This window comes from Acinetobacter schindleri CIP 107287 (assembly GCF_000368625.1).
GTDB classification, from domain to species: Bacteria; Pseudomonadota; Gammaproteobacteria; order Pseudomonadales; family Moraxellaceae; genus Acinetobacter; species Acinetobacter schindleri.
In genome coordinates this window covers 1-57,671 of record NZ_KB849574.1, presented here as the reverse complement: position 1 = coordinate 57,671, position 57,671 = coordinate 1, and the positions used below count along the sequence as shown (strand labels likewise).

The 57,671-nt window shown below is 41.9% G+C and carries 56 protein-coding genes and 2 pseudogenes (1 of these 58 running past the window's edge); 34 read left to right on the top strand and 24 right to left on the bottom strand.

Annotated features, from left to right (window positions below; all coding sequences use genetic code 11):
- The 6 genes in view from rfbA to F955_RS00515 are tightly spaced (at most 7 nt apart) and all read left to right on the top strand, a layout consistent with a single transcriptional unit that may run on beyond the window.
- Positions 1 to 221 carry the 3' portion of a glucose-1-phosphate thymidylyltransferase RfbA gene (gene rfbA, locus F955_RS00540; RefSeq protein ID WP_004889960.1) on the top strand. The gene continues 664 nt to the left of window position 1, outside the view, so only the last 221 of its 885 coding nucleotides appear in the window; the start codon falls outside the window, past its left edge; its stop codon occupies positions 219 to 221.
- Complete coding sequence (locus tag F955_RS00535; RefSeq protein ID WP_004813056.1) at positions 218 to 625, top strand: sugar 3,4-ketoisomerase; 408 nt, start codon at positions 218 to 220, stop codon at positions 623 to 625. Before rfbA ends, F955_RS00535 begins: the two co-directional genes overlap by 4 nt.
- Positions 615 to 1,163, top strand: a complete 549-nt coding sequence (locus tag F955_RS00530; protein ID WP_004889958.1) for a GNAT family N-acetyltransferase — start codon at positions 615 to 617, stop codon at positions 1,161 to 1,163. The genes F955_RS00535 and F955_RS00530 overlap by 11 nt, the downstream gene beginning before the upstream one ends.
- Positions 1,164 to 1,580 (top strand): MaoC family dehydratase, encoded by a 417-nt coding sequence (locus tag F955_RS00525; RefSeq protein ID WP_004813054.1) that lies wholly within the window; start codon positions 1,164 to 1,166, stop codon positions 1,578 to 1,580.
- Positions 1,581 to 1,587: 7 nt separating this feature from the next.
- Entirely contained in the window at positions 1,588 to 2,703 is a 1,116-nt protein-coding gene (locus tag F955_RS00520) for a DegT/DnrJ/EryC1/StrS family aminotransferase (RefSeq protein ID WP_004889955.1), read from the top strand.
- Positions 2,703 to 3,527: a glycosyltransferase family 2 protein gene (locus F955_RS00515; protein WP_004813051.1), complete on the top strand. Its 825-nt coding sequence runs from the start codon at positions 2,703 to 2,705 to the stop codon at positions 3,525 to 3,527. The genes F955_RS00520 and F955_RS00515 overlap by 1 nt, the downstream gene beginning before the upstream one ends.
- 4 nt (positions 3,528 to 3,531) lie before the next feature.
- Here F955_RS00515 and F955_RS00510 read toward each other — a convergent pair whose 3' ends face one another.
- The 3 genes from F955_RS00510 to F955_RS00500 are packed head-to-tail and all read right to left on the bottom strand — an operon-like array spanning position 3,532 to position 5,859.
- Positions 3,532 to 3,987 carry an acyltransferase gene (locus F955_RS00510; RefSeq protein WP_017401604.1) on the bottom strand — a complete coding sequence of 152 codons (456 nt, stop codon included), beginning with the start codon at positions 3,985 to 3,987 and terminating at the stop codon, positions 3,532 to 3,534.
- A 39-nt stretch (positions 3,988 to 4,026) separates the two neighbouring features.
- Positions 4,027 to 4,959, bottom strand: a complete 933-nt coding sequence (locus F955_RS00505; protein WP_008302424.1) for an IS5 family transposase — start codon at positions 4,957 to 4,959, stop codon at positions 4,027 to 4,029.
- 27 nt (positions 4,960 to 4,986) lie between these two features.
- Positions 4,987 to 5,859: a glycosyltransferase family 2 protein gene (locus tag F955_RS00500; RefSeq protein ID WP_004889943.1), complete on the bottom strand. Its 873-nt coding sequence runs from the start codon at positions 5,857 to 5,859 to the stop codon at positions 4,987 to 4,989.
- Positions 5,860 to 5,954: 95 nt separating this feature from the next.
- On the opposite strand from F955_RS00500, the gene yibB reads away from it, so the two are divergent.
- The gene (gene yibB / locus F955_RS00495; protein ID WP_017401395.1) at positions 5,955 to 6,803 is read left to right on the top strand and encodes a protein YibB; all 849 of its coding nucleotides are present in this window, start codon (positions 5,955 to 5,957) and stop codon (positions 6,801 to 6,803) included.
- Between the two features lie 12 nt (positions 6,804 to 6,815).
- Positions 6,816 to 7,736 carry a hypothetical protein gene (locus F955_RS00490; protein WP_004813047.1) on the top strand — a complete coding sequence of 307 codons (921 nt, stop codon included), beginning with the start codon at positions 6,816 to 6,818 and terminating at the stop codon, positions 7,734 to 7,736.
- 23 nt (positions 7,737 to 7,759) lie between these two features.
- On the opposite strand, the gene F955_RS00485 is transcribed toward F955_RS00490, so the two are convergent.
- The 4 genes from F955_RS00485 to F955_RS00470 all read right to left on the bottom strand — a co-directional run bounded on the left by F955_RS00485 (position 7,760) and on the right by F955_RS00470 (position 11,944).
- On the bottom strand, positions 7,760 to 7,978 hold the full coding sequence (locus tag F955_RS00485; RefSeq protein WP_004813045.1) for a hypothetical protein: 219 nt from the start codon (positions 7,976 to 7,978) through the stop codon (positions 7,760 to 7,762).
- 118 nt (positions 7,979 to 8,096) lie between these two features.
- On the bottom strand, positions 8,097 to 8,963 hold the full coding sequence (locus F955_RS00480; protein ID WP_004889941.1) for a lysophospholipid acyltransferase family protein: 867 nt from the start codon (positions 8,961 to 8,963) through the stop codon (positions 8,097 to 8,099).
- A gap of 269 nt (positions 8,964 to 9,232) precedes the next feature.
- A complete protein-coding gene (aspS, locus tag F955_RS00475) occupies positions 9,233 to 11,017 on the bottom strand; it encodes an aspartate--tRNA ligase (protein ID WP_004889934.1) in 1,785 nt (594 codons plus the stop codon).
- Between the two features lie 162 nt (positions 11,018 to 11,179).
- Positions 11,180 to 11,944: a DUF4184 family protein gene (locus tag F955_RS00470; RefSeq protein WP_004889930.1), complete on the bottom strand. Its 765-nt coding sequence runs from the start codon at positions 11,942 to 11,944 to the stop codon at positions 11,180 to 11,182.
- 141 nt (positions 11,945 to 12,085) lie between these two features.
- Between F955_RS00470 and znuD the strand changes: the two genes are divergently transcribed.
- Positions 12,086 to 14,224, top strand: a complete 2,139-nt coding sequence (znuD, locus tag F955_RS00465; RefSeq protein WP_004889927.1) for a zinc piracy TonB-dependent receptor ZnuD — start codon at positions 12,086 to 12,088, stop codon at positions 14,222 to 14,224.
- A gap of 106 nt (positions 14,225 to 14,330) precedes the next feature.
- Entirely contained in the window at positions 14,331 to 15,794 is a 1,464-nt protein-coding gene (locus F955_RS00460) for a phospholipase D-like domain-containing protein (protein ID WP_004889924.1), read from the top strand.
- Between the two features lie 56 nt (positions 15,795 to 15,850).
- Here the strand turns inward: F955_RS00460 and F955_RS00455 are convergent, their stop codons facing one another.
- Positions 15,851 to 17,491 (bottom strand): acyl-CoA synthetase, encoded by a 1,641-nt coding sequence (locus tag F955_RS00455; RefSeq protein ID WP_004889922.1) that lies wholly within the window; start codon positions 17,489 to 17,491, stop codon positions 15,851 to 15,853.
- Between the two features lie 481 nt (positions 17,492 to 17,972).
- Here F955_RS00455 and F955_RS00450 point away from each other — a divergent pair, with 481 nt between their 5' ends.
- From F955_RS00450 to F955_RS00430, 5 genes and pseudogenes are all read left to right on the top strand, one after another.
- Positions 17,973 to 19,253: a D-arabinono-1,4-lactone oxidase gene (locus tag F955_RS00450; RefSeq protein ID WP_004889919.1), complete on the top strand. Its 1,281-nt coding sequence runs from the start codon at positions 17,973 to 17,975 to the stop codon at positions 19,251 to 19,253.
- Positions 19,254 to 19,275: 22 nt separating this feature from the next.
- Positions 19,276 to 20,433: pseudogene (locus F955_RS00445) on the top strand (alanine racemase).
- A 237-nt stretch (positions 20,434 to 20,670) separates the two neighbouring features.
- Positions 20,671 to 22,593, top strand: coding sequence for a threonine--tRNA ligase (gene thrS / locus F955_RS00440; RefSeq protein ID WP_004813026.1), 1,923 nt, complete (start codon positions 20,671 to 20,673; stop codon positions 22,591 to 22,593).
- A gap of 5 nt (positions 22,594 to 22,598) precedes the next feature.
- A complete protein-coding gene (infC, locus tag F955_RS00435; protein ID WP_076753101.1) occupies positions 22,599 to 23,150 on the top strand; it encodes a translation initiation factor IF-3 in 552 nt (183 codons plus the stop codon).
- A gap of 243 nt (positions 23,151 to 23,393) precedes the next feature.
- Positions 23,394 to 23,864 (top strand): HAD hydrolase-like protein, encoded by a 471-nt coding sequence (locus F955_RS00430; RefSeq protein WP_004889909.1) that lies wholly within the window; start codon positions 23,394 to 23,396, stop codon positions 23,862 to 23,864.
- A gap of 17 nt (positions 23,865 to 23,881) precedes the next feature.
- Here F955_RS00430 and tnpA read toward each other — a convergent pair whose 3' ends face one another.
- Positions 23,882 to 24,295 (bottom strand): IS200/IS605 family transposase, encoded by a 414-nt coding sequence (gene tnpA / locus F955_RS00425; RefSeq protein WP_004889908.1) that lies wholly within the window; start codon positions 24,293 to 24,295, stop codon positions 23,882 to 23,884.
- A 20-nt stretch (positions 24,296 to 24,315) separates the two neighbouring features.
- Between tnpA and F955_RS00420 the strand changes: the two genes are divergently transcribed.
- Together F955_RS00420 and F955_RS00415 are read left to right on the top strand one after the other, a co-directional pair.
- Positions 24,316 to 25,377, top strand: a complete 1,062-nt coding sequence (locus F955_RS00420; protein ID WP_034429534.1) for an RNA-guided endonuclease InsQ/TnpB family protein — start codon at positions 24,316 to 24,318, stop codon at positions 25,375 to 25,377.
- Positions 25,378 to 25,409: 32 nt separating this feature from the next.
- Positions 25,410 to 25,637 carry an HAD family hydrolase gene (locus F955_RS00415; RefSeq protein WP_081400747.1) on the top strand — a complete coding sequence of 76 codons (228 nt, stop codon included), beginning with the start codon at positions 25,410 to 25,412 and terminating at the stop codon, positions 25,635 to 25,637.
- A gap of 47 nt (positions 25,638 to 25,684) precedes the next feature.
- Here the strand turns inward: F955_RS00415 and F955_RS00410 are convergent, their stop codons facing one another.
- A complete protein-coding gene (locus tag F955_RS00410; RefSeq protein WP_004889904.1) occupies positions 25,685 to 26,158 on the bottom strand; it encodes an Hsp20 family protein in 474 nt (157 codons plus the stop codon).
- A gap of 281 nt (positions 26,159 to 26,439) precedes the next feature.
- Between F955_RS00410 and F955_RS00405 the strand changes: the two genes are divergently transcribed.
- The 3 genes from F955_RS00405 (at position 26,440) to F955_RS00395 (ending at position 27,866) form a co-directional block, all read left to right on the top strand.
- Entirely contained in the window at positions 26,440 to 27,060 is a 621-nt protein-coding gene (locus tag F955_RS00405) for a glutathione S-transferase family protein (RefSeq protein WP_004889903.1), read from the top strand.
- A gap of 75 nt (positions 27,061 to 27,135) precedes the next feature.
- A complete protein-coding gene (locus tag F955_RS00400; protein ID WP_004889900.1) occupies positions 27,136 to 27,426 on the top strand; it encodes a hypothetical protein in 291 nt (96 codons plus the stop codon).
- Positions 27,427 to 27,443: 17 nt separating this feature from the next.
- Positions 27,444 to 27,866, top strand: coding sequence for a YqaA family protein (locus F955_RS00395; protein WP_004889899.1), 423 nt, complete (start codon positions 27,444 to 27,446; stop codon positions 27,864 to 27,866).
- Between the two features lie 26 nt (positions 27,867 to 27,892).
- Here the strand turns inward: F955_RS00395 and F955_RS00390 are convergent, their stop codons facing one another.
- Positions 27,893 to 28,633 (bottom strand): TonB family protein, encoded by a 741-nt coding sequence (locus F955_RS00390; protein WP_004889893.1) that lies wholly within the window; start codon positions 28,631 to 28,633, stop codon positions 27,893 to 27,895.
- A 412-nt stretch (positions 28,634 to 29,045) separates the two neighbouring features.
- On the opposite strand from F955_RS00390, the gene rpmI reads away from it, so the two are divergent.
- From rpmI to F955_RS00375, 3 genes are all read left to right on the top strand, one after another.
- Positions 29,046 to 29,240, top strand: a complete 195-nt coding sequence (gene rpmI, locus F955_RS00385) for a 50S ribosomal protein L35 (protein ID WP_004278281.1) — start codon at positions 29,046 to 29,048, stop codon at positions 29,238 to 29,240.
- 11 nt (positions 29,241 to 29,251) lie between these two features.
- Positions 29,252 to 29,611 carry a 50S ribosomal protein L20 gene (gene rplT / locus F955_RS00380; RefSeq protein WP_004647525.1) on the top strand — a complete coding sequence of 120 codons (360 nt, stop codon included), beginning with the start codon at positions 29,252 to 29,254 and terminating at the stop codon, positions 29,609 to 29,611.
- 77 nt (positions 29,612 to 29,688) lie between these two features.
- On the top strand, positions 29,689 to 30,267 hold the full coding sequence (locus F955_RS00375; RefSeq protein ID WP_004889890.1) for an AAA family ATPase: 579 nt from the start codon (positions 29,689 to 29,691) through the stop codon (positions 30,265 to 30,267).
- Here the strand turns inward: F955_RS00375 and F955_RS00370 are convergent.
- Complete coding sequence (locus F955_RS00370; protein ID WP_004889886.1) at positions 30,264 to 31,286, bottom strand: hypothetical protein; 1,023 nt, start codon at positions 31,284 to 31,286, stop codon at positions 30,264 to 30,266. The genes F955_RS00375 and F955_RS00370 overlap by 4 nt on opposite strands.
- A 160-nt stretch (positions 31,287 to 31,446) precedes the next feature.
- Here F955_RS00370 and pheS point away from each other — a divergent pair, with 160 nt between their 5' ends.
- The 3 genes from pheS to F955_RS00355 all read left to right on the top strand — a co-directional run bounded on the left by pheS (position 31,447) and on the right by F955_RS00355 (position 35,240).
- Positions 31,447 to 32,427, top strand: a complete 981-nt coding sequence (gene pheS, locus F955_RS00365; RefSeq protein WP_004813006.1) for a phenylalanine--tRNA ligase subunit alpha — start codon at positions 31,447 to 31,449, stop codon at positions 32,425 to 32,427.
- A gap of 138 nt (positions 32,428 to 32,565) precedes the next feature.
- The gene (pheT, locus tag F955_RS00360) at positions 32,566 to 34,947 is read left to right on the top strand and encodes a phenylalanine--tRNA ligase subunit beta (protein WP_004889885.1); all 2,382 of its coding nucleotides are present in this window, start codon (positions 32,566 to 32,568) and stop codon (positions 34,945 to 34,947) included.
- A complete protein-coding gene (locus F955_RS00355) occupies positions 34,944 to 35,240 on the top strand; it encodes an integration host factor subunit alpha (protein WP_004813003.1) in 297 nt (98 codons plus the stop codon). Before pheT ends, F955_RS00355 begins: the two co-directional genes overlap by 4 nt.
- 104 nt (positions 35,241 to 35,344) lie before the next feature.
- Here the strand turns inward: F955_RS00355 and F955_RS00350 are convergent, their stop codons facing one another.
- From F955_RS00350 to trxA, 3 genes are all read right to left on the bottom strand, one after another.
- Complete coding sequence (locus tag F955_RS00350) at positions 35,345 to 35,620, bottom strand: hypothetical protein (RefSeq protein ID WP_004889883.1); 276 nt, start codon at positions 35,618 to 35,620, stop codon at positions 35,345 to 35,347.
- A gap of 412 nt (positions 35,621 to 36,032) precedes the next feature.
- On the bottom strand, positions 36,033 to 37,301 hold the full coding sequence (gene rho, locus F955_RS00345; protein WP_004812998.1) for a transcription termination factor Rho: 1,269 nt from the start codon (positions 37,299 to 37,301) through the stop codon (positions 36,033 to 36,035).
- 328 nt (positions 37,302 to 37,629) lie between these two features.
- Complete coding sequence (trxA, locus tag F955_RS00340; RefSeq protein WP_004812997.1) at positions 37,630 to 37,956, bottom strand: thioredoxin; 327 nt, start codon at positions 37,954 to 37,956, stop codon at positions 37,630 to 37,632.
- 264 nt (positions 37,957 to 38,220) lie between these two features.
- On the opposite strand from trxA, the gene ppx reads away from it, so the two are divergent.
- From ppx to F955_RS00315, 5 genes are read left to right on the top strand one after another with little or no spacing between them, the layout of a single operon-like run.
- Positions 38,221 to 39,741 carry an exopolyphosphatase gene (gene ppx, locus F955_RS00335; protein WP_004889882.1) on the top strand — a complete coding sequence of 507 codons (1,521 nt, stop codon included), beginning with the start codon at positions 38,221 to 38,223 and terminating at the stop codon, positions 39,739 to 39,741.
- 30 nt (positions 39,742 to 39,771) lie between these two features.
- A complete protein-coding gene (locus tag F955_RS00330) occupies positions 39,772 to 40,596 on the top strand; it encodes an acetyl-CoA carboxylase carboxyltransferase subunit alpha (RefSeq protein WP_004812992.1) in 825 nt (274 codons plus the stop codon).
- Positions 40,533 to 41,906, top strand: a complete 1,374-nt coding sequence (tilS, locus tag F955_RS00325) for a tRNA lysidine(34) synthetase TilS (protein ID WP_081399006.1) — start codon at positions 40,533 to 40,535, stop codon at positions 41,904 to 41,906. Before F955_RS00330 ends, tilS begins: the two co-directional genes overlap by 64 nt.
- A gap of 2 nt (positions 41,907 to 41,908) precedes the next feature.
- A complete protein-coding gene (gene proC, locus F955_RS00320) occupies positions 41,909 to 42,739 on the top strand; it encodes a pyrroline-5-carboxylate reductase (RefSeq protein WP_004889878.1) in 831 nt (276 codons plus the stop codon).
- A gap of 33 nt (positions 42,740 to 42,772) precedes the next feature.
- On the top strand, positions 42,773 to 43,342 hold the full coding sequence (locus F955_RS00315) for a YggT family protein (protein ID WP_004889875.1): 570 nt from the start codon (positions 42,773 to 42,775) through the stop codon (positions 43,340 to 43,342).
- 287 nt (positions 43,343 to 43,629) lie between these two features.
- On the opposite strand, the gene polA is transcribed toward F955_RS00315, so the two are convergent.
- Entirely contained in the window at positions 43,630 to 46,386 is a 2,757-nt protein-coding gene (gene polA, locus F955_RS00310; protein ID WP_004889872.1) for a DNA polymerase I, read from the bottom strand.
- Positions 46,387 to 46,547: 161 nt separating this feature from the next.
- On the opposite strand from polA, the gene F955_RS00305 reads away from it, so the two are divergent.
- Positions 46,548 to 49,250 carry a DUF2339 domain-containing protein gene (locus F955_RS00305; RefSeq protein WP_017401401.1) on the top strand — a complete coding sequence of 901 codons (2,703 nt, stop codon included), beginning with the start codon at positions 46,548 to 46,550 and terminating at the stop codon, positions 49,248 to 49,250.
- A 139-nt stretch (positions 49,251 to 49,389) separates the two neighbouring features.
- On the opposite strand, the gene F955_RS00300 is transcribed toward F955_RS00305, so the two are convergent.
- The gene (locus tag F955_RS00300; RefSeq protein ID WP_004812984.1) at positions 49,390 to 50,313 is read right to left on the bottom strand and encodes a mechanosensitive ion channel family protein; all 924 of its coding nucleotides are present in this window, start codon (positions 50,311 to 50,313) and stop codon (positions 49,390 to 49,392) included.
- 9 nt (positions 50,314 to 50,322) lie between these two features.
- Entirely contained in the window at positions 50,323 to 51,144 is an 822-nt protein-coding gene (locus F955_RS00295) for a hypothetical protein (RefSeq protein WP_004889868.1), read from the bottom strand.
- 103 nt (positions 51,145 to 51,247) lie between these two features.
- Between F955_RS00295 and gspE the strand changes: the two genes are divergently transcribed.
- Complete coding sequence (gspE, locus tag F955_RS00290; protein ID WP_004812979.1) at positions 51,248 to 52,741, top strand: type II secretion system ATPase GspE; 1,494 nt, start codon at positions 51,248 to 51,250, stop codon at positions 52,739 to 52,741.
- Positions 52,742 to 52,787: 46 nt separating this feature from the next.
- On the opposite strand, the gene F955_RS00285 is transcribed toward gspE, so the two are convergent.
- The 6 genes from F955_RS00285 to F955_RS00260 form a co-directional block, all read right to left on the bottom strand.
- Complete coding sequence (locus tag F955_RS00285; RefSeq protein ID WP_004889866.1) at positions 52,788 to 53,180, bottom strand: DUF4951 domain-containing protein; 393 nt, start codon at positions 53,178 to 53,180, stop codon at positions 52,788 to 52,790.
- A gap of 193 nt (positions 53,181 to 53,373) precedes the next feature.
- Complete coding sequence (locus tag F955_RS00280; protein ID WP_004889864.1) at positions 53,374 to 53,799, bottom strand: organic hydroperoxide resistance protein; 426 nt, start codon at positions 53,797 to 53,799, stop codon at positions 53,374 to 53,376.
- A gap of 102 nt (positions 53,800 to 53,901) precedes the next feature.
- Entirely contained in the window at positions 53,902 to 54,726 is an 825-nt protein-coding gene (locus F955_RS00275) for a carbon-nitrogen hydrolase family protein (RefSeq protein ID WP_004889862.1), read from the bottom strand.
- 24 nt (positions 54,727 to 54,750) lie between these two features.
- Positions 54,751 to 55,269 (bottom strand): anti-anti-sigma factor GigB, encoded by a 519-nt coding sequence (gene gigB, locus F955_RS00270; RefSeq protein WP_004812973.1) that lies wholly within the window; start codon positions 55,267 to 55,269, stop codon positions 54,751 to 54,753.
- 112 nt (positions 55,270 to 55,381) lie between these two features.
- Positions 55,382 to 56,350 carry an RsbU family protein phosphatase GigA gene (gene gigA, locus F955_RS00265; protein WP_004889859.1) on the bottom strand — a complete coding sequence of 323 codons (969 nt, stop codon included), beginning with the start codon at positions 56,348 to 56,350 and terminating at the stop codon, positions 55,382 to 55,384.
- Between the two features lie 102 nt (positions 56,351 to 56,452).
- Complete coding sequence (locus tag F955_RS00260) at positions 56,453 to 57,340, bottom strand: MlaA family lipoprotein (RefSeq protein ID WP_004889856.1); 888 nt, start codon at positions 57,338 to 57,340, stop codon at positions 56,453 to 56,455.
- 201 nt (positions 57,341 to 57,541) lie between these two features.
- Between F955_RS00260 and F955_RS16215 the strand changes: the two are divergent.
- Positions 57,542 to 57,671 (top strand): annotated as a pseudogene (locus tag F955_RS16215) (IS4-like element ISAba33 family transposase); the annotation flags it as partial.

Below are 57,671 nucleotides of genomic sequence, written 5' to 3'. Positions count from 1 at the left end.
GTTTTGCTTGGCTAGATACAGGAACACATTCGAGCCTGCTTGAGGCTGCACAATTTGTAGAAACAATTGAAAAGCGTCAAGGTTATAAAGTTGCTTGTTTGGAAGAAATTGCTTTGAATAATGGCTGGTTAAGCAAAGAAAAAGTGTTAGAAATCGGTCAAAGCATGAGTAAAAATGATTATGGGCAATATTTGATGTCTTTAGTGCGTGAAAGTTTATGAGTCTTGTGCAATTAATTGATTTACCGGATTTAAGTGATGAACGAGGTGGGCTTGTCGCACTTGAATCAATGCAATCCATCCCTTTTGAATTGAAACGTGTGTATTATATTTTTAATAATACGCAAAATTCTCCCCGTGGATTTCATGCACATAAAAATTTAAAACAGGTGGCTATCTGTTTGCATGGTCAATGTCGTTTTGTTTTAGACAACGGTTATCATAAAGAAGAAGTTGTACTGTCATCGCCAACCAAAGGACTTTTGATCGAAAGTTTGATGTGGCGAGAAATGTATGATTTTTCAGAGGATTGTGTTCTTTTGATATTAGCTAGTGAGCATTTCAGTGAAGCGGATTATATACGTAATTATTCAAGTTTTCTAAAGGCAGTGCAAAATGCAGTTTGATATCAATCAACTTAAAGCCAATACAGTCCATTTTCGTTTAGTAGAGGAAAGTAATGCTCACTTTATTTGTGAGTTAAGAAGTGATCCTAATCTTAATAAACATATTTCTCAAACTTCTACTTTAGTTGAAGAGCAAAAAAAATGGATTAGGAATTATAAGGATAGAGAAAAAAAAGGTCAGGAGTATTATTTTATTATTTGTCGAAATGATAATAATCTTCCTATTGGTACTGTTCGCTTATATGACTTTCAATCTTCTTCTAATTCTTTTTGTTGGGGAAGTTGGATTTTGAATGAAAATAAAACTCGTTATGCTGCTATTGAAAGTGCATTGCTAGTATATAAATTAGCTTTTGATCACTTGAAGTTCGATCAATCTCATTTTGATGTGCGTAAAGAAAATATAAGTGTACATAATTTCCATATGAGATTGGGGGCAAAACATATTGATGGAAATGAGCTAGATAATTTTTATATTTATTTTTCATCAAAATATTATGAAATTCTGAATGATTATCAAAAGTTTCTAGGCCAATAAATGCAAACACTAAATATTGAAAATATTAAAGTAGGCGATAGAGCTGAATTAAAGCGAAGTTTCTCTGCTGAGGATGTTCAAAGATTCTCACGACTTTCTGGAGATACTAATCCTGTGCATCTTAACGAGGAGTATGCGAAGAACACTATATTTGGTTCTAGAATTGTACATGGAGCATTAGCATCTAGTATTTTCTCAACTATTTTTGCAACTACTTTACCAGGTCCTGGATGTATATATTTAAAGTCAGAGAATAAGTTTACTAAGCCTATTTATCTTAATGATTTTGTTGATTATTACGTGGAGGTTGTCGACGTAATAAAAGAGAGAAAAAAAGTTGTATTTGAAACTGGTGCATTTATAGACGGTAAGAAATGCATATCAGGTACAGCAGAGTTATATATTCCAGGTGAATAATTGAATTATGATTTCATTTTTAGATTTAAAGCAAATTAATCATCAGTACGCCGAAGAGCTAAAGGCTGCATGTAATCGTGTCATTGATTCTGGATGGTATATTGGTGGTCAAGAATTAGAGAAATTTGAACAGAATTTTGCAGATTATTGTGAGACTAAATTTGCTATTGGTGTTGCCAATGGTTTAGATGCTCTAATTCTTACCTTACGAGCATGGAAAGAGTTGGGCAAACTCAAAGATGGTGATGAAGTCATTGTGCCGGCGAATACCTATATCGCAAGTATTCTCGCAGTTACAGCCAATCATTTAATACCTGTTTTGGTAGAGCCAGATGAAAATAGTTTTAATATTTCGATTGAAGCAATACGAGCAGCAATTACTCCAAAAACAAAAGTGATTTTACCTGTTCATTTATATGGACAATTAGCAAATATGTCTGCAATTATGCAAATTGCACAACAGCATAATTTGTTAGTATTAGAAGATTCAGCTCAGGCACATGGAGCTGAAGTTGAAGGTAAAAAAGCGGGTAATTGGGGAGATGCAGCAGGTTTCAGTTTTTATCCAGGGAAGAACTTAGGTGCATTAGGTGATGCTGGTGCCATCACTACTAATGATGCAGAGTTAGCGCAAACTTTAAAAGCTTTGCGTAATTATGGATCCTATGAGAAATATAAAAACATATTTGTAGGCGTAAATAGTCGTCTTGATGAAATTCAAGCAGCGATGCTTGACGTAAAATTAAAATATTTGGATGATGAAACACAAAATCGACGCCAGATAGCGAATCTTTATATGGCTGAAATTAATAACCCACTCATTGAATTACCAAAAGTAAATAAAGATGTACTTAATGATCAGCAGCATGTTTGGCATGTATTTGTCATTCGTTCAAAGTATCGAATGGAATTGCAAAAGTATTTAGCGGAAAATGGGGTACAAACTTTAATCCATTATCCAATCCCACCACATAAGCAGCAAGCATATGAGGAATGGAATGACCTAAGTTACCCAGTTTCTGAGCAAATTCATGCAGAGATTTTGAGCTTGCCGATGGGGCCAACTTTAACGGTTGAAGATGCTGAAAAAGTCATTCAGCTTTGTAATGAGTTTAAAGTGTAATGGATAATTTATTAGTTACAATTGCTATCCCATGCTATAACCATGCGGGGTTCGTACAGGATAGTATTAGAAGTGTTATTAATCAAACATATGAAAATATTGAATTCATTATTATTGATGATGGTTCAACTGATCAGTCTGTGAATAAAATAAAGGAAATGCTTATTGAATGTGAGCAAAGATTCACTCGGTTTGAATTTCGGGATCGTCCAAATAAGGGATTATGTAACACCTTAAATGAAGCTTTAGAATGGGCTCAAGGAGATTATTTTTGTGTGATTGCTTCTGACGACCAGATGCTTCCTGAAAAAACAAGCTTACAGATTAGCTCGTTTAAGTCTGATACTGTGGGAGTTTTTGGCGGTGTGAATATTATTAACAATAAAAATCAAATACTTTCCTCACGGGTAAGAGAATATTCTGAAACTGGATTTGAAGATATTCTTCTGAATAAACATGATCTACCAGCCTCTTCACAAATGTTTAAAACAGAAATTTTGAGGCAGGTTGGAGGATATAATCCTAATGTAAAGGTAGAAGATTGGGATTTGTTGTTACGTATGTCAAAACTAAATAAAAAAATGGTTTATATACCACAATTGCTGATTAATTATCGTAAGCATGATTCTAATATTAGTTCAGATAATACTTTTATGTATACTGAAATGATAAAAATACTAGATCAATATGTAGATGAACCTAAATATGCACAGGCCCTATATATAGTAAAAAAAAGACTGCTTGTTAATCCTATGAAAAAAATAAGTAAGTTAAAGGCCTTTTTCTTAAAGATTAAGATTCTTTTAGAATATAAATTTAACTGAAACCTTAGTTAGAACTCAGTTTTTTTATTAACTTAGCTGGATTTCCTGCATAAATCGAGTATGCGGGGACGCTTTTTGTGACAACAGAACTGTTACCAATGACGGAACCTTCTCCTATGGTTACTCCTTTTAAAATTCTCACATTTTCTCCGATAAATACATGATTCTCTATAGAAACAGGTGAGCACTGATAATTTCCATTTGATCGATCTTTTATTTCTACACCATGGAAATCGGAGTCAGTAATAAAAAAATTTGGACCGATTAAGCAGTGTTCACCGATAGTTACTGATGTTTTATCTGCAATAATTACAAAACTATTGTTAATAATAGTATGATCTTTGATTGTTACTCTTGCTGAACTATTTCTAGCTTCAATGTATCCGGCAGTATGATAAAAATATGGAGAAGGGGTAACACCTAATTGAGCCATTTCAATATGAATTTGGCTTTGTTGCACAAAGATTTGAAATGCAAAGCGCCCCTAATTGAGCCAAATTTAAGGCGTAACTTGGGTAAGTGGGCGACCTAATTCCGTAAATCTGTTAAGGACTGCTACACGTGCATGGATCTCATTCACTTGGCTACCAAAACTCCTTGCGCTGAGTTTATCTCCTAATAATTTAATGCAGTGCATCTTAGTTTCAACCAAACTTCGCCGATGATAGCCTGACCATTTTTTCCATAGTGTCCTGCCTAAACGTTTAATTGTTCGAAGTAATTCATTTCGCTCTAGCGAGCTACTCTTTGTATCTTTCCATTGTTTCGCATTTTTTCTAGGTGGAATCACCGCATGCGCTTGCCGATCTGCAATGACCTGACGGCATTGCTTGGTGTCATAAGCTCCATCGGTATAAACAGAGTCAATCCGCTCATCTTGTGGAATCTGATCAAGTAAATCACCAAGCACCTGTGAATCACTGACATTATTGGTTGTAAGCTGAACTGCTCGTATTTGTAGGGTTTTGGCATCTATACCAATATGAAGTTTACGCCATTGGCGACGATATTCAGATCCATGTTTCTTGCGTTTCCATTCGCCCTCACCTAGAAACTTCATGCCTGTAGAGTCCATGAGTAGATGCAGCCCATCGCTACTTTTTTGGTAGCTGATTACAATATCAATATGCTTTTGTCTTCTACAAAGCGTGGTGTAATCTGGAGCTATCCAATTTAATCCGCAAAGTTTAATCAGACTTTGTACAAAGCCAGTAACCATACGTAAAGACAGACGAAATAAGGATTTAATCATTAAGCAGCATTGGATGGCTGCGTCGGAGTAGGTTTGATTTCGCCCTTGTTTGCCTTTTGATGGAGCATACCATTGCGTAGCAGGATCAAACCAAATGGCAATATTTCCGCGACTCATGAGTGCTCGGTTATATGCGGGCCAATTGGTTGTGCGGTAGATTTTGTGTGTAGGCTTCTTCATTTGAAAATTATATCGCTAAAAAAGCCTTTACAGATAGGTTTGTGCAACAAAGCCGCTGCAAACCCATTCTTGTTTTTCTTGAATTTGTTTATTGTTTTTTGATATATATTTTTTTATTCCCCATAATGTTGAAAAAAGCTCTTTATCAATTTTATTTTGAATTGGGTGTTTATTTAATAGCTTATGTAAGATAATGGCATTATTTATAATATAATGCATTTTTTGATTAATTTTCTTAGTTGTGGAGTTTGGGTTGTATTGATAATAATAAATTGAATTTATCTTTATAACCTTTTCTGAGTGTAAGAAATTTAATCTGCTTATTATTTCATCATTATTCAAAAAGTTTTCTTTTTTCGTATTTAAGGTGTGATAAAGATCATAGCTTTTTAAAAAAATATTCTTTTTCGTACACATGAAACCAGAAATTTTCCATCCTCCTATAGAGTTTTCTAAACATTCAAAACCATTATAAATATTTCTGCTTTCATCAAAGCAGGGAAGAGCTTCATATTTACCAGATTTATCTTGCATCATTACATCAAAAACAATAGTGTCTACTTTAGAATGTTTTATTACATTAATTATATTGTTAATCATATCATTTGATATAGAGTCATCACAATCAATAATTAAACAGTATTCCTCTTTTACTATTTTTATTGCATTTAGTCTAGCTTGGGCTGCTCCTTGGTTTTTTTGACTAATGATAGTGTACGAAAAAATATTTGATTTTAAGTTTTGATTCAATAGTGAAACTGTTGAGTCAGTAGAGCCATCATCAATAAAATATACATGAAAGTTTTTATTTTTTTGGTCTACTAAGCATTGAATAAAATTTAATATATTTTTTTCTTCATTAAATAGAGGGGTGATTATAGCAATTTTTTCAATGTCCACTTAGATTGTACCCATGATTAATAAATTTTCACTATTTTACATAAGTGACTTAAACTATAATATATTTTTCTCTTCTTTTATTATCTATGAATATCATGATAGAGCCAAATATAACGATTGTGACAGCTTTTTTCGATATTGGTCGCGGAGATTGGACTAAAGATAAGGGGCATCCTGGCTATTTACATCGGCCTACGTCTCAATATTTTGATTACTTTAAAAACCTTGCTGAATTAGATAACCCATTCATTGTCTATACTTCATCTGATTTTGTGGAAAAAATTTTAGAAATTCGAGAAGGTAAACCGACGACTGTTATTTCTATTGACCTTAAAGAAAAATTTTCATCTGTTCTAGAAAGAATAGACGTGATACAGAATGATGAACATTTTCGTTCAAAGGTAGATGATAAGCAGCTACGGAATCCCGAATATTGGTCTCCTTATTATGTATTGGTCAATAATTTAAAGTCCTATTTTGTTTATGAATCTATCAAGGAAAACTTAATCACGACAGATTTAGTTGCTTGGTTGGATTTTGGATACTGTCGAGATAAAAAAACCTTAAGCAAGCTACGACAATGGAGCTATAGCTTCGATACTTCAAAAATACATTTGTTTACCATTGCGGAAGAATTCGAATTCAGTGAAGCTAATGTGCTTAACTCAATTTTAGGTAATGTACCTTATATCATTGGTGGCGGTATCGTTGGTAGTGTTGAAAAATGGCCAGATTTTTACAATCTAATCTTAAGTAGCCAAATGGAATTGCTTAATAATAATTTGGTGGATGATGATCAAGGAGTTTATCTCTTATCAAAATTAAGAAATCCAGATATGATCCAGTTAAACTATTTAGGCAAAAACAATTGGTTTGGAATATTTAAAAAATTTAGACAAACAAATGGCTTGCTTGATAAGATAAAATTATTCCTGAATTTTTAGTAGTCTGTTTTTATGGAAAAGTGTTCCGAATTTCGCCCTGTTATTATGGGAGCAGCAACAGGTTATTCACCCGACAAAGTTGAATTATTTCTTAACAGTATATCTCGGACAAATTATACAGGTGTCGTAACTTTATTTTTAAATGGATCTCAGGTTGCTGAATATAAAGATTTTTTCAAAAAAAGAACGAATTATAAGTTTAGTTTAGAGTTTGTGGACTCTAAGATAGGAACCTTCAGTAGCTCCAAGAGCATTAGTAAAAACTTCAAGAAATGTATTCGTTTTTTAAGTAAATTTATTGTCTCTTCAGAACCTAAACTTAAGAAAGATTTTATCTATTTTCTTGCACCGCCTCATGTTTCTCGTTTTTTTGATTACTATGATTATTTGCAGCGCAATAATTTTAGTCATGTAGTGCTTACAGATACACGAGATGTAATCGTTCAGGGTGATTTGAACGAGCTAAATCAGGATGGGCTCTTTTTAGGAATGGAAGATAAGAGTTTACTATTAGGTAAAGATTCTTTTCATATTAAGTGGATTAGTGATGTTTATGGTAAAAACTATCTGAAAGAAATTGCTGATAAACAGATTTCTTGTGCTGGGGTAACCTTCGGCGATTATCAGTCTATGAGCAAATATCTTGATGTAATGATCAATGAATTTATGAGCTTGCCTTACTATACGATGGTGAGATCGAATTACGATCAAGGTATTCATAACAAGTTATTGTATTCTGGTGCATTTTCTGTATTGCACTTATGTCAGCCCTTAGAGTCTAAAATTGCAACATTAGGTGTTATGAATGTTGATAAAATAAATTTAAATGAGGACGCTATCCTTTTAAATTTAGATGGAACAACCCCTCTATTTGTTCATCAATATGATAGACATGAAGAGTTAGAAAACATCTTCACAGCGAAATATTTATAATTATTGAGTGAAAGGGCGGATAATTACTCCTTATCCGCATTTCCTTTCAAAACCATATAAATCAAACCAACAAAAATCAAGAAAGCACCAATGATACTGCTGAGACAGAAGTAAACAATACGGTCATTAGTATCTAAAGAGAATAGATTGTTGGCAAGAATATAGCGCATAAACAACCATTGAACGACTGAAAACACAATCAGCATGATGCCACGGTTACGGACAGCAGGACGCATCGCCATGGGAGACAATCCACATCTTAAAAGAATAACAAGATTATGCCATTTTTAGGGCGGAATCTCAATTTAATCTATTTTTTCAGAATTAACAGTTAGCTAACAAGTGCTTATGAAATTTAATTTAAGCTTTATAAGGATTGTTATTACCAAAGCAGCTTCTAAAGCGTTTATATGACCAAATATACTGTGCCGGTGCTGTTGCGATCATCTGTTCCATATGTTGATTCAGGCAAAGTACGCTGGTTTGTAGATCCTTAGACATAATATTATTCGATATAGAACTGCAGTGAATATCAAAATAGCTGTGTCGATTGGTACGAATACAGCTTATGCCTACCACATTACATTGTGTTTTTTGAGCTAATTTGGGAACAATAGTTCCTGAAAGAACGTTTTGTTTAAAAAAATCTGCATAGATGCCGCCCGAAGGCTTAGGAATATGATCTGGCAAAATAACAGTAAGACCACCTTGTTTTAAATGTTTAAATATAGCTCTTATACCAGTTTCATCTGCAGGGACTAAAATTGCATTTGTTTTCTGGCGAGCCTGCAAAATATAGCGATTGATGTCTTTATTTCTATTCGGCTTATACATAATCATGGGTTGTGTTTGTGAGCAAAGCCACGCATTTAGTAATTCCCAGCTTCCCAAATGTGGAACTACGACAATTACACCTTTTTTCTTATTGATAGCATGGTTGAAATGTTCAATGCCATGAATTTGATTGATACGTGAAAGGTTATAATCAGTAGACATTCCCCAAAATTTAATACATTCCAAATAACTTAAACCTTGACTTCGAATACTTTTTCTAATGATATTTTTTTGCTGTTTATCATTTAGTTTAGGATAAGCTATTTGAATATTAATCTGCGTGATACGGTGAATAGATGAATTGGTTTGATATAAAAACCAAGCAATTATGTACCCGAACAATTGTAAAATGCGTAAAGGTAATATAGCTAAAAAAGTTAGTAGAAAATACATATTTTAAAAAAGACTCTTTAATAAGCGAGTTTAATCGTGAAAATTATATAAGCGCCTAAAAATCTGACTCTTCATCAAAAATAGCAAAGCAACTTAATGGTTAATATAAAATATTGTGAAAAATAGTTTAAAAAAATTTATCTATATTTTCATACTGAAAGGATAAGATTTTTTATACTCAAAGCCCTAGTTAAAACTATAATGAATCGCTAAGATCATGATAAAAAAGCCCTGCACAGAGCAGGGCTTATCACATCAGTCGCTAAATATTACTTAGCTTCTTCAGCTTTTGGTTTTTCACGTAAGCGAATACCCAAATCACGCAATTGATTTGATTCAACTGGTGCAGGTGCTTGTGTCAATGGACATTCAGCAGTCTTGGTTTTCGGGAATGCAATCACGTCACGGATAGATGATGCACCGGTCATTAACATCACCAAACGGTCAAGACCGAATGCCAGACCACCGTGCGGAGGTGCGCCATAGCGTAATGCATTTAACAAGAAGCTGAATTTCTCTTCTGCTTCTTCTTCACCAATACCAAGTGCTTCGAAGATCGCTTTTTGCATTTCAAGGTTATGAATACGTAAAGAACCACCGCCGATTTCAGTACCATTCAATACCATGTCATAAGCAACTGAAAGCGCAGCACCCGGATTGTTCTTCACTTCTTCAACGCTTGATTTTGGCAGCGTGAATGGGTGATGCACAGAAGTCCATTTGCCATCATCAGTTTCTTCGAACATCGGGAAGTCAACTACCCAAAGCGGTGCCCACTCGCAAGTTGCAAGTTTCATGTCATGACCGACTTTGATACGTAAAGCACCCATCGCATCATTAACAACTTTGGCTTTGTCCGCACCAAAGAACACGATGTCGCCATTTTCAGCGCCAACACGTTTCAATAGATCCAGCACGATTGGCTCGATGAATTTCACGATTGGAGACTGAAGACCTTCGATGCCTTTTTCAAGTTCGTTGACTTTGATATACGCCAAACCTTTCGCGCCATAGATGCCTACAAATTTAGTGTATTCATCAATCTGGCTACGTGGTAATGAACCTGCACCCGGTACGCGAAGCGCAACGATACGGCCTTTAGGATCTTTAGCAGGACCTGCGAATACTTTGAACTCAACGTCTTGCATCATGTCTGCAACGTCAACCAGTTTCAAAGGAATACGCATATCCGGTTTATCAGATGCATAGTCACGCATGGCATCTGCATAAGTCATACGTGGGAATTTGTCGAATTCAACGTTTAGAAGTTCTTTGAACATCTTCACGGTTAATGTTTCCATCAAATCCATGATGTCATCGTCACTCATGAACGATGTTTCAACGTCGATCTGGGTGAATTCAGGCTGACGGTCAGCACGCAAGTCTTCGTCACGGAAACATTTTGCGATTTGGTAGTAACGATCGATACCACCCACCATCAACAACTGTTTGAATAACTGTGGTGATTGTGGCAGGGCATAGAAGCTACCGTTAGAAACACGACTTGGTACTAGATAGTCACGTGCACCTTCAGGCGTAGCACGAGTTAAGATCGGAGTTTCAACGTCTAGGAAGCCATTGTCTTCGAAGTAGTTACGAATCAGGTTAGTCAGTTTAGAACGGAAACGTAAACGGTCTAACATTTCAGGGCGACGGATGTCCAGGAAACGGTACTTTAAACGTACTTCTTCAGAAATGTTGGTATTTTCGTCATTCAATGGGAATGGCGGAGTTTCTGACGCAGCAAGAACTTCAATTTCTTTACCCAGAACTTCGATTTGACCGCTGGTGATATTTGCGTTTTCAGTTCCTGCATAACGACGACGTACGCGGCCTGTAATTTTTAATACAAATTCTGAACGTGATTTGTCGGCAGTTGCGAATGCTTCAGGAGTATCTGGGTCAATAACCACTTGAACAAGACCGTCACGGTCACGCATGTCAAGGAAGATTACACCACCGTGGTCACGGCGACGGTGAACCCAACCGCATAATGTTACGGTTTGGTCAATTTGAGCTTCGGTTAATGAACCGCAGTAATGAGTTCGCATCATAGCGTTAAAAATCCAACTATATGGTTTAAGGTCAGCGAATACGTAAACAGCGTACCGCTTTTCGTAAAGGTAGGATTATGCCTCTTTGGGCATGTAGTCACAAGAACTTGGGTCAAAAACAATATCACTTTAAAGTAAATAGAAGAAAAGCCAGCGCTTTGTCTATCCCATCCTACTACCTCTGTCTAAAAATAAAAACAATAAACAGCCCAGACTAAAGGTAATCAGAAAGCCTTGGCTAAATTCATTAATAGATCGTCCAGTAAAATAATAGAGATCCGATTGCCAGACGTCTGTAGGAATATAGCGTGCATAATCCCAGACTGAAAACAGAGCGGTTAATATAGAAAAGAAAAATAAGCCCCAGGCAAATGACTTGATTTTTAGGCTGACTGCGAGATATTGGCGATGCTTTTTATAGTAGTGCACACTCATCCACAATATAAAAGGTAAGGCTAGAAAAGATGTGCCAATCTGTAAAATCCGGTGCAGCGGATAACTTTGTCCAAATAACTGAAACTGTTGCGCTAAGATTTCATGGAAGGCAAAAGTCCGAAAATCGACGTGGGTCAGACCATCCCAGATTAAATGAGTGGCTGTGCCGATGATCAGTGCCAGACACATCGCCAAGATAAATCTTAAAGCTGAAAGGATGCTGTAAATATCTAAATCATGATAAATACCGATGAAACGGTAAATTACTGGCCGGTAAACCAGATACCAGATGCTACAGAAAGCCAGCCCAATCCAGAGGTCTGGATGAATCAGCGAAGACCATAAATGCGTGATATTTGAATTGCTCGAAGTAAAGAGTCGATGTAAATCGGGCACCATACAGCCAATCGCCATCGCAGCAATCGGTAGCCGATTACCGCTTAAACGTGAAATAGGTGGAGCAAGCACAGCATGCGATAAGGTAAAGGGCATAAAAATAATGTTTTAATGTAATAAAAAAATATTCAAAAAGCATTCTAATAAAATATATCACTGGTTATCGTAAACGATTGCAAAAATAATGAAATGTTATATTATAACATTATTCTATTTTAGTCATTTTGAGCTTGGGTCATGTCTTTTCATAAGAATTTAATAACAGTCTCTATTTTTGCGGTTATTACACCATCAGCATTCGCACAACAAGAAGAAGCGACAGTAGCTGTACAAACGCTGGAAACCATCCAGGTTCAGGCCCATCCATTGATACAAACCGCAGCAGATTTTGCGGTTGCGGATCATGTGGTGGATCAAAAAGCATTATCTGAGCGTGCGACGACCATTGGTGATGCACTGGCAGATGAATTGGGTGTCTATTCAAATCAGTTTGGTACAGGTGCAAGTCGTCCGGTCATTCGAGGTCAGGATGGCCCACGTGTGAAAGTGTTGCAGCATGCTTCAGAAACTGCTGATGTTTCGACCTTGTCTCCGGATCATGCTGTCACCGTCGATCCGATTCTGGCGAAGCAGGTAGAAGTGATTCGCGGTCCATCTACATTACTTTACGGTGCCGGTACAGTCGGTGGGTTGGTGAATGTCACCGATCAAAAAATTCCGACCCAGATGCCTGAAGATGGTCTGGAAGGTACAGTCGGCCTGCGTTATAACTCAGGTAGTGACGAAAAGTTAGCAAGTGCTGGTGTGACAGCGAGTATTGGTGAAAATTTTGCTTTGCGTGTAGAAGGCTCAAAGCGTAAAGCCAATGATTATATTGCCCCGGATTATGTGGTCGAAGAGCCGCATGGAGATCACTCCCACTTTCATAAAGAACGCCGTGTAGGCAATACCTTTGCCGAAGGGCAAACGGTGAATATTGGCGGTTCATGGATTCATGACCGAGGTTTTGTCGGTCTGTCCTATAGTAACCGTCAGGATCAGTATGGCTTGCCCGGTCATAGTCATGAATATCATGGTTGTGAAATTCATGGAGATCATTTTCACTGCCCAAAACCAGATGAAGATGAGCACGATCATGAAGAAACAGCTGGACCTTGGGTGGATTTAAAATCCGAGCGTTATGAGGTGCGTACCGAACTGGAGCAACCATTTACCGGTGTGGAAAAACTGCGAGCGCATGCCAGCTTTACTGACTATGAACATGATGAGCTTGAAGAAAGCGAAGTGATCAGTAATTTTAAAAGTAAGGGCTATGACGGTCGTTTAGAGCTGGTGCATGTACCAGTTGCAGGCTGGGAAGGGGTAGTTGGAACCCAGCTTTCACAGCAGAAAATTAATTTGTCCGCTCCAGAATCCCATGGCCATGACGAGCATGATGATGAAGGACATGAGCATGATCATAGTGAACATGCTGGTCATAATCATGAGGTGTTCATGCCAGACACCAAAACCCAGAAATACAGCTTATTTGCTTTGGAACATAAACAGTTCGGCGATGTGCATGTCGAGTTGGGCGCACGCGTTGAACATCAAAAAGTGAAAGTAGATTCGGAGCAGAAAGATTATTCAGGCACTGGCGTATCTGCATCTGCTGCGGCCAACTGGAAATTTGCACCAAACTACAAGCTTTCTGTGGTGGGATCACATCAGCAGCGTTTGCCTTTGGCCCAAGAGCTGTACGCGGATGGCCTGCATTTTGCCACCAATACGTATGAACTCGGTAACCCTGACCTCGATAAAGAAACTTCAAATAATCTTGAATTGGGTCTGCATTATGAAGGTGATCAACTGGATTACCATGTGCATGTGTATCACAACTGGTTCGATGATTATATTTATGGCGAAACAATAGCGCAGAAAGGTAATTTACGCGGTGTGCAGTATACCCAAGACAAAGCCAGATTCTATGGGACTGAGGCACAGGCAGGTTACCAGATCAATGACATGTATAAAGTCAGTGTTTTTGGTGACTATGTGCGTGGCAAGATTGAAGGTGAAAATGCACCACGTGTACCCGCGGGCCGCTTAGGAACCAAAGTCGAAGCAGACTTTGCCGATGGCTGGTCAGGTCTGGCTGAATATTATCATGTCTTTAATCAGGACAAGATTGCCAGTTATGAAAATGAAACCCAGGGCTACAATATGGTGAATGTTGGCTTAAGTTATGCCAATAGCATTGCAGATAAAAATGCTTACCGGGTTTATTTCAAAGCCAACAATCTGCTTGATGATCAGGTGTATTCACATACTTCATTCCTGTCCAATATTCCGCAAGTCGGTCGCAACTTTACTGTCGGCGTGCAGTATGATTTCTAACAGGTCTACGAAAATAATCGACCAAATCATCTAGATCTCACTGAAATCTACTTGAAAAATCATAAGATAAAACCTAGCCTGAGTATATTGGGTTAGGTTTTTTCTTATGCGTATCTTTCAACGAATTCACAATAAATTGAACTGGTCGAATCGCCGTTATGCGACTTTGATCATTAGTATGCTGGCCGTGGGTTATCTGGCTTCAGCGATCTACCACACGTATAAGCCTTTGCCGGAAGGTCTGAATTATACGGGCAAGCTGCGTCATGCCGAAGTCAAGTTTCTGGCTGATCAGACTTATCTGGATGCACAAGGCAAGCAGCAGCTAGATCATCGCATTTTTAATGAAATGCTGAACATGATTGAAGAAGCCAAATCGCTGATCGTGCTTGATATGTTTTTATTTAATCAGCAAACTGGGGCATCTACGCAGGAACATCAGGCATTAAGTCAACAACTGACGGATGCTTTAATCAGTAAACGTCTGTTGCAACCTGAAGTCGAAATCAAATTTATTACCGATCCGATCAATTCGGTCTATGGCGGAATTCGATCCGAGCAGTATCGAGCCCTACGTCAGCACGGTGTTGATGTGATTGAAACCAATCTGATGCCATTGCGGGCTTCCAATCCAAGCTGGTCCGGCTTCTGGTATATCTGTTGCCAGGGCATTGGCAATAATCCGGAAAAGGGCTGGTTGCCGAATCCATTTGGAACAGAAAAAATTACCCTGCGCAGTTATTTTGAGCTGTTTAACTTTAAAGCCAATCATCGCAAAACTATGGTGGTGGATACCGATCAAGGCTGGAAAGCACTGGTCACATCCATGAACCCGCATGATGGCAGTTCGCGGCATTCCAATATTGGTTTATTGGTCTGGGGTAGCACCGCTGTGGATATCCTGAAAACAGAGCAATCTGTCGGCATGATGTCACAAGCCAATATGCCTGCCATTGTCGCCGGGGATTTTCAGGCAGACAGCAGCCAGCCACAAGTTCAGGTGCTGACTGAAAAAGCTATTTATGATGCGATTCTGAATCTCATTCAGACAGCCAAAGCAAATGAGCAGATTGATCTGGCGATGTTTTATTTATCTGAGCGCAAAATTATTAAAAGTCTGATTGCGGCACATGAACGTGGTGTCAAAGTCCGGGTTTTACTCGATCCAAATAAAGATGCTTTTGGCCGTGAGAAAAACGGGATTCCAAACCGGCAAGTGGCTTGGGAACTGCATAAAGCAGATATTGATGTGCGCTGGTGCCGTACTCAAGGAGAGCAATGTCATAGTAAAATACTGATGAAGCGCAATGCTCAGCAAGCTGAAATGATTTTAGGCTCGGCTAATTTTACCGTACGGAATCTGAAAAACTATAATCTGGAAACCAATATGCGTGTGCTAGGTCAGCCTCAGGCCGAAGTGTTCAAGGATGCCCAGCAATATTTTGACGGTGCATGGTCAAATCTGAATGGTCGTGCCATGAGCGTGGACTATACGCAATATGCAGAAGATTCGTTCTTTAAATACTGGCTATACCGTTTTATGGAATGGAGTGGCTGGTCGACGTTCTAGATGAGAAATCAAAAGGAAGTCGAGATGACTTCCTTTTTTTATCGAATAATAATGGATTAGCTAAACTCACCAGTTGAGCGTTCTTTGGCCCATTCACGCAGGACAAATTTTTGCAGCTTGCCAGTCGAAGTTTTTGGAATCTCAGTAATCACCACATCTTTTGGCACTTTGAAACGCGCCAAATGTTCACGACAAAATTCAATAATTTCTTCTGGTGTAACTTCGAAGCCCTGTTTGAGTTCAATAAAGGCACACGGCACTTCCTGCCAGCGTGGATCTGGTTTGGCGACTACCGCTGCAGTCAGAATCGCAGGGTGCTGATACAGCACTTCCTCTACTTCTAGCGAAGAAATATTTTCACCACCAGAAATGATGACATCTTTAGAGCGGTCAGTGATTTTGGCATAACCGTCTGGCTGGCAAACAGCGAGGTCACCGGTATGGAACCAGCCACCGGCAAAGGCTTCTGCCGTAGCTTCCGGATTTTTCAGATAACCTTTCATGACGATGTTACCGCGGAACATGATCTCGCCCAGCGTTTTACCATCATGTGGCACTTCCTGCATGGTTTCAGGATCAAGCACTTTCATACCATCCTGCAATGGATATGGTACACCTTGACGTGAGTGCAACTGGGCCTGTTCCTGGATGGTGAGATCGGACCAGCCAGCTTGAGATGCACATAGGGCAGAAGGACCATATGTCTCGGTTAAACCATAGACGTGGGTTACATTGATACCAATATTGCGCATACCTTCAATGATGGCTGCTGGAGGCGCAGCACCTGCCACCATAACTTCTACACGGTGATCAAATTTGGTTCTTTTCTCTTCCGGTGTATTGATGAGCATCGACAGGACAATTGGTGCACCACAGAAATAATCGACTTTATGTGTGGCAATCAGCTGAAAGATCAGTTCAGGATCAACTTTGCGTAAGCAGACATTGGTTCCGCCGTTGGCCGCCATGGTCCAGGCAAAACACCAGCCATTACAGTGGAATAATGGCAGGGTCCAGAGATAGGTTGCACGTGGCATCATGCCACAGGCAATAATGTTGCTGGCTGCATTAATATACGCACCGCGATGATGATAAACCACGCCTTTTGGGTTGCCAGTTGTACCTGAAGTATAGTTCAGGCTGATTGCGTCCCATTCATCTTGTGGCAAGTGCCATTCAAAATTGGCATCGCCTTGAGCCAGCCAGCTTTCATATTCAATCTGGCCAATACGATCAGCAGCTTCTTCATAGTTCTCATCTGCTACATCGATGATATAAATATCCTGCTTGATCAGTGCCAGCGCTTCCTGCGCCACAGCAGTAAATTCAGGATCGACAAGTAGAACTTTAGTTTCCGCATGTTCTAGCATAAAAGCCAAAGTCTTGGCATCTAAACGGGTATTTAAGGTATTCAGTACAGCACCTGCCATCGGAACAGCAAAGTGCGCCTCAATCATGGCTGGGACGTTAGGTAAAAGGACAGATACGGTATCATTTTTGCCTACACCAAGCTGTTGCAACTGGTGAGCGAACCGACGACAGCGCTGATAAGTGTCACGCCAGGTAATTTCACGCTGGCCATGAATAATGGCATTCTGGTTGGGATAGATATAGGCCGCACGTTCTAGATAGCGTAAAGGTGAAAGCGCTACAAAGTTTGCTGGTGTGCGTGGTAATTCATCATATGCACTGCCCATTGTTCTACTCCCTGAATAAATAATTATTATTTAATTACTCTAAATCTAGCAATTTTTAGTGATTGTGACATTTATGCTTTAGTCGAGCGTGAATGAAAGATCAAGCTTTTAATATCTATATTTTTGTTTTTATTGAACTTTGATGGATAAAATGAACTGTTACTTTACATGTCTGTCACTATAATAAACAGAATAAAGTTGGGTTAAATAGAATCCGGTGTGAAATTTAGCTTCAAAGACCCGCGCAAATAGATAAAATGACTGGCTTTTATTTTTGTGGATTAGTGACTAATAAAATCAAATTATTTTGCAAGTATTTATAAAAAAACGAGTTTTACAAATTTACATAGACTTTAAAATTGACTTGTTTCTCTAAATGACTGCATGATGATTTCTAAATAAAAAGATATTCATAACAACAAAAATAAGAGCAATTATGTCCGGGTTTTATTGACTTAAAACCGGGTAAAAGGAAGCCGCTATGGAGATAGCACGTGCAGAGATGTGGGCCAACTGGTCAGGTTCCCAGCGATCCAGTCCCAGTATTTTTCATCCTTACAGCATTGAGATGCTGCAGGGGCTTGTGCGTGTCTATCCAAAATTACGTGTTGTGGGTGCAAGCCATTCCTTTAGTGCCTTGGCAAAAACCAGCGACGTGCTGGTTTGCCTAGATCAGCTTAAAGGGATGTGTGACTATGATCGAGAACAGTGTCGCAGTACCTTTTGGGCCGGGACCCGTTTGTATGATGTGGGTGAGAAGCTGGCCACCATTGATCAGGCATTGGCAAACCAAGGGGATATCGACCGGCAAAGTCTGGCAGGTGCCATTGCTACAGGTACGCATGGAACCGGGGTGGAGTTACCTTGTCTTTCTGCTCTGGTTTCTGAATTTGAATTGCTGACTGCGGACGGTCACTTGCTATGCTGTAACTCTGAGCAGAATGCAGATATCTTTGCTGCAGGACGGGTGGCATGTGGCAGTCTGGGCATTATGACCCGTATCCAGCTACAAAACCGGCCCATGTACAGGTTGCAGGAGCAGATTCGACTTTGCTCACTCACCGATCTATATGCAAGCATCGATAAATGGAAGCATCAGCACCGGCATATAGAGTTCTGGGCCTTTACCCATAGCGATAATGTCATTCTAAAAAGTCTGGATGAAACCCAGGAAGAAGCACAGGCAAGACCGGATGGTTGGCTGGATGAGGACTTCATGTTGAACATGTGCTGTGAGCTGAATCGAATTTGGCCAGGACTGAATCCCTGGTTACAGCGTCTGTTAAATATAGCGATCCGGCCATCGAAAGCAGTGGACTGGTCCAGCCGTATTTTTCCTAGTGTACGTAATACCCGTTTTAATGAAATGGAATATCAGCTGCCGGTGAAACAGGGACTGGCCTGTTTTGAGGAGGTTATGGAAATACTACAGCAACAGAAAGCGCCGGTATTTTTTCCAATTGAATTTCGTTATGTACGTGGGGACGATATCTGGCTAAGTCCATTTTATCAACAAGATTCAGTTTCGATCTCCGTACATCAATTTTACAAACAGGATTATCAGGTGATTTTTGATCTGGTAGAACCGATTTTCAGAAAATACGGAGGACGCCCGCACTGGGGCAAGCTGCATTCGCTGGAAGCCCGACAGCTTTGTGAACTCTATCCGAAATGGGATGAGTTTATGCAGTTACGAAAATCCCTTGATCCACAGGATAAATGGCTCAATCCTTATCTGGAGCGCCTGTTCATTCCATCTTGAATGAGCTGAGGAGGAATACAGTATGCTATATCTTGACTACTTTCAGGAACTCCAGAAAACTCTGCATGAGCAAGGAAATGGACAACCTCAATTGATTCTGGATTTGTCTAAGCTGGAACAGAATATTGACTGGTTACAACATAAGATGCCGACCCATCTGAAACCGCGTCTGGTGGTGAAATCATTAGCCAATTCAATATTGCTAAAACGAATTGCTAAAGCCTTTAATACCCAGTCTTTTATGGTGTTCCATCTTCCGCATGCGGTCCATATCCTGCAAGCCTATACGCAGGCAGATATTCTGATGGGCAAGCCAGTGCCTTTGCAATGCCTGAAAAGCTTTACCGAAGATCAGGCTGAGCATCTGCCGAAAGTGCAGTGACTGATTGATTCAGCTGAGCGTCTGAAAAATTATCTGACATATGCCAAGGAGCGGAATCTACAGCTGCGGATCAATCTGGAAATTGATATTGGCCTTCATCGTGGTGGGTTGTCAGATCTAGAGCAGTTTATGCACTGCCTGGCGATTATCAAAAGCCATTCGGAATATCTGAGTTTAAGTGGTCTGATGGGTTACGATGCTCATGTTTCTAAGTTGCCTAGTGCATTATTTCCTCCCATCCAGAGCTATCAGAAATCTCAACAGTGTTATATGAACTTCATGAATGTCATGTGCCAGATGCTGCCTGAGCTGGATCTGTCTGCTCTTTGTCTGAATGGAGCGGGAAGTGGTACCTTGCATCACCACTTTATCCAGACGGTCTGTAATGATGTATCCTTCGGTTCAATGTTGCTCAAGCCAACTGATTTTGATCTGGAAGGCCTAGAGCCCATGCAACCGGCTTTATGGATTGCTGCACCAGTATTGAAAGTGCTGGACCAAATTCAGTTACCTGGATTAGAGCGATTAAAGCGGTTTCAACCGCGGCAACGGGCGGTATGTATTTATGGTGGTTACTGGCGCGGGAAATGTATCTATCCGCCAGGTGCGAAGCCACATTTACTGTATGGACGCAGTAGTAATCAGGAATTGTTGCAGATTCCATCTAGTTGCCGGATTCAGGTCGATGATTATGTATTTTTCCGGCCCGCCCAAAGTGAATCGATTCTGCCACAATTTGCTTCGCTGTATGCTTATGAGCAGGGACAATATCAAAAGTGGGAGAATTTTAGGGAATAACAGGATGGATCATGGTGGCTATCTCCCAAGTCATTCTGAATATCCTGCAAGGGATTGGCAGCAAAGCATGTTTTCAGCCGAGAAAAAAGGATTAACGGTTTATTAAATGGCCCGAGACGTGTAAAATTCTAGGCGATTTTTATTTATCCACCGTTTTTATCTTTTGAGGTTCTCCTCGATCATAATCTCGCGGTGACATGCTCCATTGTACGGGGCATCACTCCTTAAGGATTTCATATGCCAATTATCACTTTGCCAAATGGCGATCAAAAACAGTTTGATCAAGCCGTATCTGTGATGGAAGTTGCTCAAAGCATCGGTCCTGGTCTAGCAAAAAATACTGTTGCAGGTCGTGTGAACGATCGTTTAGTAGACGCTTGTGATCTTATTACTGAAGACGCAACCTTACAGATTATTACGCCGAAAGACGAAGATGGTGTTCATATCATTCGTCACTCTTGCGCACACCTAGTGGGTCATGCTGTTAAGCAATTGTTCCCAGAAGCAAAAATGGTAATTGGTCCAGTCATTGAAGAAGGTTTCTACTATGACATCTGGATGCCACGTCCATTTACTCTAGACGATATGGCAGCGATTGAAGAGCGTATGAAAAAGCTCATCGATCAAGACTACGATGTCATCAAAAAAATGACACCACGTGATGAAGTGATCAAAGAATTCACTGCGCGTGGCGAAGAATACAAACTCCGTCTGATCGAAGACATGCCTGAAGAAACACAAATGGGCTTGTATTACCATCAAGACTATTTGGATATGTGCCGTGGTCCGCACGTTCCAAATACTAAATTCTTAAAATCGTTTAAGCTGACTAAAATCTCGGGTGCTTACTGGCGCGGTGATGCGAAAAATGAACAGTTACAACGTATTTACGGTACAGCGTGGGCGGACAAAAAACAGCTTGCTGCTTATGTAAAACGTATCGAAGAAGCAGAAAAACGTGATCACCGTAAAATCGGTAAAGCGCTAGACTTGTTCCATATGCAGGAAGAAGCACCGGGTATGGTGTTCTGGCATCCGAATGGCTGGACCATTTACCAGGTTCTTGAACAGTACATGCGTAAAGTTCAGCAGGACAATGGCTACGAAGAAATCCGCACACCACAGGTGGTTGATTTCACGTTATGGGAAAAATCAGGCCATGCTGCCAACTATGCAGACAACATGTTTACGACGCATTCTGAAAATCGTAACTATGCGGTGAAGCCAATGAACTGTCCTTGTCACGTACAAGTGTTCAACCAAGGCTTAAAGTCATACCGTGATCTTCCGGTACGTCTGGCAGAATTCGGGTCATGTCACCGTAACGAACCATCAGGTTCTTTACATGGGATTATGCGTGTTCGCGGCTTTACCCAAGATGATGCACATATTTTCTGTACCAAAGAGCAAATCGGTACTGAAGTTGCAGACTTTATCAAATTGACACTCGATGTATACAAAGATTTTGGCTTCGAAGAAGTACAAATGAAGTTGTCAACTCGTCCTGAAAAACGTGTTGGTGATGATACACTTTGGGATATGGCAGAAAAATCTTTGGCAGATGCTTTAGATGCTGCTGGTCTGGAGTGGGAATTGCAGCCAGGTGAGGGTGCGTTCTACGGTCCGAAGATCGAATTCTCATTGAAAGACTGCTTGGGCCGTGTATGGCAATGCGGTACGATTCAATGTGACTTCAACCTTCCAGAACGTCTAGATGCATCTTACGTGACCGAAGACAACGACCGTGATCAGCCAGTAATGTTACATCGTGCAATTCTTGGCAGTTTCGAGCGTTTTATTGGTATACTTATTGAACACTACGCAGGCTTTATGCCACCTTGGTTATCACCAATTCAGGCGTGTGTCATGAATATTACCGATTCTCAAGCCGAGGCTTGTGAGTCAGTCGTCGCAAAACTTAAAGAAAGCGGTATCCGCGCGATTTCCGACTTGAGAAATGAGAAAATCGGCTTTAAGATTCGTGAACGTACTTTAGAGCGTATTCCTTACTTACTGGTACTTGGGGACCGTGAAGTAGAGGAAGGTACGGTAAATGTCCGTACACGCTCAGGAACAAATTTGGGTACCATGTCAATCGATGCTTTCGTTGATCTGGTAAAAACAGCCGTTGCCGAACGCGGCCGGTACATTGTGGAGTAACAGCGATTAAACAGCCTGACCGTAATCAACAGGGCGGTAACAAATCAAACCGTCCTGCGTTGAATGATGAAATTCGTGCGAAAGAAGTCCGTCTTGTAGACGAAAATGGTGAGCAAAAAGGTATAGTAAGCTTAACTGAAGCTTTACGTGCAGCAGAAAGCGTAGAGCTTGATCTTGTAGAGATCGTAGCAAATGCTGAGCCACCTGTTTGTAAAATCATGGACTTTAACAAGCATTTGTTTGATCTTAAACAAAAGCAGAAAGAAGCGAAGAAAAAACAACATCAAGTACAGGTGAAAGAAATCAAGCTACGCCCTGGTACTGATGTAGGTGATTACAACGTAAAACTGCGTGCAATTATCAAGTTCCTTGAAGAAGGCAACAAGGTAAAAATCACGCTTCGTTTCCGTGGTCGTGAGATGGCTCACCAACAGTTGGGTCTGGCTCAATTACAAAAAATTGAAGCTGATGTAGCGGAAATTGGTGTAGTTGAACAGTCTCCAAAAATGGAAGGCCGTCAAATGGGTATGCTGCTTGGTCCTAAAAAGAAAAAGTAAGCACTCATTGAGCGAAAAAAGCCCTGCACTTGCAGGGCTTTTTTATTTTATAGCCATAAAATAGACAGTCTAGTTTCTGCTATCAGTTTAAAGCCTAAAAAATAACTCAACTATGCCGCACATTATTTGTGCCGAAATAATTTTGATCAGGATTACAGTGATAAACATTACAAATATGAGTGAATATGAGTAGAGAAAAGATATATTTTTTAAACTTGGCATAAATTGCTGGATGACTGGCTTATGGCTTTTTTAAATAATCGCGTTGTACCCTATCAGCTGGTCATTTTTGATATAGATGGTACTCTGGTTGATTCCTTTGAACAGTTTATCGAGTTGCTGAATTGCTTTGCCGGTAAATATCGCTATGCATTGATGCATAAAGATCAGGTCGAGCATTTAAGAGCTTTACCACCACGACAGATCCGTCAGGCACTCAATCTGTCAATATTTCAGACCTTTCGCTTAATGTATGACTGTAAACGGGAGATGCGTCGTAGTGGCAAAATGCCAGAATTGTTTGAAGGTATTGCGGATTTGCTTCGCCATCTCAAACAGCAGGGCGTTCGCATGGCAATTGTCACCTCCAATACTCCGAATAATTGCCGAAAGTATCTAGGTGCGGAACTGTTTCAGCTATTTGAGTGGGTCGAAAGCAATGCTTCAATTTATTCGTTGGAGCGTAAAACTTCGGGGTTCAGCCCGAGGATATAAGCGACTGGCGTAAGCCATTAATGCGGTGTTTGCTGTTGCTGAATATAGTGTTTAATAATTCCGATTGGCGCACCTCCGCATGACGCAGCGAAGTAACTTGGGGACCACAGGGCATTGCCCCATAATTTGCTCTTAATTTCAGGATGCTTAGTGCGTAGAATGCGACTAGACGCACCTTTTAAGCTATTCACTAAACTAGAAATGGCGACTTTAGGTGGATAATTGACGAGCAAATGTACATGATCATGTTCACCGTCAAATTCTATCAATTCAGCTTCAAAGTCTAAGCAGACACGTTCAAATACTTCACGCATCGTTTCAAGCATGGCATTGGTGAAAACATCTCTACGATATTTCGCTACAAATACCAAGTGAATGTGCATATTAAAGACACAGTGACGGCCTGTTCTAATTTCTTGACTATTGTTCATAGACTAAATATATTCTAATGATGAAAACACTTAAATTACGTATAAGAAACAAACATTGCAAGGTGCTAGACCAATTGGCATCTGAGGTGAATTTTGTTTGGAATTATGTGAATGATTTAGGATTTAAACATCTCAAGCGTAAGGGTGAATTTCTATCGGCATACGATATTGCAGAATACACCAAAGGTACTTCTAAGGAATGCAACCTGCATAGTCAAACTGTTCAAGCCATTACAGAAGAACTTATTACCCGAAGAAAGCAATTTAAAAAAGCAAAGCTGAAATGGCGTGTAAGCAACAAAAAATCAGCAAGACGATCTTTGGGTTGGATACCATTTAAAAAATCAGGATTCAAGTATGCCGATGGCTGGGTTGAGTACGGGAAAACTAAATTCAACTTATGGGACAGTTATGGTATAGGCAAATACAAGGTTAAAACTGGCTCATTTGTTGAAGATAGTCGTGGGCGCTGGTATGTGTGCCTCGTGGTTGAATCATCTAAACAAGAAAAACCAATAGCAACCAAAGCCATAGGCATTGATTTAGGTTTAAAAGATATTGCCACCTGCTCTGATGGCACAGTGATCACAAACCCTAAATTCTATCGGAAGTACGAGCAGAAATTAGGGATTGCTCAACGATCAAGGAATAAAAAGCGTGTTCGTGCATTACACGCTAAGATTGCAAATTGTCGTAAAGATCATTTGCACAAAGCAAGCACCATGCTTGTAAAAAACAATGCACTAATTGTTGTGGGTGACTTAAGTGCCAGGAAACTAGTCAAAACTAAAATGGCAAAGTCTGTTTTAGATACAGGGTTTTCGGCACTAAAAACATTGCTCAAGTATAAATGCGAGAACGCAGGGGCATTGTTTGAGGAAGTCAATGAAGCCTATACCACCCAAATCTGTTCGTGCTGTGGTGAGATCACCTCAAGTAGTCCGAAAGGTAGGACGGGTCTTGGAATAAGAGAATGGGAGTGCGTGAGTTGCGGTACAGCTCACGATAGAGATAAAAACTCAGCTCTAAACATTCTTGCGCTCGGGCATGAGCGTCTAGCAGTAGGAATCACCCTCCTTTAGGTGGGTGAGGATGTCAAAGCAAAGCCAAACAGATTAGAAAAATTGTGCAGCAATCCAAATTGCATCCAGAACAGGTCATCTATATTGGTGACCAGATCATTGATATAGAATCAGCTCATCGGAATAGAATTGCTGTCGCTGCGGTAACTTGGGGTTTTAATAGTGAATCTGTATTGGTGGCCCATCAGCCACATTACCTGATTCATAGCGTTCAGCAGTTAAAAATTCTGTTATTAACTTCACAATCCAGATTGGCTTAAAAACAAAAAAGGCCCCGAAGGGCCTTTTTAGAACATTTTATATATGCTTATTCCGCATTGACGGTTTTTTCAGTGACTTCTTCCGGATTTTCCAGCAATAACTTTTTGCCAATCGGAATTTGTCTTGGCAATTTTTCTTCCGGAATTACACGCTGCAGGTCAATCACGAGTAGACCGTTAGCATAATCTGCCTGCTGTACTTCAATGTGTTCGTCTAAACGCAGTGATAGTTTGAAGGCACGACGGGCTATACCTTTATGTAGATACTCAGTACCTTCAATCTGAACAGCTTCAGGTTTTCCAGAAATTGTCAGCAAGCGATTTTCAAGAGAAATACTCAATTCTTCCTGGTTAAAACCGGCGGTGGCTACGACAATTCGGTAACGGTTTTCACCATGTTTTTCGATATTGTATGGTGGATAATTTGGCGCATCGCTTTGCATGGCATAATCAATGAAATCATTGAGGCGATCAAAGCCAATGCTGCGGCGGAATAATGGATGAAGATTGATATTACTCATTATTAGAACCTCCTGAGGTCAGCAAAGTTTTAAAAATAAGAAAACACCGCTGTCATGATGATCATCGACAGGGCAAAAGATGGATAGACCATCCTTATGCAGAAATAAATATGTGTTCAGACCGAAAATTTTCAAGAAATTTAAGTGAAATTTTTTTAAAAATTAATTAATTTATTGAAATTAAATTAAAAATTATTTTATTAAGCATTGCTTGTTGTTTTTGACCAGATCCATTATTTTGTTGGAACACCATAATAAAGGTGTATGGAGTATAGGCACGAATGATTGATTTATATTACTGGGGTACACCCAACGGTCATAAGATTACAATCGCATTAGAAGAAATGGGGCTATCTTATCAGATCCTTCCAGTCAATATTCTGGAAAATGACCAGTTTCAGCCAGACTTTCTGGCAATCTCACCGAACAATAAAATTCCAGCTATTGTCGATCAGGATGGACCAGATCATCGGTCGATTTCGATCTTTGAATCGGGTGCCATCTTGCAGTATTTGGGACGTAAAACCGGACTGTTTTATCCGACCGATGAGATTAAGCGGATTCAGGTGGAACAATGGTTGATGTGGCAAATGGGTGGGCTAGGCCCGATGCTGGGACAGAACCATCACTTTAGCCGTTTTGCTCCAGAGCGGATTCCTTATGCAACAGAGCGCTATGTGAATGAGACCAAGCGCTTGTACGGTGTACTGGACAAACAGCTGGTCGGTCAGGACTATGTCGCTGGCGAATATTCAATTGCCGATATGGCGATTTTCCCCTGGTTACTTCGTTATGAATGGCAAGGTATTGATTTAGCGGATTATCCGGAAGTAAGCCGTTATATTGAGCGTATGCAGGCACGTCCTGCGGTGCAAAAAGCATTAGCGATTCAGGTCAGTTAATCTGCGATTGTTATGTTAAGATGTACAAAAGTTATTAAAACCACCGATTCAGGTGGTTTTTTATTGGATATCAGCATGAAAGCATTTTTCCTGAACTTCACTCGAATTGTGGAAACTAATTCTCGAATTTACTGGAGCATTATCTTTGGTCTGGCTGCCTGTTTAGCTTTGTTTGTGGCTGAGATTGTGCATATTCAGCTGGTTATTAATGAGCTGAATACCAAGGATCAGAATATATTGGCTGAGGCAATTTTGCCCTTGGCAACCAAATATAAATGGTCTCGTATCTTTGCAATCATACTCGCTCTTTTCTGGTCAAATATGGAATATCTGAAAGCTAAAAGACAGTTAAGACTGACACGCTAAATAGTCGGATCACTTAGATGGTATTACTGATTCTGTTTCTGTCTGCCTTTGGCGCGGCAACTTTATTGCCTTTGCAGTCAGAAGCGGTATTGTTAGGATTACTGGTCAATAGTAGCTATTCAGCATTTACTTTGATCGCCGTTGCCAGTATTGGGAATATTCTCGGCTCTTGCGTGAATTGGTATTTAGGTCTAAGAATTGAGCAGTATAAAGACCGGAAGTGGTTTCCAGTGTCTGAACAGCAGATGCAAAAAGCACAAAGGAGCTACCAGAAATACGGTTATTGGTCCTTGTTGCTGAGTTGGGTGCCCATGATTGGTGATCCAATTACCTTAATTGCAGGATTGCTTAAGGAAAACTTTGCTCGATTCTTACTGATCGTGAGTATTGCGAAAATCGGACGTTATCTGTTTATTTACATGGCTTATAGCATGATTTAAAAAAGAGGTTTGAAGCCTCTTTTGGTTTATTTGCATTCATTCAGTTTAAACTGAATTTCATCCTTAAAGCTGGATGGTTTATACAACCATAGGGTACTTGCGCGGCGTTTAGTAATGATCTGGGTATCTTTCAATGCATTTGCTACTTGCTGATCGAGTTGATAAATGCCTGAGCCTTTTCTGATCTTGACCTTTTTAATCTCGCCTTTGCGATTGGCTTTGATCTGAAACTCTACTGTTCGGTCGTTTTCATTCAGTAAATCTGTATCAACGTTTAGCTCAGGTTGGTTTAGATACTGGAATTTAGTTTTTTGCTGCTCCTGTTGTGCTTGCCAATTTTTAGAGTTGAAACTGTATTCGCAAAATTCCTGATCCTGGTCAATCAGTTTCAGGTTAAACACCTGATAGCCAATGATCGGTAGTGCTGTTTTATTATCAATATGTGGTCTAACTTCAGCAGATTTCACGGCATTAAGTAGTAGCTGATCCAGCTGCTGGTAACCGGTACTGTCCTGAATGACAGCCTGTTTGATATGCCCCTGCTCGTTGGCATAGATACGTACCACCGCAGAACGGTCCTGACCTTTTAAATCTTCATTGCTATATTTTGGTTTGGGAAACTTGCTCCACTCAATGCGTGTCGTCAAATGTGTTGGCTGCACATCAATGGTCTGTGTGGGCAATTGCGGTGCTTTTTTTGTTGATGCGCTATAGCTTGCTGCAAAAGGGAAGCTCAACAACAGGGTCATACACAGAATACGTTTCATAAGTTTCGGTCTTGAATCAAGCAAAGAGGATGTTCAATTTTGAAGCGCAGTATTTCCTGAATTGGCAATACTGGCAAGTATCTCATTCAAAATAATTTATTTTTCTGCCTTATAAATATTGAAGGTGATAATTAAAAAATCATAATGAAGCCAAGCTATACATGTATTGCTGCAGGAGTCAGAAGTTTTTTGTGAGAAAGATTCGTGGATTATAAAAAGCTTGGATTAGTCAGCTTGATATTTCATCGCGCAATATTTATGGGAAAAAGGATTAAGTGCCTGTCATCTATCTTTTTACTTTTAATACTGCTTTTGTTTTAAACAAAGATGCTTTAGAATATCGGCTCCCTTACCTGCAGGGCGTCTTTGCAATGGTGCAGACGTGCCGAACAGGTGTTCAAAAGAGGTTGTTATGCCTAAGATGAAAACTCGCCGTGGTGCAGCTAAACGCTTCAAAGCGACTGCTAACGGTTTTAAGCGTAAACAAGCGTTCAAACGCCACATTTTGACCAAAAAATCTGCTAAGCGTATTCGTCAATTGCGCGGCTGTGTAATGGTTCACGTAAGTGACGTTGCTTCAGTTCGTCGTATGTGCCCGTACATCTAAGGAGATTATAAATGGCTCGTGTAAAACGTGGTGTACAGGCTCATCGCCGTCACAAAAAAATTCTTGCTCGCGCTAAAGGTTACTATGGTGCTCGTTCACGCGTTTACCGCGTAGCGTTCCAGGCGGTAATCAAAGCTGGTCAATATGCTTACCGTGACCGTCGTCAGAAGAAACGTCAATTCCGTGCTCTATGGATTGCGCGTATCAACGCTGGTGCTCGTCAAAATGGTTTGTCGTACAGCCGTATGATCGCTGGCTTGAAAAAAGCTCAAGTGATTATCGACCGTCGCGTACTTGCTGACATTGCTATGCATGACGCAGTTGCGTTTGCAGCTCTAGCTTCTAAAGCTAAAGATGCATTGGCTGCATAAGTCTTTATGACTTAGAAAAAAGATCGCTTTTAGCGGTCTTTTTTTTGTCTGATGAAAAAGTATAAGCTATTTAAAATATGACAAATGACTTAGTGCTAATGAATGAGAAAGATGAAGTACGAGATTTTCGTAGAATAAATGTGGTCGGTACCTCTGCCTCGGGAAAATCTACTTTTGCTCGTGCTTTAGCGGCAAAATTAGGCTTCAGTTATATCGAGCTGGATAATTTATTCTGGCTGGATAACTGGCAGGAAACTGTGGATCGAGAGTTCTTTGATAAAATTCAAGCAGCCATCGATCAGGCCAAAGATGGCTATGTGATTGATGGTAATTATACTCGCAGTATTCCCGTCAAATGGGCTGAGATCGACAGTGTGATCTGGATTGATTTACCGTTCCATCTCAATCTATATCGTTCCATAAAAAGAGCCATACAGCGGGCAATTAGCAAACAACCGCTTTGGCCAAACTCGAATAATACAGAAAGTTTCAGCCAGATGTTGAGTCGTGATTCCATCATCTGGTGGATGATTAAAACCCACCAGAAAAATCGTCAGCATTATTTAAAGTTGATGCATGCGCCTGAATATCAGCATATCCACTGGATCAGATTAAGATCGCCCCGAGAAATTGACGCTTTTCTGGCACAGCATTAAAGTCCAAAATAATAACCAATCAAACAGATAATTACCGTAATAATAATCAGGGTAATCACATTGCCTGAATTGGATTTGGCAGCATCATGAGGTTTGTGTGCTTTAGAGGGTTTGGTCACATGCTCGTCGGTAGTCATTCCTGCAAATGGATCAGCGCTGATTTTCGGACTCAGTTTTGCAGTCTTGTAGTGATTCGCGATTTTAACAATAAACTTTGCTTTCAGATCATCAATTTTTTGCGAAAAATGACGTAGATCAAGCTGTTGATCTGGTGTTAGCACTTCACCATTTTCATGATAAGGATGCTGGATTTTAGCTTCAATCAGTTCTTCCAGCGCATCCAGACGGTACAGCATGTCATGGGCAAAGTCAGCTGCATAATCGGTTGGTAATAACGCCAGTCGATAAGTAGTGCTGGTATCTGCAGTAGAAGACACACCATAATAAGGTTGTCCAAGCTGAGCAGGTTGAACAAGACCTTGCGTAAATCTGGTATCAAATAATTCATGATCCATAAAGGCCTGAATATCATCCCAGTTTGGTTGTTCCAGGTCTGCAAGTACACGTTTGGCCAGTTTGCTGTTGAGTTCATATTGCCAGAAAGTTTCATGACGTAGAGAGGATCGCTGCATAGCAGGCGCTTCATAGTCATTATCTGCCGTATACCATTCGGGTAATTCCTTACCAATAATCCAGGCATTTTTTTTCTGGGCTTCATGGCTGACAATGAAATATTCAAATGGCAGCAGTTCTACATTTACATTGGGATTCTGTTCATCTTCAAGCAGGGTAGAGCGGTGCAGACTCAGACGTTGTACGCCCTGTTTTTTCAAACCTTCCAGCCATACCTGAAAATGCTGCGCTAAAAGATGCTGTGAAATCAGATCACGAAAGGCAAATTGATGCTGATTAAAGATGGAATGCTGAAGCCAGCGATTGAAACTTAAGTCCTGAGACAGGTACTCATTTCCATAAGTTACTAAAGTAAGTTGCTGTTTCCAAATTTGATCGATTGCCATAATGATTTGATCTAATTGATATCATGTTTATTTTATACTTTTTATTTTTGCATCTGCCAATCTAATTTTCATTACATGCCATCTTCATCAACGTGCCTAAAAACTGTTAGAATACGGGGTTTTTTAAAAATATTTCTAACCTGTTGCTTTGAGAGTTACTATGTCACTGGAAGCCCTGACCACTGAAGCGCTCGCTGCGATTGCAGCAGCTCAAGACCTTGCTGCACTTGATCAAGTACGAGTGCAATTTACGGGGAAAAAAAGCCAGCTCGCGGAACAATCTAAGTCGCTGGGTAAAATGGATCCGGAACAACGTAAAGAATTCGGTGCAAAAATCCATGCTGTGCGTGAAGCGATTACAGCTGCACTGACAGCACGTCAGGCAGAACTGCATAAAGCTGCGCTGGAGCAAAAGCTTGCCAGCGAAACTATTGATATTACATTACCCGGTCGTGGCCAGCAGGTGGGCAGTATCCACCCAGTGACCCAAGTGCAGGAACGTATCTGCCAGTTCTTTACCAAAGCAGGTTTTACAGTGGCAACTGGCCCGGAAGTTGAAGATGACTATCACAACTTTGAAGCCTTAAATATTCCAGGCCATCACCCTGCACGTGCCATGCACGACACGTTCTATTTTGATGTAAACCATTTGCTGCGTACGCATACCTCTGGTGTGCAGATCCGTACTATGGAAACGCAACAACCACCAATCCGTATTGTGTGTCCAGGTCGTGTATACCGTTGTGACTCGGATCAAACCCACTCACCAATGTTCCATCAGATTGAAGGTTTATACGTTGCTGAAAACACCAGCTTCGCTGAACTGAAAGGTTTGCTGGTCAACTTGCTGAATGAATTCTTTGAAAAAGATCTGAAAGTACGTTTCCGTCCATCTTATTTCCCATTTACAGAGCCAAGTGCAGAAGTGGATATTATGGATGAGCGTGGCAAATGGTTGGAAGTTCTGGGTTGCGGTATGGTGCATCCGAATGTATTGCGTTCTGCTGGTATTGATCCTGACAAATACAAAGGCTTTGCATTTGGTCTAGGGGTAGAGCGTTTTGCAATGTTGCGTTATGGCATTAATGACTTGCGTATGTTCTACCAAAACGATGTGCGTTTCTTACGCCAGTTTGCTTAAAACTTTTTATTAAATCCTCTCCTAACCTCTCCTTTAAAAAAGGAGAGGGACTCCACGAAATCAGTTGGGGTTCTCCGCCTTTCTTAAAGGGGGAGTTAGAGGGGGATTCTAGAGATTTGAATTACAGGTTTTATATCAATGAAAATTAGCGAAAATTGGCTACGCACATGGGTTAACCCAGCCATCGACAGCGAGAAACTTTCTGATCAACTGACCATGCTTGGTCTAGAAGTTGATGACTTATCTCCAGCAGCAAAACCATTTACAGGTGTTGTTGTAGGTGAAGTTCTGACTGTTGAACAGCACCCGAATGCAGACCGTTTACGTGTAACTACCGTGAATATCGGTTCAGGTGAACCACTCCAAATCGTGTGTGGTGCGCCAAACGTACGTGCAGGCATGAAAGCACCAGTGGCAACGATTGGCGCGGTTTTGCCGGGCGATTTCAAAATCAAGAAGGGCAAACTTCGTGGTATTGAGTCCCAAGGCATGCTCTGCGGCGCATCGGAAATTGATCTAGAAGACAAAATTGATGGTCTTTTAGAATTACCAAACGATGCACCTGTAGGCGTGAATATTCGTGAATATTTAGACTTAGATGACAACGTGATTGACATCAGCATCACACCAAACCGTGGTGACTGTTTCAGCATTCGTGGTATTGCACGTGAAATTGGTGTGATTAACCAATTGCCAGTGACTGCGCCAGAAATTCAAGAAGTGGCTGCAACCATTGCTGATGAAAAGAAAGTGGTGGTGTCGACTGAAGGCTGTCCACGTTACTTAGGTCGTTTGATCAAAAACGTCAACACCAAAGCGCCAACCCCTGAATGGATGGAACGTGCGCTTGCTCGTTCGGGTATCCGTCAGCACAGCATTTTGGTCGACATTACCAACTATGTATTGATCGAGCTGGGTCAACCGTTGCACGCATTTGATGGTGGCAAGGTTCAAGGTGCAGTTCACGTTCGTCAAGCAACAGCCGGGGAAAAGCTGGTGCTGTTAAATGAACAGGAAGTTGAACTGAACGAAAAAGTGATGGTGATTGCAGATGATGAAAAAGCATTGGCGATTGCGGGCATCATGGGTGGTCTGTCTTCATCGGTAACGGATGCAACCACTGAGATCTTCCTGGAGTCTGCATTCTTTGCATCTTTACACATTGCAGGTCGTGCGCGTAGCTTCGGTTTACATACGGATGCTTCTCAGCGTTATGAGCGTGGTGTGGACTTTGAATTGCCAGTGATGGCAATGCACCGTGCGTCTCAGCTGATTGCTGAACTTGCAGGCGGTGAGTTTGGTCCAATTACAGTTGCAGAAAATCCAGCAGTATTGCCTAGACGTGAAGCAATTGAACTTGAACAGGCACAAGTAGATCAACTTCTGGGTTATAAAGTTGAATCAGACTTCATTACCGATGCGTTAATGCGTTTGGGCTGTGAAGTGACTGTGAAAGCAGAAGGTCAATGGTCTGTGGTACCACCGTCACACCGTTATGATATGGCAATCTACCAGGACTTGATCGAAGAAGTTGCACGTATTCATGGTTATGACAATATTCAAATCAGTTTGCCTGTGATTGATGTCAAACTTGCAAAATACCAGGATCAGTTCGAAGTGGCTCAGCTTCGTCAGACTGCGGTGACTTTGGGTTATCAAGAAGCGATCAGTTTTAGCTTTGCTGACTTGAAACTGGAAAAACAGCTCAACCCTGCAGTAAATCCATTAGCATTGGCAAACCCGATTTCAAGTGATTTAGCGGTAATGCGTTCAACCCTGTTATCAAGTTTGATTCCATGTGTGCAATATAACGTCAATCGTCAGCAAAACCGCGTACGTTTCTTTGAGCTGGGTCTGCGTTTTGATTATCAGGATGCTGCATCGATTCATGACCTGAAACAGATTCCAACTTTCGCCCTGATTGCGACTGGTTCACGTATCAATGAATCATGGCATGGTAAGCCACAGCCAATGGATTTCTTTGACTTTAAAGGTGATGTGGAAGAAATTCTGGCAGCAGCTCGTCTGAATGTTGAATATGTTCGTTCAGAGCGTGCATGGTTGCATCCTGGTCAATCTGCTGAAATTATGGTTAATGGTCAGTCGATTGGTTATTTAGGTCGTTTACATCCATCACTTGAAGATGAGCTGGATTTAGCAACCACTTGGGTCGCTGAACTCGATCAAAAAGCCGTTTTGCAAACTTATGTATCTAATTTTACAGAATTATCACGTTTTCCGTCGGTTCGACGTGATATTGCGCTTTTAATTAGTGATAAGATTAATGTTAGCGAAATTCAGAGACTTATCGAAAAGACTGGTGGTGAGCTCCTGGAGTCAAACTGGTTGTTCGATGTGTACACTGGACAAGGGGTAGAAGAAGGCAAGCGTTCTCTAGCATTTGCTCTTCTCTGGCAGCATCCAACCCGCACCCTGGAAGATGCTGAAATTAAATCAGGCATGGATAATATCCTGCAAGTGTTAGAAAACACTTATCAAGCGACATTGAGGGCTTCATGACAGCACTAACTAAAGCAGAGATGGCTGATCATTTAAGTGAGCTCACGAGTTTAAACCGTCGTGAAGCAAAACAAATGGTCGAATTGTTCTTTGATGAGATTAGCCAGGCGCTAATCTCGGGTGAGCAAGTCAAACTATCAGGTTTCGGTAATTTTGAGTTGCGTGACAAGCGTCAACGTCCAGGCCGTAATCCGAAGACTGGTGAAGAAATTCCGATTTCTGCACGCCGGGTCGTAACCTTCCGTGCGGGGCAGAAGTTCCGTCAGCGTGTGGGAACTGAGCAGGTCAATTGATCTGCTTTTTTTCTTGATAGAGATTGCCGGTAGAAATTTCGATTTTTATAGGCATAAAAAAAGAGAGCCAATGGCTCTCTTTTTCGTACTGAATAATCGTTAGATTATTGAGCAGCAGCTTCAGAAGCAGCAGTAGCGTCAGCAGCAGCGTCAGTAGCAACTGCAGCAGCAGCGTCAGCTTCAGCAACAGCAGCAGCGTCAGAAGCAGCAACTTCAGAAGTAGCTTCTACAGCAGCAGCGTCAGCTTCAGATGCAGCTTCTACAGCTTCAGATGCAGCTTGGTTAGCGTCAGCAGCAGCATCTTCAGTTTTTTTAGCACAACCAACGAAAGCTAAAGTAGTAGCAACTGCAGCAGCAATAGCGATTTTTTTGAATAACATGGCATCACTCTCTAAAAATTGAGATTAAAAAAAACCGACGTTAGCCTGTTATGTGCTTTTATTATTCCTAATTTTGTTAGGTACTAACAACGCAGGAGCAGTCTAACTGGTCTGCAAATATGCTATCACTGCGCATTTTTAATTGCTACAGGGCAAGTTCAAAAAAGTGCAAAAAACGCATGAAATTCATGGTTTTTTTAACAGAAAATAACAATTAAAGGAAAGACTTATATGGGGTAAAGGCGATTTAAACCTCTAAAACTTATACAATTTTTCTTACCATTATTTTATTAATCATAAACTTGCAAATAAGTTTACAAATCATCATAGACTTTGTTTCTTTGTGTAATCAATGTCAACCCAAATAAAAAAGGTCATCGTTTTAGATGACCTTTCTATAATTTTTGAGGACTTAGTTAGATGCCTTGCGCTTCATCTGATCGAAGAAGTCATCATTGGTCTTGGTTTCTTTCATGCGATCAAGCAGGAATTCCATTGCCGCCAGTTCGTCCTGGGTATGCAAAAGCTTACGCAGAATCCAGACTTTACGCAGATTATCTTCTGACATCAGACGTTCTTCACGACGGGTACCCGATTTCTTGATGTTCATTGCAGGGAATACACGTTTCTCAGCAATGCGACGATCAAGCGTGATTTCCTGGTTACCTGTACCTTTGAATTCTTCGTAGATCACTTCATCCATTTTACTGCCGGTTTCAATCAATGCAGTAGAAATAATGGTCAGTGAACCGCCTTCTTCGATATTACGAGCCGCACCGAAGAAACGTTTTGGACGTTCAAGTGCATGTGCATCCACACCCCCTGTCAATACCTTACCAGATGAAGGAATTACAGTATTGTACGCACGTGCCAGACGGGTAATTGAGTCAAGCAGAATCACTACGTCTTTTTTATGTTCAACCAGACGTTTGGCTTTTTCAATTACCATTTCAGCCACTTGTACGTGACGCGCCGGAGATTCATCAAAGGTTGAAGCGATAACTTCACCACGAACCGTACGTTCCATTTCCGTTACTTCTTCAGGACGTTCGTCAATCAGCAGTACAATCAGGAAACATTCAGGGTTGTTACGAACAATTGACTGTGCAATGTTTTGCAGCAACATGGTTTTACCGGCTTTCGGGGGTGCAACGATAATAGAACGCTGACCTTTACCGATTGGGGCAACCAGATCGACTACACGAGCTGTCAAATCTTCAGTGGTACCATTACCCAATTCCATGACCAATTGCTCAGTTGGGAATAATGGGGTTAAGTTTTCAAACAGAATCTTGTTGCGAGAGTTCTCAGGTGTGTCGTAGTTAATCTGGTTCACTTTTAGAAGTGCAAAATAACGTTCACCTTCTTTCGGTGGGCGAATGGTACCAGTAATAGTATCGCCTGTACGAAGGTTAAAACGACGGATCTGGGAAGGGCTGACATAGATGTCATCGGGACCTGCCAGATAAGAGCCTGCCGCAGAGCGTAAGAAGCCAAAACCATCTGACAGAATTTCCAAAACGCCATCACCAAAAATCTCTTCACCATTCATCGCATGGCGCTTTAAGATGGCAAAAATAATGTCTTGCTTGCGGTTACGGGCCATGCCTTCTAGGCCCATAAACTCGGCAATCTTGATGAGTTCGCCAATCGGTTTTTTCTTGAGTTCGGTTAAATTCATAGGTGGTCGGATAGAATCAAAGTTCTGAGGTACAGGTTAGAAAGGGAGTAACATTCGGCCGCATACAAGCATTCAAACGACAGCAATTGAATTTGCACAAGAACAATTCAGAGGTTTGTTTGATTGTTTCAAAGAGAAATGTGAAAAAACAATTTCTATTGCCGAGCGGCATCTTATGTATTGTGTCTTGTAAGAAATTGACAGGATTTAGTATTCCTGATCTCTTGAATGAGCAATATAAGAGAGAAACAGGCGTTTGTCAATTTATTCTGGGCGAAAAAAATACGCGATATCTGATCACGTATTTTTATCTTTAAAACAGCGTTGATTAAATGTTTTCTTCAATGAACGCTGTTAATTTAGATTTAGGTGCTGCACCAACTTGAGTCGCAACCACTTCACCATTTTTGAACATCAATAAAGCTGGGATATTACGAATGCTATAGTTCACTGCAGTGGCTTCGCAAGAAGTCACATCAACTTTTACGATTTTTACTTTACCTTGGTATTCGTCAGCAAGTACTTCCAGTACAGGAGCAATTGCTTTACATGGCGCACACCAGCCAGCCCAGAAGTCAACCAATACAGGAACGTCTGATTGAAGAACGTCTGCTTCGAAGTTTGCGTCAGTAGTATTTACGATGTTGCCAGACATGGAGTGCTCCAGAAAATAATTTTTTAAAGATGGCTATAATTCTTAGTATTACATAGCCTTCTTTAACAATGTAGGGGAATATGCAAATTTTCAACCTATATTGTCAATTTGTCTAATGGATGATCACGATAGAGATAATCGTGTAACACAATTGTCACATAGAAAGAAAAAACTAAAAGGGATTAAATTGTCGATACAAATGGCTTTTAAATTGCATGGTTGTGAATTACTCTAAGCACAATTCGTTAAAGGTTTATTTCTGGAATGTCTGACTTTTTGATTGATGAAGAATTACTTGCCGCCATCGATATGGGATCAAACAGCTTTCATTTGGCCATTGCTCGAGTGGACCACGGCGAAGTCAAAAAAGTGGCATCAATGTCAGAAAAAGTTCAGCTTGCAGCAGGCCTGGACGAAAATAAGAATTTGACTGAAGCTGCGCAGCAACGTGGTCTAGCCTGTCTGGCACGCTTTGTGGGGCGTTTGGGTTCGGTTCAGCCAAATCGTTTACGTATCGTGGCGACTAATGCCTTGCGTCAGGCAAAAAATGGCCATGAATTTATTCAAAAGGCAGCAGAAATTTTACCGAAACCCATCGAAATTATTGCAGGTCGAGAAGAAGCCCGTCTGATCTATTTAGGTGTATCACATACCATGGCCAATAGTGGCCGTCGTCTGGTAGTAGATATTGGTGGCGGTTCAACTGAACTGATTATTGGTGAGGAATTTGAACCGATTCATACCGAATCCGTGCAGATGGGTTGTGTTGCCTTTACCAAAGCTTATTTTGAAGATGGCGATATTAATCAAAAGGCCTTTGATAAAGCCGTTACGGCGGCACGTAAAGAAATTTCCGGTATTGCCAATACCTATAAAGCAGCAGGCTGGGATGCTGTGGTCGGTTCGAGTGGCACCATCAAAGCCTGCCGCCAGATCTGTGTCAATATGGGCTGGAGTAACGAGCGCGAGGAGTTGACGCGTGAAGGCCTGGAAAAAATCAAAGATAAATTGCTCAAATATAAACATGTCACGGACATGGAGTTTGAAGGCCTTAAAGAAGACCGCCGTGCGGTGTTGCCAGCAGGAATTGCCATTCTGTATGCCGTCTTTGATGTTCTGAATATTGATTACCTGACCTATTCTGACGGGGCATTACGTGAAGGCGTGATGTATGACCTACTCGGGCGTTTCCAGCACGAGGATATCCGTGACCGTTCTGTGCATGCCTTGATGGGGCGTTATAATGCCGATACCAAACAGGCAGAACGTGTGGTAAAAACCGCGCAAAAACTGTTTGATGATGTGAAACAACCTTTAGCTTTAAATAGCGAAGACAGTGATCTGTTACGTCGTGCAGCTTATCTGCATGAAATTGGTCTGGCGATCAGTCATAGTGGTTATCATCGTCATGGGGCTTATTTGTTACAGCACTCGGACATTGCCGGTTTCTCGCAAGTTGACCAGAATCATCTGTCACATTTGGTCGCACATCATCGCCGTAAATTGCGCGCTGATGCCAGGATAGATGTCAACAAAGTCGGTGGTTCTCGACTTTTGTACCTGTGTTTACTGCTTCGTCTGGCGGTTTTGGTCAATCACAGTCGTAGCGATGAGATGCTTCCTGCCATTGAACTGAAGGTGAAGAATGCGCAACAATGGCAACTCAGCTTAGCCGGTGATGCCCGACAATGGCCTTTACTGGTGGCTGAACTGCATGATGAACAGGTGCAGTTTAGGAATTGGGAAATTGATCTCGCAATTCAGTCTGAACAATTTGTTGATTAACACCTTTATAGGGATGAAAACGGTTAACCTATGAAAAATAAAGCGACTCCATCAAAAGCATGGAAGACCGTGCAAATTGCACGTCATCCTGAACGTCCACAATTCCTGGACTACGTGGGTGAAATATTCACTGAATTTGATGCTTTACATGGTGACCGTCTCTATGGTGATGATGGTGCAATGATTGGTGGTCTGGCGCGTTTTGACGGTCAGCCTGTGATGATTGTTGGCCAGCACCGTGGCCGTAGTACCCGTGAAAAATTACAGCATAACTTCGGGATGGCGAATCCTGAAGGTTACCGTAAGGCACAACGCCTGCTCGATATGGCAGAGCGTTTTAATCTGCCTGTATTTACCTTTATTGACACGATGGGCGCTTATCCAGGCGTAGGCGCAGAAGAGCGTGGTCAGGCTGAAGCGATTGCTACAAGTCTGGCACAGTTGTCTAACCTGAAAGTACCTGTGATTGCGACTGTACTGGGTGAAGGTGGTTCTGGTGGTGCACTGGGGATTGGGGTGGCAGACCGTGTGGTGATGCTATCTCATAGTATCTATTCTGTGATTTCACCAGAAGGCTGTGCCTCGATCCTGTGGAAAACTGCGGACAAAGCTGAACAAGCCAGTGAAGCACTGGCACTGACTGCGGAAAAATTGCAGCATATGGGTATTGTGGAATATGTAGTAGATGAAGGTGAAGGCGCTCATTTAAATCCTGATCAGGTAATGCAAGACCTGAAAGCAGTACTGAAAGAAGCGCTGAATGAACTGCAACCGATGGAAGCCGAGGCACGATGCGAAGCACGTTACCAGCGTTTAATGAAGTTTGGCAGCGACAATTTAGGTCTGGTTTCTTAAAACAGCTGCAGGACTTTCCTGCAGAAACAAAATTTCTCATCGGATGCAGTGGCGGCGTGGATTCCATGCTGTTACTGCATCTGATGTTTTTTTTGTGCCCGGAAAAAATCCGTGCGATTTATGTCGATCATCAGCTGCAAAGTGGTAGCGCTGAATGGGGCAGATTTGTTCAGCATGAATGCCAAAAGCTGAGTATCCCCTGTATTGTCCAGCCAGTTATTGTGGCACAAGGTAATCTGGAAAATCAGGCCCGGGAAGCACGTTATCAGGCCTATCTGAAGCATCTACAGCCCAATGAAATTCTAGTTCTTGCGCATCATCAGCAGGACCAGGCAGAAACACTGATGCTGCGTTTACTATCTGGGGCCGGAGTCGATGGTCTGTCTGCCATGAAGCGGGTAGATATACGAGAAGATTTAACCATCTGGCGTCCACTTTTGGATATTTCTCGTGAGCAGATTTGCCAATGGGCCGCTGACCTGAATATTCAGAATATTGAAGATCCGAGCAATCAGAATAATGATTATGATCGTGCCTGGGCACGTCAGATTTTGTGGCCGCTATTAAGTGAGCGCTTCCCAAAAATGCAGGCAGCTTTAGCCCGAACCACGGATCTGATGCAGGATGCTCAGGAAATCTTGCAGGATGTGTTGCGACAAGATACAGACGTTTGTATCCAAGATAATATTTTAGACTTATCTAAATTTTCTGAACTGTCTTTAGCACGCCAGCGCCAGCTGCTATCTAACTGGATGAAAGGGGGAGGACAGTATCGGCCTACACTGGATATGGTACAGCGCTTGCAACGTGAAGTCATTCATGTACGTGCAGATGCCCAGGCGGCTTTGCATTGGCAAGGTTTTTATTATGTGCGTTATCAGCAGCTGGTCTATAAGCTCAGTAAAGAAATTTATCTGGCAGGTCAACAGCCATTTTCTGGCGAACAGCAGATGATTTTCAGACTTCAGGATCGTATTGATTTGCCTTCAGGACAGTTTCAGATTCAGTCTGCGGCAATCGGTTTATCATTGGATTTATTGAATCAGCACTTGAAACTGACACAGCGCCAAGGTGGCGAAAAGATTCATTTATGTGGACGTGTCGGTTCTTGGCCACTGAAAAAAGCCATTCAGGATGCGCAAATATTTCCATGGATGCGGCATACAATTCAAATATTAAGCATAGATGATGTTATGCTAGGCGTGTTTACGCCCAAAGGATTTTGGTTGGCTGAATCTGCCTATTGTGAGGTGGAGGGGTGGCAGCCAATTTCAGTCTCTTCAATTTCAGAACACAAAGACGAGCATTAAAAATGAGTGCAGCTTTAAATTGTAATATCAGTTTCATTGGTGGTGGTAACATGGCTCAAGCCTTAATTGGTGGCTTGATTGCACGTGGTTTGCCGGCAACCCGTATTACAGTTTCTGATCCAGTCGAAAAAGTGCGTCTACTGCTTGCTGAAAAAGAAGTGAATGTTACTGATGATAATATTGCTGCAATCAAACATGCCGATATTGTGGTATTTGCGGTGAAGCCACAGGTGCTAGCGGATGTGCTTAAACCGCTGCAAGGTTTGTTGGACGGTAAATTGGTTATTTCCATTGTAGCAGGTGCTGAAATTGCGACTTTGTCTAGCTTACTTGGTACCGATCGTATTGTTCGTGTGATGCCAAATACACCAGCATTAGTACAGACTGGCGCGCATGGTTTATTCGCCAATGCAGACATGAGTACAGCAGACCGTGAGCTGGCGAGTCAGGTTTTAGCTTCAACTGGCCTGACAATTTGGGTAAACTCTGAAGCGCAAATTGATGCTGTAACGGCGGTTTCTGGCTCAGGTCCGGCTTATTTCTTCTATATGATGGAAAGCATGATCCGTGCAGGTGTGAACCTGGGGCTAGATGAGAAAGTTGCAACTGCATTGACCTTGCAAACTGCATTAGGTGCAGCGCAAATGGCAATTACCAGTGCAAATACACCAGCTGAATTACGTAAAAATGTGACTTCACCGAATGGCACGACTCAGGCTGCACTAGAAGTCTTTGATCAGGCCCAGATTTCTCAAAACATTCAGGCAGCTCTGGCTGCTGCTGCAAAACGTAGTCAGGAGCTCGCTCAAGAGCTTAGCGACAGCAGTAAGTAAATTTTCAAATTTAATATTTAGGAACCTTCAGGTATGGGTGCAAATTCTGCGCTAATTTTTGGCATTATCATTAACGTCGCAATTTTGCTCGTATTCTTCCGCTTTTTAATGCAGTTGGCTTCGGTGAGTCCTTACAATCCGGTGGTACTTTCAACTGTAAAGGCCACCAAGATTGTAGATGTGTTTAGTCGTATTCTGCCAACTCTGGCGAAGGGTCGGGTAAATACTGCCGCGCTGGCATTATTGGTGGTGCTGTATTTGCTGAAAATTTTTGGCATGATGTATCTTTCTGGTGGTATGCCAAATGGTCCAATTCATCTGTTAATACTGACTTTTGTGACCATGATTCAGGACCTGATCCGTTTCTGTCGTTATCTGATTTTCGCGACCATTATCTTGAGTTGGGTGGTGATGTTTACTCAATCCCGTTCACCTTATATTGAAGTGGTTCAGGAACTGGCAGAGCCATTATTGGCACCATTCCGTCGTATCATGCCGAATATCGGGATGATCGACCTGTCTCCAATTCTGGCGATTCTGGCACTGATGGTGGTTGATCTGATCATGCGTGAAGTGGCCATGGTGTTGTTGACTGGTTTCTAAGATTTAAGAATATAAAAAAGGACGCCTAAGCGTCCTTTTTTTATTTGTTATGAATTTCAAAAGAGGTTTTACCTTTCCATACTCTCTCCTGAGAGGAGAAGCAACTTCCTACAAATTCATCTCTGAGAAGTAATAGTATTCTTTATCTTAAAAAAAGAAGAAGGAATTAATAAGATTATTCATAGTAATTAAAATTAGGTGTAATTCCCTCTCCCTTGGGGAGAGGGCTGGGGGGAGGGCTAATATAAATCTCCTGAAACTCCTCTGAAAGAGGGGTTCAAAGCACGTTAGTGCGCCTCATCCCAATTCTTGCCTTTGCCTACTTCTACCAGTAAAGGTACAGAGATCTGCACTACAGACTGCATTACTTCAGCCAGCTTAGATGCCAGTTCGTCAGCAATCGCTTCATCAACTTCAAATACCAATTCATCGTGGACTTGCAGCAGCATTTTGGCCTGGTCTTTTGGCAACATCTTGTCGACTTCTATCATCGCCATCTTGATGATATCGGCAGCTGAACCTTGCAGTGGGGCATTGATTGCAGCACGTTCAGCAGCTTTACGTATCATCATATTGCGAGCATCAATATCTGGGGTATACAAACGGCGGCCAAGAATGGTTTCCACGAAGCCCTGTTCCAGCGCAACCTGACGGGTACGCTGCATATATTCATAAATACCCGGATAGCGGTGGAAATACTGCTTGATGTATTCCTGTGATTCCTGGCGGGTAAAACCCAGCTGACGAGTCAAGCCAAACTCGGACATCCCATAAAGCAGACCGAAGTTTACTGCTTTGGCTTGGCGACGTTGATCATTGGTCACATCTTCCAGGGCAATACCGAGGACTTCTGCCGCGGTACGACGATGGACGTCCTGACCGTGAATAAAAGCATCCACCAGTGCATCATCCTGAGACAAATGTGCCATCAGACGTAATTCAATTTGGGAATAATCGGCTGCAAGTAATATACGACCCTCTGGCGCGACAAAGGCTTTACGGATCTGACGGCCAATTTCTTCACGAATTGGAATATTCTGCAGGTTTGGGTCGGTTGAGGATAAACGACCGGTTGCAGTCAGTGCCTGATGATAGCTGGTATGTACACGATGAGTATCATTATTGGCCTGTTTACAGAGCCCATCAGTATAAGTACTTTTCAGCTTGGACAGACCACGGTAGTTCAGGATCAACTCGGCAATTGGATGCTCAAGCTTTTCCAGAATGCTTTCGCTGGTGCTGTACTGACCTGTTGTGGTTTTCTTGCCACCTTTTAGACCCAGCTTATCAAACAGGATTTCACCAACCTGTTTCGGTGAACTGACATTAAAGGATTCGCCCGCCATTTCTTCAATCTGCTGTTCCAGATTTTTCATGGTTTCAGCAAAGTCACAGCCCAACTGATCCAGGAAAGCCAGATCTAGCTGAATGCCATTTTCTTCCATGCTGGTCAATACACGTGCGACCGGCATTTCAATATTTAGCAGAATGTTGAGCAGCTCTGGATGCACTTTCAGTTTTTCATACAGCACTTCATACAGACGATAAGTGACATGGGCGTCTTCTGCGGCATAGTGTGCTGCAGTTTCGATCTCAATCTGGTTAAAGGTTTTCTGTTTCGCACCTTTACCGGCAATCTGCTCAAAGGTCGTGGTCAGGTGGCTTAAATAAAGCCGTGCTACGTCATCCATACCGTGACGGGTTGCCACTGAGTTCAGCACATAAGACGCCAGCATGGTATCGAAGTACCAGCCTGCCAGCTGGATTCCATGATTTTCTAGGACATGTGCATCATATTTCAGGTGATGGCCAATTTTCTGAATATTGTCGTCTTCCAGAATGGGTTTGATTTGCGCAAGGATGGTTTCACGATTTAACTGTTCAGGCGCATTCTCATAGTCATGTGCCAGCGGTACGTAATAGGCATCCTCTGCATCAAAAGCCACCGAGAAGCCCACGATTTGAGCAATACGATAATCCAGACTGGTGGTTTCAGTATCAAAAGCAAAACGTTTGGCAGTATTTAAACGATTAAATAAAGCATCCCAATCTGCCTGATTCAGCACGGTGTGATAAGTCGCCTGTCCCAGTTGATCATCGCTGCTGGTCAATGACGCATGATCTTCTTCTATTAGCGCTACAGGTTTGGTTGTAATCGACTGAACTACTTGCTTGTAATTGCTATTGTTCGGATTGTTTGGATGATCCAGAGATTGCAGTTGGTTACGGAATTCAAGCTCGGTATAGAGTTCGCGTAGTTTGGCAACATTTGGCTCAGCAAGTTTTAAATCATCATAACCAAAGCTCAAATCCAAATCGATCACAATACTGGCCAGCTGATGATCCAGCGTAATGCCTTCAACATTGTCTTTGATATTTTGTCCAACTTTGCCTTTGATCTTGTCAACATTTTCCAGAATGCCGCCAATTGAACCATATTCATTCAGTAATTTGGCTGCGGTTTTGGCACCGACGCCAGGTACACCCATAATGCCATCTGAGGCATCGCCCATGAGAGTCAGGTAATCGATAATCTGATTTGGCCAGACCCCAAACTTTTCAAATACACCATTTACATCAAGTGGCTTTTCTTTAAAGCTGTCTTCCAGGGTTACTTTTTCTGTCACCAGCTGAGCCATATCTTTATCACCCGTAGAGATCAGTACTTGATGTCCCATGGCTTCAGCACGTTTTGCCAGTGTGCCGATAATATCATCGGCTTCTGCGCCTGGCAGGGCGTGTAGTGGAATTCCTAAGGCTTTGATCAATGCGTGCAGATAGGGAATTTGCTCGGCAAGCTCGCTCGGCATGCTTGGGCGGTCACCCTTATAGATGGGTGACAGTTCATGACGAAAAGTGGGTTCAGGGGTATCGAAAATCACCGCCATATGTGTAGGCTGGACACGGCGCATCAGTTTTTGAATGGCAGAAATTGCACCACGAATTGCATTGGTGTGTAAACCGGTTGACGTGGTTAACGGTGGCAGTGCGTGAAAGGCACGAAATAAAAAGTAAGAGCCATCGACCAAGACAAATGGTGGCATGTATTCAATTCCTTATTCAAATAATAGCGTTATTGTACGTGATTTTTAGCGTGCCCGCTGAGCAAGTCTGTGGCAACAGCTTAGCGAATAATGACCGAAGATGAAATAACCGGCAGCGGCATGTTGTATGATGGAGTGGTATGGGACTGGAAAATATAAGAATGACAACAGGGCAAAATGAATTACGCATGATGTGGCTGATCAGCCTGGTGATTGTAGGCTTGAGTGCCTGGTATCTGGATTACGAGATTGTCAGCTATTTATGTGGGCTCGGTTTTCTGATAAGTGTAATGCAGTATGTCAATGCAGTGCAGCAGTCACTTGAAGAGATCACTGCTGAACATCAGTTGTCTATTTCTGGTTATTCTAAAGTTCCATTATATATTTCTTCCCTGATTGCCATTGTGGGAGGTGTCATCGACCTGAAATGGTTGATGGGGCTGGGCGTCACGGCCTGGATTTTCTTCCTGTTTCGATGGTTGAAACGAATAGAGCTGTCATTGCAACAGTTGCAGCATCGTATTCACTCGGTGCCAAGTCAGGACACTTCAAATTCTCAGCCAGTTCCACTGCCAGCCTTTCAGCAGCCGGCTCAAGTTGATCATGCTTCACCGGATTTAATTGATCAGATCCAGCGCTGGATTTTTCAAGGCAATCCGGTGCTTAAAGCTGCAATCGGGATTCTGGTTGTCGGAATTATCCTGTTACTACGTTTTGCAACGGAGCATTGGCAAATCAGTCTGGCAATGAAATTGGGCCTGATTGCTTTGGCAAGTATGGCTGTTGCTGGGCTGGGCTATTGGTTGATCGAGAAAAACCGCAGTTTTGCGCTGGCACTTGAGGGTCTGGGATTAAGTGCGCTGTTTCTGACCTTATTCTTTGCCTATTACAATCTGGTCATTCCTGGTCTGTTGATGGCATCAGTGCTATTTGTGCTGATTATGGCCATGACGCTATATCTCAGTTTTAAGCAGAATAGTTTTGAATTGACGGTGATGGCGCTGTTAATTGCCTATATTGCACCATTTACTTTGCCTGTACGGGATGCCACAGCTGTAGAGCTGATTGCTTATTATCTGGTCATTAATATCGGAGTAGCAACGCTGACCAGCTTAAAACCCTGGAAGACGCTGAATCAGATTGCCTTTTTGGTCACTGCGATTTTTGGGGGAATCTATGCGCTGATTCATGGCTACACTTCTGAACGCTATAGCATGACTGGCTTGATTCTGGCACATAGTGCTGTGTTTATCTGGCTGGGATTTCGTTTTAGTCAGTTACTCGCTAAAGATGACCTGAGCAGGTTCCAGCTCAAGCCGATTCTGGACATTGCCCTGATTTTTGCCGCGCCAATTATAGCCTATATTTTCCTGTATCTGATTCATTTTAATGAACGTACATGGCAGGCAGGACTGAGCCTGATTTATGCCGCAGTATTCGCAGTTTGCTGGTTAGGATCGCGGCGTAGTCATACCCTGAATATCATTGCCAATAGCTATCTCAGTCTGATGCTGATTTTTATTGCCCTGATTCCACCAATTTTGTTGGAAAGTGAATGGAGCGTAGTGGGTTGGGCAGTAGAAGGCGTCTTAATTTATTTCTGGGCTTTGGAAAAGAATCTCAAAGTTGGGCAATATTTGAGTATGGGCTTACTGATCATGGCTGGGCTGAGCAGTCTGTATTATCTTGTTGAGCTGAATCCAACACCACGACACATCTTCTGGATACTGAGTGGCTGTTATCTGGCGGTGCTCCTGATTAGCCAGTTCAAAAAGCATTATATCCAGCAACTAGATGGGCTGAGTACTGGCTTCTTGAGCTTACTCAGTTTCTCAGCCAGCCTGATGCTGTTTGCCTTATTGGAAGACGAGTTCAGTTCACCAGATGCCCATATTTATAGTCTGGCTACGGTTGCACTGATTTTTGCTGTTCTTAATGAAATTATCTTCAGAAAAAATCAGGACTGGAGCTGGCTGGTGCCAAAATGGTGTGGCTTAACGCCATTGGTTTTTGCTGGTGTGGTTCTAGCAATTGATCAGAGTGAAAATGGTGTACTGATTTGGGAGAGTCAATTTGCCCGGATTATCTTTGGGTTATCAACCTTATTGTTAGCCTGGCAATGGCTGCGACCAGCCTCAGGCTTGTTGCTTTCAAAAGAATGGGTGAGTTTGGGAGCTCTAGTGAGTCTGACTCTGGCAAGCCTATGTCTGATTCCGAGTATGCCCTATATCAGTATGGTGATTTTGCCATTAGGTCTGTGTTTCTGGTCTTATAAACAATCTGCGGACTCTGCTTGGCCAATGCTGTGGCAAGGCAACAGTAGCTTGATTCTGATGGCAGCCTGGTTGTTGTGTTCACAGCTGCTCAGTCAGCAGGCCTTCAAGTTCTATTTGCTTCCTATTTTAAATCCTTTTGATCTGGTGAGTATCGCCATGTTGGTCAGCTTCATCTGGATGTTGCTGCAGCAGATTAGGGCAGGTCGAGATAAAGGAATGATGGCAGTACTCATGGTACTGAGTTTACTTTGGTTATTCAGCTATATTGTATTGCGTGCCTTACATATGTATTTAGGAACACCGTTGAACAGTTTGGAAGTGTGGAGTAATGCCACAGTCCAGTTGAGCTTGACCATTCTATGGGTGCTATTGGCTTTTGCAACGATGTGGATTGCGGCATTGAAAGCCCTGAAACCGATGTGGATTCTGGGTGGTAGTATTCTGGTGATTGTAACCTTAAAACTGGTGCTGTTTGATCTGTCTCATATCGGGACCTTAACTCGAGTATTATCCTTCTTGCTGGCAGGAGGGGTGATGTTATTGATTGCTTATGTTGCACCAATGCCGGATGGGGAGAAAAGGGTTTGAATCTAAATTAACTCATTTGAGCATTAATTTAATCTCCCCAAACCCTGGACACGCTTTAAGCGATGTGCAAGGAAAAGAGCGGCTTTTGATGACAGTTCCTTCCTTTGTAAAGGGAGGTTAGGAGGAATTTAGAAAAAAGTTATTTTAAATCCGGCTCCCTCTTCAATTCCTTCTCATTGGCATATTGATCAACATCTTCATTTTCCAGCGGACGTGCAAGCGGATGATCTACAAAGCCCATTTTTGGTACAGGAATCTCAATATGATTTTCCAGGAAACCATTACGAATGCGTTCCTGCATTTCATCACGAACTTTTAAAAAGTTTTCACCTTGACACCAGACTGCAAACAGCAATTCAATGGATGATTCCCGGAAAGCAGTTACTGTCACAGCCGGTTTCGGATCGGCAAGTACCATTGGATATTTGTTTGCCACATCCAGCAGTACTTCACGAACCTTGATAATGTCTTCATGGAAATTAATCGCCAACGTGATCGGAATTCGCCGGATCGGAAATTTGGACAGGTTATGTACCGGGGCACGGATCAGTTGCTCATTCGGCAACCGGACATAGATATTATCCTGGGTTAATAATTTGACTGAGAGCAGGTCAATCGAAATGACTTCGCCTTCAATGGTATGCCCACGAATCAGGGTAATCTGAATGGTATCACCAACTTCAAAAGAGCCTTCACCAATCAGGAACATACCGCTGATCAGGTTGGAGGCTGAGGTCTGAGATGCGAAACCCAGTGCAACTGTCAAAATACCTGCTGCACCTAAGAAGACACTGAGCTTAAAGCCAGCTTCCTTTAAGCTGGCCATGACAAACAGCAGGAAAATGAAGTAGAAAATCCCACGACGCCAGACCATTTGCTGATGGGCATTAAAGCGTAGGCCAATCGTCCGGATAAAGGCATTCGAGAAAAAACGTGCAATTAAAAAGCCAATAAAACACAGTACGATTGCGACAGCAATTTCTGTCAGCCGATCAGTATTAATACTGGTAAATACGCCTTTCAGGCTATTGGTGACTTCAGCAGAAATACTTGAGTTTGCCATTAGCCGTCCTTAAAAGAATGAATCAAACATATTGAACAGGTTGCCTGCGGGGTCACGTGGTGGATGCAGATAGTCCACTTCACCAGCATGCGGTGGCGTACGATTTTCAATCCGAATTCGAGGTGGACGATCCAGACCTTCATGCAGGACTTTAATTTGCGAGGTCCAAAGACGTCCCGTACTGGCACTGAAAAATAACGGTAAGGCAGGTACGGGTACATTCATGCGGTCAAAGCGCAGTTGCTGATTACTGGTATTGTGGAATTCAATTGGGGTTACAGCACGAAATGCACGCGGTGTCAGCTGTTTTAGCTCAGTACGACCATCGACTGCTGTGGCATAACAAATTTCCCCAGAACGATGATTCGGGCCAAACCAGGTATCTTTGGGTAGAATTACCGGGACATCAAAAATTGGATCTCGCTGTCCATCGACAAAACCTGCAATCCACAGTGGCGTACTGATATATAAGGTTCCGCGTTGCCCGGCAGGAATATAAATAGGATCGACAGGTTTAATCACTACAGAACGATCTGCCAGACGAGGCATGAGTTGCAGTTTACTTTTGGTGGACTTGAACATATAGCGTTCAATTTTCACTGGCTGAGGAAAGGCAAAATGGGGATCTTCGATTTGGTGCCATTTCTGCTCATAGTCAAACTGTACCACAGGGCGGTAATACTCCAGACGCCATTCCTGCAAGCCACGTGTCAGACGGAACAGCAGCGAACCAAATTGCCAGGCTTTGGACTCATTTATTTCAAAATTCTGTTCCCCCCACCAATGAATAGAGGGCTGAGCAGAGGAAAAATCAACTTGATCTTGTAGCAATGCGGCTGTCCTTTCGTACTAAATCTTTCTAAACATACTTCACGCTGTCATGTGCTTAGAGTACACTCAATTTAAATTTTTTCACTATTATTATAATTCTACGATGCAAGTACTGAAACAATTACAAATCCCTTATAGTTTTGCCAAACGCCATGGGGTGTTGTTGCGTTATGAAGGGGATCAGGTCTTTATCGTCCGTCGTGATAATACCTCGATGCTTGCATTGCAGGAAGCACGCCGTTTTTTGGGCCATCCTGCCCAGTATCAGCTCTGCAATGATCACGAATTTAGCCAATTACTCAGTAGCAGTTTCGCTGGAGACAGTGGCGAATCACAACAAGTCGCAGCTGGTCTGGAAGACCATCCAGATTTGCTTAGTCTGGCCGATTCTGTCCCTGAAGCTGAAGATTTAATGGATCAGGAAGATGATGCGCCGATTGTCCGCCTGATCAATGCCTTACTTTCAGAAGCAATCCGTGTGGGTGCTTCCGATATTCATATCGAATCCTTTGAGAAGAAACTTTCAGTCCGCTTGCGGGTTGATGGTCAGTTACGCGAAATTGTACAGCCACGCCGTGAACTGGCACCGCTATTAGTCTCGCGGATTAAAGTCATGGCCAAGCTGGATATTGCGGAAAAGCGTATTCCCCAAGACGGTCGTATTTCGTTGCGCCTAGCAGGGCGTGAAGTCGATGTCCGTGTTTCTACCTTGCCATCTTCGTATGGTGAGCGCGTGGTAATGCGTCTATTGGACAAACAGGCGGGTCGCCTGAACATGACCCATTTGGGTTTAATGAATAATGATTACGATCGCCTCAAGACTTTGGTGCATCGTCCACACGGCATTATTTTAGTCACTGGCCCAACTGGTTCGGGTAAAACGACGACACTTTATGCAGCACTTTCCGATCTGAATGATGGTTCCAAGAATATCCTGACCGCGGAAGATCCGGTCGAGTATCAATTGGAAGGTATTGGGCAGACGCAGGTAAATACCAAAGTGGATATGACCTTTGCCCGTGCTTTAAAAGCGATGCTGCGTCAGGATCCCGATGTCGTCATGGTGGGTGAGATTCGTGACCTGGAGACAGCAGAAATAGCAGTACAGGCTTCTTTAACAGGTCATCTGGTTTTATCAACCCTGCATACCAATACTGCAATTGGTGCAGTAACCCGTCTTAAAGACATGGGGATTGAACCTTTCTTATTATCCAGTTCATTGATCGGGGTGGTTGCCCAGCGTCTGGTACGTACTCTCTGTTCACATTGTGCGACCTGGCATGTAGCGGATGAATTTGAACAAGGTCTATTTGCCCATGTCCATAATGGGACACAATTAGAATTACCACAGCCAAAAGGTTGTGAACGCTGCTCACATACAGGCTTCACTGGTCGAACTGCGATCTATGAAATTGTCCCGGTGGATGATCATATGCGCCGTCTGATTCATGGTAATGCACCAGAATACGAGTTAGAAAGTTACGCACGTCAACAATCTGGTTCTATTCGTGATGATGGCTTACGTAAAGTGCTGGCAGGTAAGACGACGGTAGAGGAAGTACTGCGGGTCACCAATGAAGCAGCAGAATTAGCTTAATGATAGAACTGTTAAAAAGTAGCCAGTTGGGCTGCTTTTTTATAGATTACCACAAGTCGATAATTTTCTTCATGAGTTGGGCGCGCAATGGAGCGGTTGGATTGCCGGCATTGCGTTGAGTCTCATTTTTATAAAAATTTTGCCAGGTTTTCGCTATTTCTATATTTAAACCCGCCTGTTTCATCTTTTCAACATCAGCTTTATTGATATGATTCAAACGTGTTTCTGCATCTTGGGGACCTGTGCCCCAGCCAATTACACCTTGACTAAATTCAGGCAGGCTCATGTTATGCGGTGTAGGAGGAATAGCGAGTCGATCAATATCTGGATTCACCAGGGATTTGACTTGAGGGCGAATTTTTTCAGAAACTTGCACATCTGCAAAAGACGAGATAGAGATACTTAAAAACAGTGTGCTGAGGAGAAGAGGTTTTAACATTAAAATAAAACCAACAATAGATGCAAATAAGAATCATTATATATAACTATCTGTCTAATTGTTATCTTTTTGAAATAGGAAAATACAAACTGGTGTATAAAAAGTAGAAGATTAGCCGGCTAAGAATTGAATTTTTATACTGGATCAAGACTATCCTGAAAAACAGATTTTTCAGGATAGCGTCTACTGAACCTTAAGTAATCACATTTAACGTGACATCAATATTATTACGAGTAGCATTAGAATACGGGCAGACAATGTGCGCGGCATCCACCAGCTTTTGAGCTTCGTCCTGATCCATACCTTCCAGATGAACATTTAGGGTAACTTCAATACCAAAGCCAGTTGGGATCGGACCAATCCCTACCTCACCTTCAATATAAGCCTCTTTACTCATATTCAGTTTGTCTCGATTAGCCACAAATTTCATAGCCCCTAAAAAACAGGCTGAATAGCCAGCGGCAAAGAGCTGTTCAGGATTGGTACCACCGCCTGGACCACCCATTTCCTTTGGTACTGCGAGTTGTATATCCAGCAGTTGATCATCCGTAGTAACCCGACCATCGCGGCCACCTGTTGCTTTGGCATGGGCGGTATAGACAGTTTTTTCTAATGACATGATATGAATCCCTGTTATTTTTTCATGGAGTTTCTATGCTCGATGATTTTTAAACAGGAATAAGCAGGGATTTTGTTATTTTATGCAGGAAAATCGCAAACTTTAAAACTGGATCAATTTTCGATGTTGCATCAATGGCATGGACTCACGGACTTTATGCTGTTCATTTAAATCAAAATCTACCGTGATCAGCTGAGCACCTTCCGCATGTACCATATTCAGTACCTGACCGCGGCTATTGGTGGCTGCAGTATGTCCCCAAGTCTGACGTTTTTCTCCATGCCAGCCCTGTTGTGCAGCGCCAAGCACAGCACACTGAGTATCCATGGCACGTGCTTGTAGAAGTAACTGCCAATGCATTTGACCCGTGGTATAGGTAAAAGCAGAAGGGGCAGTCAGAATATTGGCGCCTTGTTGACGTAAAGTCAGTGCCAATTCAGGGAAACGCAGGTCATAACACACCATCAAGCCAATATTGCCAAATGGGGTTTTCGCAACCACGACATCTGTACCTGGTTCAAAGAATTTGGACTCCTGATAGCCACCGACAGCATCACCCACTTGCACATCGAATAAATGAATCTTGTCATAACGTGCTTCAGTACGTTCCGGGCTAATGCACAGGCTTACCGTACGGACACGACCATCTTCAATGACTAAACCATCCGGGCGATACGGACAAGGCAGGGTGCCAGCAATAATCCAGATCTGATATTGATGTGCCAGTTTTTCGAGGCGTTGCTGAATGTCTTCAAACTGCGCCGCAGTTTCGCGTTGTTTTCCGGCAGCAAAGCAGACAAAATTTTCAGGAAAGACGATCAGTTCAGCACCAGCGGCTTTACTCTGCTGAATCAAGGATTCTATCGTTCTGAAATTGTCTTCAATTTCATTCTGAGAATTCATTTGTACAACAGAGAGTAAAGTCATCGTTTCCTTCCTGGAAAATTAAGATTAAATATTGGGTTCGGACACCTTATCGAGATTATCCTGTTCTTTTTGCAGCTGTTTAACCAAAGGTTCGAACATATTTTTGTTGCTTTCATTGAGTTTCATCAATGTCTTATGCGCATCCAGGACCGTAGTGAGCATATTACGATGCGTTACATGCTCTTCGATCAGGGCACGGGTGCAGACATGCGAATCTCCACAATAGTTCAGGATCACAAATACCTGTCCCAGACCCATACTATTGGCCAGGGTTGTAATATCTGAATTGGTAGAGAGCATGACAGCCTGGATATGATGCACTTGTTTCAGCTTCAAACCCAGTTTCGCAAGAACACCGAGTACAGTACTGTCAATAAAACTGGTTTCAGTTAAATCAACGATCGCACCAACGACATTATCTTGCTGTTCAATTTTGTTCAGTAACTTGTCTAGACTTATACAAGATTGTGCACGCACTTCGCCAATAAGCTTAAAAATATGCGTTCCATTCAAACTTGCATATTCAACATGACCTGTTGACATATAAATGCCATTTGCAGAGAAGGATATTAAATTATCCCATAGGGTAGTTTGATACTCAAGTAGCTGAAGGTCTGAGTTAATTTAAGTATCTATTAAAGCAATAATTATATTACTAATTCATACGTATGAAGCTAAGGAAGGCAATATCGTCTGCCACATGCTCCGGCGCTTGAAAAGATTGATTTTGCAAGTGATAGACCAGCTGTGCAAACTGTTCATTCAAACCGCCATCAAAGGGTTCCAGGGCACCATCCGAACATAAAATGAATCGGGCATGACGTTTCAGGACGAATTCCTGTTCATCTACTTCCAGTTCTTCGGTCAGCCCGAGTGGAAAACTACTGGTCGATAAAATTTTGGGTGCCTGATTGGGTTCAAAAATAATAGGCGGTGGATAATGCCCGGCACTGGACCAGCGCACCACATGAGTTTCAAGGTTTAAAACCCCGGCAATCATGGTGATATGCTTTTCAATATTTTCCTGAACCAGCATGCCATTCAGCTTTTTGATCAGTTCACGTGGCGATTTGGAACGGCCATGAAAAGCTGCCATCCATGAGGTAAGTAAACTACTGGTGACACCATGTCCAGACACATCAGCCAGATAGAACATCACTTCTTTATCGCTAATTTTCCAGTAATCGTACCAATCACCAGAAAGATAAGCGGAAGGCTGAAAATATGTTTCTACCTGATAGTTGAAAAGCTCAATCGGGTTGGGAAGCAATCTTTGTTGTAACTCTGCTGCGGAAGGTAAGTCGCGACTATCCTGGTTTCTTTTATATTGCGCATCAATTTTTTGTAAAGCGAGGAGAGGCTGAGCTGGAAGTTTGTTCCAGATCCACCCGGCAAGAGCGCCTTGTTCCCAGGCTTGAGATAGTTCAGCTCCTTCATTTTCCAAAGCCAAGACAATGGTAGGAAAATTCCATTGGTATTTCAGATAATCATGCACATCGGAAATTGCAAGAATAGTCTGATCATACAACTCATGATCTTCAAGACCAATCATCTGCACGTCTGGAAGCGTGTCAAGGACTTGATCAAGATAAGGAACATCACGAGTCGGCTGAATAAAATACATAAGGAAATGAACTAATCCCAAATTTGTTTATTAGATGTACTATAACAAGCTATTGATTACCGGCGAATCTTTTTCACCGATAATCTTGCTGAAATTATTGACTTAAAAGGTTGGTTCTGTCGAATCGCTCTGATCTTCATCAAACTCATCTTCAAATTCATCATCTATATCAGTGAATAGACTTTCCGACTCTAAGCCTTTTTTTTCAGCAATTGCATAACTGGTACGTTGCAGATAAATGTCACGAATCTGTGCATAACGATCACCAGTCAATACCCCTTCAACGTCCAGTATTTCAGAACGAGTGTCGATAACACGCAAAGACTGGTCACTCCAGTAAAGTCCGTCATTATCATCAAGAATATATTTTTGTGGACGAGCCTGGCTATCTACAGCGCTACCAATTACCCCGCGGACAGAGCTTGGACCTAAAAGTGGCAGCATGATATAAGGGCCAGAAGGCACTCCATAATAACCTAAAGTAATTCCCAGCCTTTCATCTTCATGACTCAAGCCCAAGCGACGGGCAGGATCTGCCAAACCTAGAGTCGTTAGCGTATTAATGGTAAAGCGGCCTAGGGACTTGGCAGCCCGTGCAGGACGACCTTGAATTAACTGGTTGACTACATTCCAGGGTTCACCCAGGTTATTGCGGAACTGAGTATAGCTGCCGCGAACATCTTTCGGAACCTTTTCCACATATTGTACGGCTACAGGTCGTAACACGTTGCGGTCAATCACATCGTTAAATTGATAGATCTTTCTATTTAGTGGCTGAAAGGGATCTTTAACTTCTTCAGCCTGTGCTGCTCTGGCATCGACCTTCAATTGTGTCTGTAATTGTTGCGCCTTATTGGAAATTTTTGTTCTAAGGGGCGTTTTTTCAGGCTCATTTTCTAGATTTTCCACATCGGTAGTCACCTCAGCAAAAACCTGTGCGGTTGAGGCTAAAGAAAATAAACATAGAGTTAAGTAAATAGAACGATGCATAAGGTAACCTGAAGCCTTTTCCGGGTAAGTAGCACTACTTATTAATATGAAAATAATAAACGTTATATTCAGGAATAAACATCATTTAAGCAAATTTGTATAAAAAATGAAGGAAAACACACGAAAAGATCTCTGTACACGACAAAAATAGATAACTCATTGAAATAATGTCACAATAATTGTTTTCTAACGACGAATACTATGACACATCTCAATGAGTTATATCTTATCTTAAACAAATCTCTAAAATGGAACAAGTCACATTTAAAGTGCTTTGCGCTCATCATGCTTGTGATCATTTTAAAGCAAACATGTAATCTTTCTTCTGCAT

Excerpts from the sequence above, each read along its gene's own strand:
- F955_RS00315 (WP_004889875.1), top strand. The coding sequence starts at position 42,773 with ATGGGTGCAAATTCTGCGCTAATTTTTGGCATTATCATTAACGTCGCA.
- F955_RS00450 (WP_004889919.1), top strand. The coding sequence starts at position 17,973 with ATGGAGATAGCACGTGCAGAGATGTGGGCCAACTGGTCAGGTTCCCAG.
- F955_RS00275 (WP_004889862.1), bottom strand. The coding sequence starts at position 54,726 with ATGACTTTACTCTCTGTTGTACAAATGAATTCTCAGAATGAAATTGAA.
- F955_RS00400 (WP_004889900.1), top strand. The coding sequence starts at position 27,136 with ATGAAAGCATTTTTCCTGAACTTCACTCGAATTGTGGAAACTAATTCT.
- F955_RS00405 (WP_004889903.1), top strand. The coding sequence starts at position 26,440 with ATGATTGATTTATATTACTGGGGTACACCCAACGGTCATAAGATTACA.
- tilS (WP_081399006.1), top strand. The coding sequence starts at position 40,533 with ATGCGAAGCACGTTACCAGCGTTTAATGAAGTTTGGCAGCGACAATTT.
- rplT (WP_004647525.1), top strand. The coding sequence starts at position 29,252 with ATGGCTCGTGTAAAACGTGGTGTACAGGCTCATCGCCGTCACAAAAAA.
- gigB (WP_004812973.1), bottom strand. The coding sequence starts at position 55,269 with ATGTCAACAGGTCATGTTGAATATGCAAGTTTGAATGGAACGCATATT.
- F955_RS00300 (WP_004812984.1), bottom strand. The coding sequence starts at position 50,313 with ATGGCAAACTCAAGTATTTCTGCTGAAGTCACCAATAGCCTGAAAGGC.
- F955_RS00485 (WP_004813045.1), bottom strand. The coding sequence starts at position 7,978 with ATGGCGATGCGTCCTGCTGTCCGTAACCGTGGCATCATGCTGATTGTG.
- F955_RS00350 (WP_004889883.1), bottom strand. The coding sequence starts at position 35,620 with ATGTTATTCAAAAAAATCGCTATTGCTGCTGCAGTTGCTACTACTTTA.
- F955_RS00280 (WP_004889864.1), bottom strand. The coding sequence starts at position 53,799 with ATGTCATTAGAAAAAACTGTCTATACCGCCCATGCCAAAGCAACAGGT.
- F955_RS00505 (WP_008302424.1), bottom strand. The coding sequence starts at position 4,959 with ATGAAGAAGCCTACACACAAAATCTACCGCACAACCAATTGGCCCGCA.
- F955_RS00490 (WP_004813047.1), top strand. The coding sequence starts at position 6,816 with ATGGAAAAGTGTTCCGAATTTCGCCCTGTTATTATGGGAGCAGCAACA.
- F955_RS00355 (WP_004813003.1), top strand. The coding sequence starts at position 34,944 with ATGACAGCACTAACTAAAGCAGAGATGGCTGATCATTTAAGTGAGCTC.
- aspS (WP_004889934.1), bottom strand. The coding sequence starts at position 11,017 with ATGATGCGAACTCATTACTGCGGTTCATTAACCGAAGCTCAAATTGAC.
- F955_RS00305 (WP_017401401.1), top strand. The coding sequence starts at position 46,548 with ATGACAACAGGGCAAAATGAATTACGCATGATGTGGCTGATCAGCCTG.
- F955_RS00430 (WP_004889909.1), top strand. The coding sequence starts at position 23,394 with ATGGCTTTTTTAAATAATCGCGTTGTACCCTATCAGCTGGTCATTTTT.
- F955_RS00395 (WP_004889899.1), top strand. The coding sequence starts at position 27,444 with ATGGTATTACTGATTCTGTTTCTGTCTGCCTTTGGCGCGGCAACTTTA.
- F955_RS00480 (WP_004889941.1), bottom strand. The coding sequence starts at position 8,963 with ATGTATTTTCTACTAACTTTTTTAGCTATATTACCTTTACGCATTTTA.
- polA (WP_004889872.1), bottom strand. The coding sequence starts at position 46,386 with ATGCCACCATTTGTCTTGGTCGATGGCTCTTACTTTTTATTTCGTGCC.
- F955_RS00535 (WP_004813056.1), top strand. The coding sequence starts at position 218 with ATGAGTCTTGTGCAATTAATTGATTTACCGGATTTAAGTGATGAACGA.
- yibB (WP_017401395.1), top strand. The coding sequence starts at position 5,955 with ATGATAGAGCCAAATATAACGATTGTGACAGCTTTTTTCGATATTGGT.
- rho (WP_004812998.1), bottom strand. The coding sequence starts at position 37,301 with ATGAATTTAACCGAACTCAAGAAAAAACCGATTGGCGAACTCATCAAG.
- gigA (WP_004889859.1), bottom strand. The coding sequence starts at position 56,350 with ATGTATTTTATTCAGCCGACTCGTGATGTTCCTTATCTTGATCAAGTC.
- gspE (WP_004812979.1), top strand. The coding sequence starts at position 51,248 with ATGCAAGTACTGAAACAATTACAAATCCCTTATAGTTTTGCCAAACGC.
- znuD (WP_004889927.1), top strand. The coding sequence starts at position 12,086 with ATGTCTTTTCATAAGAATTTAATAACAGTCTCTATTTTTGCGGTTATT.
- F955_RS00420 (WP_034429534.1), top strand. The coding sequence starts at position 24,316 with ATGAAAACACTTAAATTACGTATAAGAAACAAACATTGCAAGGTGCTA.
- thrS (WP_004813026.1), top strand. The coding sequence starts at position 20,671 with ATGCCAATTATCACTTTGCCAAATGGCGATCAAAAACAGTTTGATCAA.
- F955_RS00525 (WP_004813054.1), top strand. The coding sequence starts at position 1,164 with ATGCAAACACTAAATATTGAAAATATTAAAGTAGGCGATAGAGCTGAA.
- F955_RS00375 (WP_004889890.1), top strand. The coding sequence starts at position 29,689 with ATGACAAATGACTTAGTGCTAATGAATGAGAAAGATGAAGTACGAGAT.
- pheT (WP_004889885.1), top strand. The coding sequence starts at position 32,566 with ATGAAAATTAGCGAAAATTGGCTACGCACATGGGTTAACCCAGCCATC.
- F955_RS00530 (WP_004889958.1), top strand. The coding sequence starts at position 615 with ATGCAGTTTGATATCAATCAACTTAAAGCCAATACAGTCCATTTTCGT.
- F955_RS00330 (WP_004812992.1), top strand. The coding sequence starts at position 39,772 with ATGAAAAATAAAGCGACTCCATCAAAAGCATGGAAGACCGTGCAAATT.
- F955_RS00515 (WP_004813051.1), top strand. The coding sequence starts at position 2,703 with ATGGATAATTTATTAGTTACAATTGCTATCCCATGCTATAACCATGCG.
- F955_RS00410 (WP_004889904.1), bottom strand. The coding sequence starts at position 26,158 with ATGAGTAATATCAATCTTCATCCATTATTCCGCCGCAGCATTGGCTTT.
- F955_RS00285 (WP_004889866.1), bottom strand. The coding sequence starts at position 53,180 with ATGTTAAAACCTCTTCTCCTCAGCACACTGTTTTTAAGTATCTCTATC.
- trxA (WP_004812997.1), bottom strand. The coding sequence starts at position 37,956 with ATGTCTGGCAACATCGTAAATACTACTGACGCAAACTTCGAAGCAGAC.
- F955_RS00455 (WP_004889922.1), bottom strand. The coding sequence starts at position 17,491 with ATGGGCAGTGCATATGATGAATTACCACGCACACCAGCAAACTTTGTA.
- F955_RS00460 (WP_004889924.1), top strand. The coding sequence starts at position 14,331 with ATGCGTATCTTTCAACGAATTCACAATAAATTGAACTGGTCGAATCGC.
- proC (WP_004889878.1), top strand. The coding sequence starts at position 41,909 with ATGAGTGCAGCTTTAAATTGTAATATCAGTTTCATTGGTGGTGGTAAC.
- F955_RS00390 (WP_004889893.1), bottom strand. The coding sequence starts at position 28,633 with ATGAAACGTATTCTGTGTATGACCCTGTTGTTGAGCTTCCCTTTTGCA.
- F955_RS00260 (WP_004889856.1), bottom strand. The coding sequence starts at position 57,340 with ATGCATCGTTCTATTTACTTAACTCTATGTTTATTTTCTTTAGCCTCA.
- F955_RS00470 (WP_004889930.1), bottom strand. The coding sequence starts at position 11,944 with ATGCCCTTTACCTTATCGCATGCTGTGCTTGCTCCACCTATTTCACGT.
- F955_RS00520 (WP_004889955.1), top strand. The coding sequence starts at position 1,588 with ATGATTTCATTTTTAGATTTAAAGCAAATTAATCATCAGTACGCCGAA.
- rpmI (WP_004278281.1), top strand. The coding sequence starts at position 29,046 with ATGCCTAAGATGAAAACTCGCCGTGGTGCAGCTAAACGCTTCAAAGCG.
- F955_RS00370 (WP_004889886.1), bottom strand. The coding sequence starts at position 31,286 with ATGGCAATCGATCAAATTTGGAAACAGCAACTTACTTTAGTAACTTAT.
- ppx (WP_004889882.1), top strand. The coding sequence starts at position 38,221 with ATGTCTGACTTTTTGATTGATGAAGAATTACTTGCCGCCATCGATATG.
- tnpA (WP_004889908.1), bottom strand. The coding sequence starts at position 24,295 with ATGAACAATAGTCAAGAAATTAGAACAGGCCGTCACTGTGTCTTTAAT.
- pheS (WP_004813006.1), top strand. The coding sequence starts at position 31,447 with ATGTCACTGGAAGCCCTGACCACTGAAGCGCTCGCTGCGATTGCAGCA.